This is a genomic window from Streptomyces sp. NBC_00510, from assembly GCA_036013505.1.
In the GTDB taxonomy this organism is placed as follows: Bacteria; Actinomycetota; Actinomycetes; order Streptomycetales; family Streptomycetaceae; genus Actinacidiphila.
The window spans coordinates 7,751,329-7,805,933 of record CP107851.1 but is presented as its reverse complement, the minus strand read 5'-3'; the positions used below and the strand labels follow the sequence as shown (position 1 = coordinate 7,805,933).

The window sequence follows — 54,605 nt, the reverse complement described above, 5'->3', positions numbered from 1 at the left end:
GAGTCGGTGAGGTCGCGGACGCCGAGCGCGTGGGCCTCGATGCGGTGGTCCATGCCGCGGATCCAGGCGGGGCGCTCACACAGCCGCCGGGCGGTGTCCCCGGCGGCCAGCACCACCGCGGCCGCGCCGTCGCCGACCGGCGGGCAGTCGCCCCGGCGCAGCGGCCGCACCACGTACGCGCCCTGCGGCCGGTCGCCGGACTCCTGGGCGTACGGATTGCCCCCGGCGGCGGTCCGGCTGCGGCCGGCGACGGCGGCGAGCGCGGTTTCGTCCGTGTCGCCCGCGTCGATCAGCGCCTGGGCCTGGAGCGCGGCCAGGGCGACGGAGTCGGGCCACAGCGGTGCCAGGTAGTAGGGGTCGAGCTGGCGGGTCAGCACGTCCCGCAGCCGCCCCGGCGAGGACTTGCCGTAGGAGTAGACCAGGGCGGTGTCGGCCTCGCCGGTGAGGAGCTTGACCCAGGCCTCGTACAGCGCCCACGCCCCGTCGGTCTCCACGTGCGACTCGGAGATCGGCGGCCAGGCCCCGACCCCGTCCAGCGCCATGGTGAAGGAGAAGGCCCGGCCCGCCAGGTAGTCGCAGGAGCCCGAGCAGGTGAAGCCGATCTCCCCCGCGGTGAGGCCGACCTGGCCCAGCACCTCGTGCAGCACCGGCATCAGCATCTCGACCTCGGAGAGGGTTGCGCTGTCGCGCACGTGCCGGGTCTGGGCGAAGGCCACGATGGCCACCTCCCGGCGCGCCTGCGGACTGGTCGCCGTGGTCACAGCAGCTCCTTGTAGGCGTCGTAGTCGGCGTCGGGCTCGCCGGTGGGCCGGTAGTGGTCGGGGTAGCGTCCGTCGCCGGTCCAGACGGGCTCCACGCGCAGCCCCATGCGCACCTGGTCGTACGGGATGCCGCCGATGCGTCCGTGCAGGGCGAGGCCGGCGCCGTCGAGGGCGATGTGGGCGTAGACGTAGGGCACCTCGATGTCGACGCCCTTGGCCTTGATGTTGACGATGCAGAAGGTGGTGACCGTGCCGCGCGGGCCGACCTCGACCTGTTCGTCGGTGGCGACGCCGCAGGTGGGGCACGCGCCCCGGGGCGGGACGTAGACCTTGCGGCAGGAGGGGCACCGCTCGCCGACGGTGCGGTGCCCGGCGAGGGCGGCGAGGTAGCGGCTCTGGGCCCGGCCCGGGGCGTAGGTGTACTCCAGCCGGGCGGGCACGGTGATGCCGGTGACGGGTTCGGCGAACGCGCCGGTGTGCGCGGTCGCCACGGTCTCCCCGGCGGCGGCGGCGTCCGCGGCGGGTTCGAAGCACGCGATGTCGGTGACGGCGCCGGTGCGCCGTCCGGCCCAGCGGACGCGGACGCGCATGCCGGTGCGCACCGCCTCCGGGCCGGGTGCGTCCAGGACGTGCAGCAGCGCGGTGTCGGCGCCGTCGAGGCGGACCAGCACCCAGGCGAAGGGGGTGGCCAGCGGCTGCTGCGGCCGCGGCGACGGGTTCCAGGCCCAGGTCGTGACGGTGCCGGTGGTGCCGACCTCGACGAGGTCGCGCAGTTCCTCGGCGGTGACCGGGTCGTACTCGACGGGCGGCACGAGCACCCGTCCGTCCCCGGTGCGCACGCCGAGGACGGTCCGCTCGCGCAACCCGGTGAGGAAGGCGCTCTGCACCGGGCCGAGGGAGCGGGTGAAGGGGAACTCGACGACGAGGGGCGCGGTGAGCGGTTCGGGCATGGCGGTGATGACCTCCCGTGTCAGGCGCGGCGGTAGACGGGCGGGCGCTTCTCGCCGAAGGCCCTGGCGCCCTCCTTGGCGTCGGCGGTGGCGAAGACGGGCCCGCCGCGCTCCAGTTCGGACCTCAGCCCCTCGGCCTCGGTCATCTCCGCGGTCTCGTAGACCGAGGCCTTGACGGCCTCGACGGCCAGCGGGCCGTTGGCGTTGACCAGTGCGGCGATCTCCAGCGCCTCGTCCAGGGCGGTGCCGTCGGGGACCACGTGGCCGATCAGCCCGATCCGCTCGGCCTCGGCGGCGGTGTAGGGGCGGCCGGTGAGCAGCATCTCCAGGGCGTGCGTACGTGGTATCTGGCGGGCGAGGCGGACCGTGGAGCCGCCGATGGGGAAGAGGCCGCGGCGCACCTCGAACAGGCCGAAGACCGCGCTCTCGCCCGCGACGCGGATGTCGGTGCCCTGGAGGATCTCGGTGCCGCCGGCCACGCAGGGCCCTTCGACGGCGGCGATCACCGGCTTGCGGGGGCGGTGGTGGCGCAGCATCGCCTTCCAGTGCAGGTCGGGGTCGGCGGTGAGCCGCTCCCGGTACTGCTGCCCCGCCATGCCGCCGTTCGCGGCGAGTGCCTTGAGGTCCATGCCGGAGCAGAAGGCTCCGCCGGCGCCGGTGAGGACCACGGAGCGGATCGCGTCGTCCTGGTCGGCCTCCAGCCAGCCGTCGTGGAGGCCCACGAGCATCGGCAGGGAGAGCGCGTTGCGCGCCTCCGGCCGGTTGAGGGTCAGTACGAGTGTCGCGCCGACGCGCTCCACCGTGAGGTGTTCGGTGCCGCCCATCGCCGTCCTCCCGCGTCGCGTACCGGACCTAGAACAGGTTGCAGTAGGCGCAGGTCGAGTTCAATACTTTTCTGACTGTCAGTCAGATTCTTGCCGCGGGACCCCTTCACAGCCCCCCTGCGGGGTGCTCTGATGACCGGCTGGGAGCCGGTCGCGCACCCGGTCCCCCGGCCCCGGTGAGGAGGAGCCGTGGAGTACAACCTTGCCGACCTCTTCGAGTCGGTCGCCGACACCGTGCCCGGCCGCGAGGCGCTGGTGCATCTCGACCACCCCGGCACGGGGGCCGAGCGCCGGCTCACCTACGCGCAGCTCGACGCGGCGGCCAACCGCCTGGCGCACCACCTGGCGGCGCACGGCGTCGCCCCCGGCGAACACGTGGGCCTGCACCTCCTCAACGGCGTCGAGTACCTGCAGACGGCGCTGGCCTGCATGAAGATCCGCGCCGTCCCGGTCAACGTCAACTACCGCTACGTGGCGGACGAGCTCGTCTACCTCTACCGCGACGCCGACCTCACGGCGCTCGTCTTCGACGCCGGGTTCACCGGCCGCGTCGCGGCGGCCCTGCCCCGTACCGAACGGCTGCGCCACCTGATACGGGTCGGCGACGCGCCACCGGACGCGCCCGAACCCGCCGTCGCACCGGTCGGCTTCGCCGAAGCCGAGGCCTCCGGATCGCCCGCCCGCGACTTCCCCGCCCGCTCCGCCGACGACCGCTTCGTCATCTACACCGGCGGCACGACCGGCATGCCCAAGGGCGTCATGTGGCGCCACGAGGACCTCTTCTTCTCCGGCATGGGCGGCGGCGCCCCCACCGGCGTCCCCGTCTCCCGCCCCGAGGAACTCGCCGAACGGGTCGCGGCCGGCGGCGAGGGCCTGGTCTTCTTCCCCACCGCGCCGCTGATGCACGGCACCTCCACGCTGACCGCCTTCATCGGCTTCCACTACGGCCAGAAGGTCGTCGTCCACAGCAAGTACGCGCCCGTGGAGGTGCTGCGCACGATCGAGCGCGAGAAGGTCACCAGCGTCTCGCTGGTCGGCGACGCCATGCTGCGCCCCCTCGCCGACGCCCTGGCCGGACCGCTCAAGGACACCGACGTCTCCTCGCTGTTCAGCCTTTCCAGCTCCGGCGCGATCCTCTCCGAGACCGTGCGCGCGCAGTTCCAGGCGCTCGCCCCGAACTGCATGATCCTCAACAACTTCGGCTCGTCCGAGTCCGGCTTCAACGGCACCGCCACGGACGACTCCGGTCCGCGCAGGGGCTTCCGGCTGCGCGTCAGCGCGCACATCGCCGTCGTCGACCCCGCTTCCCTTTGGCCCGTGGCCCCCGGGGAACCCGGGCGCATCGCGCTGCGCGGCCACGTGCCGCTCGGCTACTACAACGACCCCGGCAAGACCGCCCAGACCTTCTTCGAGCGCGACGGCGAGCGCTGGGTGCTGCTCGGCGACATGGCCACCGTCGACGACGAGGGCATCGTCACCGTGCTCGGACGCGGCTCGCAGTGCATCAACACCGGCGGCGAGAAGGTCTACCCGGAGGAGGTCGAGGAGGCGCTGAAGGCCCACCCCGACGTGTACGACGCCCTGGTCGCAGGCGTCCCCGACCCGAAGTGGGGCCACCACGTATCGGCCGTCGTCCAGCTGCGCGAAGGCGCCCCGGCGCCCTCCCTGGAGGAGATCCAGACCCACTGCCGGGCCCGCCTCGCCGGCTACAAGGTGCCGCGCAGCCTCGTCATCACCCCCGTCATCCAGCGCTCCCCCAGCGGCAAGGCCGACTACCGCTGGGCCCGCGAGACGGCCGCGCAGGGAGCGGACGGCGGCTGAACACCGAGGTGGGCCGAGCGCGGGGGCACCCGATGGCCGCGAGCCCCTGCGCACGCGCGGCGGGGGTACTTAAGGTGTGCCCATGACGCGTCTCGAACCCCAGCGCACCGCACTTGTCGTGATCGACCTGATGGAACGCATCGTGGAGCTGCCGTTGGCTCCGCGGTCCGGCGAGGAGGTCGTGCTGGCGTCGCTCGGACTCGCGACGGCCTTCCGGGAGGCGGGGGCACCGGTCGTGCTGGTGCGCGTGGAGCGCCCCGGGGTCGACGAGCAGCCGCCGGGGAGCGAGCTCGTCGAAGGGCTGGAGCGGGAGGGCGACCTGGTGATCGTCAAGCGGACCGTGGGCGCCTTCCACGGCACCGGCCTGGACGGGGAGTTGCGGGAGCGCGGCGTCGGCACCCTCGTGATCGCCGGCATCGCGACGAACATGGGCGTCGAGTCCACGGCCCGCGCGGCGGCCGACCACGGGTACGCACTCCACTTCGCCGAGGACGCGATGACCGCGCTGAGCGCGGCGGAGCACGAGGCCGCCGTGACGCTCGCCCTGCCGCGCTTCGGGACCGTGGCCCCGGCCGCCGAGCTGGCGAAGGCCCTGTGGAGCTGATCGGCGCGGGCCGCGACGCCGACGTCTACGCCCTCGACGGCACGCGGGTCCTGCGCCGCTACCGGCACGGCGGTTCGGCCCACGAGGAGGCCCGCCTGATGGCCCACCTCGCCGGCGTGGGGTTCGCGGTGCCCCGGGTGCACGACGCGGACGGCACCGACCTCGTCATGGACCGCCTGACGGGGCCCACCATGGCACAGGACCTGGCCCGCAGGCCCTGGCGGGCGCACGCCCACGGACGGTTGCTGGCCGGACTGCAGGCGTCCCTGCACGCCGTCCCGGCGCCCGGCTGGCTCGGCCGCCGCTTCACCACCGGGGATCCCGCCCGGGACCGCGTCCTCCACCTGGACCTGCACCCGGAGAACGTCATCCTCACCCCGGACGGACCGGTGCTGATCGACTGGAGCAACGCCGCCGCGGGCGACCCCGCCGCCGACACCGCCCTGACCGTCGCCATCCTGCGCGGCGTCGGCCTGGGCCCCGTCCGGAACGTCGGCCTGCGCGTCTTCGTCGCCGGGTTCCTCCACGCCGCCCCCACCGACCCGGCGCCGAGGATGGCCGAGGCGATCGCCGCGCGCCTCGCCAACCCCAATCTGCTGCCCGCCGAGGAACACAGACTCCGGCGCTTCGCCCGCCGCACGCCGCACGGCAATTGACTCGCGGACCGCCCGGCACCGCCCCTAACCTGGCCCGATGGCCCACCAGGTGATCGTGCTCAACGGCGGCTCCAGCTCCGGCAAGTCGGGCATCGCGCGCTGCCTGCAGGCGGTGCTCCTGCCGGACCCGTGGCTGACGTTCGGCACCGACACGCTCGTCGACGGCCTGCCCGCCGGGCTGCGGGGCTCCGGGGCCGGCGCGGGCATCGGCTTCGGTGCCGACGGGAGCGTGTCGGTCGGCGACACCTTCCGGGCCCTGGACGAGGCCTGGACGGCCGGCATCGCGGCCATGGCGCGGGCCGGTGCCCGGGTCGTCGTCGACGAGGTGTTCCTCGGCGGCCCCGCCTCGCAGGAGCGCTGGCGGCGCGCCCTGGACGGCCTGGAGGTGCTGTGGGTCGGCGTCCGCTGTGCCCCCGAGGTGGCTGCGGGCCGGGAGATCGCGCGGGGCGACCGGGTGGCGGGCATGGCGGCGGCGCAGGCGGAGGCGGTCCACCGGGGAGTCGTCTACGACATCGAAGTGGACACGACACGCATGGAGTCCATGGAGTGCGCGCGGGCCGTCGCGGCCCGTGTGTCACCTGTGTGACGTACACGACGCCGGAGGGGACAGACCGGTGGTCCGTGTGCTTGCATGGGTCCATGCGCACGAACATCTGGAACCTGGGCCCCCTGTGGCCGGGACGCCGTGCGCACCACTTCGACCAGAGCTGTCGCCGGGGCTGACCTCCGTAGCCCCGACCACCCCATGACCTGCCCCCGCCCAGGCGGGGCACGTCGTGTTCCCGCTCTGGAGCCCTTCCCATGGCCCTGCACCACCGGGCGAGCGGTCCCACCCCGCTCGTCCTCCCCCAACTGCGCGCGCTCGTGCGCGGCTACGCCGCCGCCGTCGAGGCCGGTGTCCACCTCCCGGTCCACCTGCCCGACCGCCGCTGGTACATCCGGCTGCACCAGGACCCCTACGTGGACGTCTGGCTGATCACCTGGCCGTGCGACACCTCCACCGAACTGCACGACCACGCGGGATCCCTCGGCGCCCTGACCGTCGTCGGCGGCACGCTCACCGAGCACCGCTGGCTCCACGACGAGCGGGGCCACGGCCGCATCGCGACCCGCGAACTCGCCGCGGGCGGCGGCGCGGCCTTCCCGCTCGGACACGTCCACGACGTCGTCAACGCCTCCGCCGCGCCCGCGGTGAGCGTGCACGCCTATTCGCCGCCCCTGACGGCGATGTCGTACTACGCGGTCGACGCCGCGCGCTCGCTGCGGCGCACGCGTACCGTGCTGACGGACGAGCCGGAGCCCTCCGCGGTACCCCGCGCCGTCCCCCTGTCACGCGCCCTGGCCGTGACCGCGTCCGCGTCCACGACCGCTCCGGAGGCCGTCCGATGAACCCGCCCGCCACCGTCAGGTCCGGCATCGACCGGATGCTCGACCGCGCCCGGGCCCGGCTGAACCGGGTCGGACCCGACGACGCGGCGGCCGAGATCGCCGCGGGTGAGGCACTGCTGGTCGACATCCGCCCGGCGGCGCAGCGGGCCCGGGAGGGCGAGTTCCCGGACGCCCTGGTGATCGAGCGCAACGTCCTCGAATGGCGGCTGGACCCGCTGAGCGACGCCCGCGTCCCCGAGGCCACCGGCCCCGACGTGCGCTGGATCGTGGCGTGCTCCGAGGGCTACACCTCCAGCCTGGCGGCGGCCTCGCTGCTGGACGTCGGCCTGACCCGGGCCACCGACCTGGAGGGCGGTTTCCAGGCGTGGCTGCGGGCCGGGCTGCAGGTCAAGGGCGGGGCGCCGGAAGGAACCCCCTGACCTCGGCGAGGAAGTCCGTCGGGCGCTCCTGGTGGACCAGGTGCCCCGCCTCCACCGTCACCAGTCGCGCCCCCGGCACCCGGGCCGCGACGGCCGCGATGCCGTCCTGGGGAACGTGGCTGGCCGCTCCGCCGGCGAGGACCAGGGTGGGGCAGTCGATCGCCGCCAGCAGGTCCCACCAGCGCGGGTCGGGGGCGTTGCGCCAGCGGTTGACGGCCGCGATGACCCGCCAGTCGCAGGTCTCGTCCCCCTCGGGGCCGGACGGCACGGCCCGCGGCGGCACCTCCGGGTCCGGCGGCACGGGCTCCTCCAGGACGAGGGCGGTCAGCCGGGGCGACGCCGCCGCCACCAGGTAGGCGACGACCGCGCCCATCGAGTGCCCGGCCAGCACCACCGGCTCCGGGCCGAGGGCGTCCAGGAACGCCACGACGTCGTCGCGCATGGCCTCGAAGGCGTAGTCGCCCGGCCAGTCGCTGGCGCCGTGGCCGCGCAGGTCGGGCGCGTACACCCGGTGGGCCGAGGCCAGCGCGGGCGCGACCGGCTGCCAGTCGGCGCCGTCCGAGCCGCGTCCGTGGAGCAGGACGAGGGGCGGCGCGTCCGCCTCGCCCCAGGTGCGGTAGGCCATCCGGATGCCGTTCACCTGCACGGTGTGGAGATCGCTCACCCGGGCGACGCTACCCGCCGGCGGGAGACGTCACTCGTCCGGGCGTCACCCGTTCCGGTCCGCCCACCGCGAACGGTCCGCTCCCGCGGGCGTCAGTGCGGGACGACCGCCACCGGGCAGGCCGCGTGGTGCAGCACCGCGGCCGCCACGGGGCCCAGGTGCGGGCCCGCGCCTCCGTGCCGGTTCCGGCACCGCCCGACGACCAGCAGCGAGGCACCGGCCGCCGCGTCCACCAGGGGCTGCGCGGCGTTGCCGGCGGCGACCTCCTCCGTGATCTCCACACCGGGCGCCTTCTCCCGCCACGGCGCGAGGGCGGCCTGCACCGCGTGCCGCTCCGCCGCCGAGATCTCCGCGCCGCACGTGGGGTCCATGGCCGCGGGGACGTATCCGTACGTCGGCGGGTACGACCACGCGTGGACCACCCGCAGCTGCACCCCGCGCCGCCGCGCGTCCTCCACCGCGAAGGCCATCACCTCGTCGGCGCCCTGCCGCAGGCTGAAGCCCAGCACCACGGGCCGCCGGTCGTCCCCGGCTCCCTCGTCCTGGCCGGTGCGGACGACCACGACGGGACCCTCGGCGCGGGCCAGCGTCGCCTGCCCCACGGACCCGAGGAGGAAGCCGCTGAGCCCGCTCAGCCCCTGCGAGCCGAGCGCGAGCAACTCGCTGCGGCCCGCCTCCGCGACCAGCAGCTCCGCCGGCGGGCCGTCGGCCACGTCGGTCGTCACGGGCAGGTCCGGATACCGCTCGGCGAGGTCCTGTGCGGCGTCGCGCACCACCGCGTCGCCGTACGGGTGTCCCCCGGCGTGCACCAGGCGCAGCGGCACCGATCTCCGCAGCGCCTCCCCCGCCGCCCAGTGCATGGCGGCGTGGCTTTCCGGCGAGCCGTCCAGGCCCACGGTGACGGGTCGGGTCATCGGATGTGCCTCCCTCGCCTCCACAGTAGGCGCCGCCGCCCCGCCCGGCGCCCCGGCGGACGTGGCCGCCCGGGCGTACGGGGGCCGGGCGGTCCCGTCGTCACACCGGCCGTGCGCGGCCCTCCCAGTACGGGTCGCGGAGCCGGCGCTTGTAGAGCTTGCCGTTGGGGTCACGCGGCATCTCGGCGACGAAGTCCACCGACCGGGGGCGCTTGTAGCCGGCCAGGCGCTCCTCGCAGTGGGCCAGGACGGAGGCGGCGAGTTCCGGCCCGGGCGCGTGGCCGGGGGCGGGCTCGACGACGGCCTTGACCTGCTCGCCCCAGTCGTCGTGGGGGATGCCGAAGGCGGCCGCGTCGGCGACCGCGGGGTGGCTGAGGAGCGCGGCCTCGATCTCGGCGGGGTAGACGTTGACGCCGCCGGAGATGATCATGTCGATCTTGCGGTCGCGGAGGTAGAGGTAGCCGTCCTCGTCCAGGTAGCCCAGGTCCCCGACCGTGAAGAAGTCTCCGATGCGGCTCGCCCGGGTCTTGGCCTCGTCCTTGTGGTAGCGGAAGCCGGGGGTGTTCATCTTGATGTAGACGGTGCCGAGTTCACCGGGCGGCAGCCGGTTGCCGTCGTCGTCGTGGACGGCGATCTCGCTGATCGGCCACGCCTTGCCGACCGTTCCGGGCTTCTTCAGCCACTCGGCGGCGGAGGCGAAGGTGCCGCCGCCCTCGCTGGCCGCGTAGTACTCCTCGACGCACGGCCCCCACCACTCCAGCATGGCCCGCTTGATGTGCTCGGGGCAGGGCGCGGCGCCGTGGATGGCGTGCCGCATCGAGGAGACGTCGTGGCGGCTCCTGACCTCCTCCGGGAGGGCCAGCAGCCGGTGGAACTGCGTCGGCACCATGTGGGTGTGCGTGCAGCGGTGGACGTCGATCAGCCGCAGCATCTCCTCGGGCGTCCACTTGTCCATCAGGACGACCGGGTGGCCGATGTGCAGCGCGGCGCCCGCGAACTGCAGCACCGCCGTGTGGTACAGCGGCGAACAGACGAGATGGACGTTCCCGTCGAAGGGGCGGATGCCGAAAATGCCGAGGAAGCCGCCGAGGTGGGTCTCCTCGGGGGGCCTGCCGGACAGGGCGCGCCGGATGCCGCGGGGGCGGCCGGTGGTGCCGGAGGTGTAGTTCATGACCCAGCCGGTGGTGCGCTCCCCGGGCGGGGTGCCGGGCATGCCGGCCTGCAGGTCCGCGTAAGGACGGAAGCCCTCGATGCCGGTGGCGCCGACGGCGTAGCGGCACATCCCGGGCAGTCCCGCCTCGTCGGCGGCGGCGCGTGCCTGGTCGCCGAAGCGCTCGTGGGCGATCAGCACCTTCGCGCCGGAGTCGGCGACGATCCAGGCGATCTCGGGCCCCACCAGGTGGTGGTTGACCGGGACGAGGTAGAACCCGGCCTGGAAGGCGGCGAGGTACGCCGTGAAGAACTCGGCGCCGTTCGGCAGCACGACCGCGAAGGCGTCGCCGGTCCGCAGCCCTGCGGCGCGCAGGCCGTGGACGAGGCGGTTGGACTCCTCGTGCAGCCGCCGGGCGCTCCACCGGTCGCCGTCGGGAGAGGTGAGCACGACCCGTTCCGGGTCGGCGGCGGCCTGGGCCCAGAACCCGTTGGGGGCGTTCGCCGTGGTCGATGTCATGGGTGCCGCCTCCTCAGGTGCGTCCGGCGATGCGGTTCATGCGGTCGACGGCCCGCTCGAAGCCGCGGGTCAGATCGTCGAAGACCGCCTGGACGCTGCGCACTTCACGCATCTGGCCCACGATCTGGCCCACCGGCGTGCCGAGCAGCGGCTCCACCTCGTACTTCTGGATCCGGGTGATCGCGTCGGCGACCAGCAGGCCCTGCAGGGGCATCGGCAGCGCTCCGGGCCCGGCCGGGCCGTCCCAGGCGTCGGTCCACTCGGTGCGCAGCTGGCGGGCCGGTTTGCCGGTCAGGGCGCGCGAGCGGACGGTGTCGCCGGAGCCTGCCGCGAGCAGCTTGCGGACCAGGGCGGAGGAGGGGAGCTCCGCCTCTGTGGTGGTCAGCCACACCGATCCCAGCCACACGCCCTGGGCGCCCAGCGCGAGCCCGGCGGCGACCTGCTCGCCGGTGCCGATGCCCCCGGCGGCGAGCACGGGCAGCGGGTCCACGGCACGGACGACCTCGGGCACGAGCACCATGCCGGCGATCTCGCCGGTGTGGCCGCCGGCCTCGTAGCCCTGCGCGACGACGATGTCGATGCCCGCCTCCTGGTGGTGCCGGGCGTGCCGGGCGCTGCCGGCGAGGGCGGCGACGGGGACGCCCCGGTCGTGGGCGCGCCGTACGACGTCCGCGGGCGGGGAGCCCAGCGCGTTGGCGAGCAGGCCGATCGGGAAGTCGAAGGCGACGTCGAGCTGCGAGCGGGCCACCTGCTCCATCCAGCCCGTGATGCGCCAGCCGGTGGGATCGCCCGGCTCCAGCTCGGGCACGCCGTGCTTGGCCAGCACCTCCCGGACGTACTGGCGGTGCCCCTCCGGGATCATCGCCTCGACGTCCGCCTCGGTGACGCCCTCGACCTTCTTGGCCGGCATGACGACGTCCAGCCCGTACGGCCGGCCGTCGGTGTGCGCCTCCATCCACTCCAGGCCGCGGGCCAGCTCGTCGGGCGCGGTGTAGCGCACCGCCCCGAGGACGCCCATGCCCCCGGCCCTGCTGATCGCGGCCGCGACGGCGGGGAACGGCGTGAAGCCGAAGATGGCGTGCTCGATGCCCAGCCTCTTGCTCAGCTCCGTCTCCATGGGGGCAGGATGCCCGAGCGGACCGGCCGGGGGAAGAGATTTTCTGATGCTGCGTCAGATTTTAGGGAAGCGCACCTCTCCCCACCCGGCGTCGCGGAGGTCCCGGACGACCACACGGCCGGGCCCCGCGGGCTCCGCGCAGGCGGGCTCGCACGGATCGAGCCGTCCGGGCTCCCGGGTGAGGGCGGCCCCCGGCCCGAAGTACCCCCCGGCCAGGGCGAATTCCCCTGGCTCCCGCGCCCGGCGGGCGCCGCCTGCTCCAGCGGCGCCGAAACGGGCCGGAGCCCCGTCGACTCCTGCCGGAAACCGCGGCCGCCGCACCACATCTCGACCACCGTGCGCGTGGTCAGCGCCGCGGCGGCGGCCGGCAGAAACCACGCGGGGCCGAGCAGCGAGCCGAAATACCCGGCGGCGGGCCCCTCCTGACCGTCCCAGGAGTGCGGCTCGTCGAGGGTCACCGTGAAGGAGAGGTCACCGGTGATCTCGACGAGCCCGCTCAGGGAATGCGACGGGGCGACCGCGGTCGCCGGGTGCAGGACGTGCCCGGCGACGGCGGACAGCACGGCGGTCGGCAGCCGCGGATCGCCCTGCCCGAACCGGAAGTACCTCCCCGGCCGGGCGCGCACCCCCGCGTCGAACGCCGGGAGGGCGATGCGCGAGCCGTCGTACGAATGCCCGGTCATGGCCGCAGGCTACCTGCCGCCCGCCGCCTATGGGTCAGGCGTCGGACCGGCCGAAGTAGTGGCCCTCCGCCAGGTCCTGGAGCAGCGCGGGGTGCTCCGGGCGCCACCCCAGGAGCTCCCTGGTGCGCGCGTTCGACGTCGGGTTGTCGAGCGTCGCGAAGCCGGACAGGAAGCCGAGGTGCTCCTCCGCCCCCTCGCGCGGCACGCTCTTCACCGGGACGTCCAGGCCGCGGCCGATCGCCTCGGCGATCTCCCGGAACGGGATGCCCTCGTCGCCCACCCCGTGCAGCCGCGAGCCCGCCGGCGCCGCTTCCAGGGCCAGGCGGAACAGGCGCGCCGCGTCCAGGGTGTGGACGGCGGGCCAGCGGGTGGCGCCGTCCTCCACGTACGCCGAGACGCCCTTGTCACGCGCGATGCCGATCAGCCGCGGGACGAAGCCATGCCGGTCGGACGGGCCGTGCACGGACGGGGCGAGCCGGACGACCGACGACCGGACCCCGCGCGCGGCAAGTGCGACCGCCGCGTTCTCCGCGGCGCCACGGGGAGATGCCGGGGCCGCCGCCTCGTCCTCCGTCCCGGGGCGGACCGCGACGGCGGACGCGAGCATCAGCGTGCCGGAGGTGATCACGAAGGGGCGCCCGGAGCCCTCGAGCGCGTCCCCCATCGCCTCGACGGCCCGCAGGTCGGCGGCGACCGCGCCCGCGTAGTCGGAGAAGTCGTGGTCGAAGGCGAGGTGGATGACGCCGTCGGCCTCCGCTGCCCCGCGGCGCAGACCGTCGAGGTCCTCCAGGCTGCCGCGGTGCACCCCGGCGCCCGCGGCCGTCAGCGCGGCGGCGGAACGGTCCGAGCGGGCGAGGCCGACGACCTCGTGCCCGGCCCCGAGGAGTTCGGCGACGACGGCGGCCCCGATGTGTCCGGTGGCGCCGGTGACGAATACACGCATGCTGCGATCCTTCGATGAGGTGGTGTGGTGCCGCCCCCTCGCGCGGTGCCGGCGGCGCGGTCCGGGGCGGTCTCCATCGTGCGGGCCGGGGACACCCGCGGTCCAAGGCCCGTTCTGCACGGCGCAATGCGTTCCGGGCATCACCCCAGGTGGAAGCGGACGAGGCGGACTAGGCTGGCGTCATGTCCGAGTCCTCCTCCGCGCCGCCGGACCTCGACCTGCGGCTCGTGCGCTACTTCACGGCCGTCGCCGAGCACCGGCACTTCGGCCGGGCCGCCGAGGCGCTCCACGTCACCCAGCCGTCCCTGAGCCGGCAGGTCCGCCGCCTCGAGCAGCAACTCGGCGCGCGCCTGCTGGACCGCACCCCGCGGGGCACCGTCCTCACCGAGGCCGGGGAGGTCTTCCTGCCCCGCGCCAGGGCGCTGCTGCGCTCCGCCGCGAGCGCCGCGGCCGAGACCCGCGCCGCCGCCCGGCCCAGCCGGATCACCGTGGGCTACACCGCGGGCCTCATCGTCACCCCCGCCGTGCGGGAGCTGCGCCACCGGCATCCCGACGCCGACGTGCGCACCCAGCACGTGCCCTGGAACGAGGCGCGCGCGGCACTGCTGGACCACCGGGTGGACGCGCTGGTCACGCGGCTGCCGTTCCCCACCGACGGACTGCACGTGACGGTGCTGTACGACGAACCCCGGGTGCTGGTGGTGCCGCTGGACCACCGCCTCGCCGGCAAGGAGTCCGTCACGCTCGACGACATCGCCGGCGAACCCCTGCCCCGGGTACGGCAGTCAGACCCGTCGTGGAGCGCGTTCTGGCGGATCGATCCCCGCCCCGACGGCAGCCCGGCGCCGGACGGTCCCCTCATCGACGCCGTCGAGGACAAGTTCGAGGTGGTCGCCGCCGGGCAGGCCGTGACCATCTCGGCGGGCGTCCGCGGCGGCCTGCGCCCCGACCTCACCGCGATCCCCCTCGAAGGCGTCGAGCCGAGCCACGTCGTCCTGGCGACCCGCGCCGGCGACGGCAACCGCCTCGTGGCGGCCTTCCGCAAGGCAGCGGAGTCCCGCCTGACCGGCCGCTCCTGAACCCGGAACCGAAGTGGTGCGGCAGCCACCGCCGAGGCCGCGGCGGCCGGGACGAACTCCACCGCCGGCGCTCACCGCCGCAGCCTCGTCGCGGGCGCGCTTGAAACACCGCCGGCGGGCCCCTCCCCCGGAAGATCGCAGGTCGGCTCTGGCCCGGACGCCCCGGAATCCGCAGCCGGACGCCGCGACCTGATGCTCGGCGCGCCCGCAACCCCGGCCAGCGCGGGCGGAACGGCAGCCCAGCACTCGGGGAACCCCATTCCCCGCGGCAGTTTCCAACCCGCCGCCCTTGAAGCCGGAACCCGCGCCCGGACGGCCGCTAGCCGCTACCCGGTGCGCCGGAGCGACGGCCGGCGGGCCCGTTGCCCGGAGTCGCGCGGGTCATCCGGTCAGCCGGACAGGCCCAGCTGTTCGCGGCAGCGGGCCCGGTCCTCGCGGCTGGCCACCGTGTCGGGGTGCTCCGGGCCGAGGGTCCGCTCGCGGCCCTCCGCCACGGCCTCGTGGAGGGCCAGGGCCTCGCGCCAGTCCCCCAGCCAGCCCAGGGCGACGGCGATCTCGCGGCGGCTGACGAGCGTGTCGGGGTGGTCCGCGCCGAGCACGCGGGTGCGGACCGCCGCGACGTCGCGGGCCTCGGCGAGGGCGTCGCGCCAGCGGCCGAGACGGCCGAGGTTGACCCCGAGGCCGTGCCGGGCGCGGAGGGTGTCGGGGTGGGCGGGGCCCGACACACGGGTGCGGAGGGCGACGAGGTCGGTGTAGAGCTCGTGGGCCTCGGCGCCGAGGCCCATCCGGCCCAGGCAGATGCCCAGTTCGTGGCGGGTGGCCAGGGTGTCGGGGTGGTCGGCCCCCAGCAGTCCCGCCCGGGTCGCGGCGACGTGGGCGTAGGTCGCGCGGGCCTCCGGCCAGCGGTCGAGGAGCCCGAGCAGATGGCCGACCTCGCAGCGGGTGGTGAGCGTGTCGGCGTGGGCGGGGCCCAGCACGCGGGTGCGGGAGTCCGCGACCTGCGCCGCCAACGCGTACGCCTCCTGCGTGCGGCCGAGCAGCCCGAGCGTGACGGCGAGGTTGTGCCGGCAGTGCAGGGTGTCGGGATGGTCGGCGCCCTGCCGCCGTTCGCGGGCGGCGAGCACCGCGGTGTACCCCTGACGGGCCTCCTCGTGGCGGCCGAGCCGCCCGAGGGCGTAGGCGGCCTCCTGGCGGGCGGCGAGCGCGGCGGGGTGATCCGCGCCCAGGGCCTGCGCCCGGGCCGCGGCCACCTCCTCGTACGCGCGCAGCGCCTCGGCGTGGCGGCCGCCGCGGCTGAGGCACAGGGCGAGTTCGTAGCGGCTGGTGAGCGTGTCGGGATGGGTGGCGCCGAGCAGCCGCTCGCGCTCCTCGGCGACGGCGCGGTGCGACCGTTCGGCCTCGGACCAGCGGCCCAGCCGGGCGAGTCCGACGGCCGCTGTGTGCCGGCTCGCCAGGGCCCCGGCGCCGTGCATGCCGGGCGCCCCAGACCGCAGTTCCAGACGGCGCGCCCAGGAGGGCAGCCCGTGCTCGGGGCGGGTGCCGCCGTGCCCGCCGTGCCCGCCGTCCCGGAGCGTCTTGAGCCGGCCGGCCACGTCGGCGGCGCTCTGCGGGCGGTCCTCCGGGCTCTTGGCGAGCAGGTCGAGGACGAGCTGCTCCAGCTCCCCGGGCAGGTCGGGCCGGTGCTCGCGCGGCGGCCGGGGCGGGGTGTCGCGGTGGCCGACGAGGACGGCCCAGGTGTCGTCGAGATCGAAGGGCGGGGCGCCGGTGGCGATCTCGTAGAGGACGCAGCCGAGCGAGTAGAGGTCGCTGCGGTGGTCGATCCCGTCCTCGCCGCCGATCTGCTCCGGCGACATGTAGTGCGGGGTGCCCATGGCGACCCCCGTGCCGGTCAGCCGCGAGGTGAAGCCGATGTCGTGGCCGAGGCGGGCGATGCCGAAGTCGCAGATCTTCACTTCGCCGTCGGCGAGCCGCATGACGTTCGCCGGCTTCAGGTCGCGGTGCACGATGCCCCGGGCGTGGGTGTACGCCAGGGCCGCCGCGATCTGCACGGCGATGTCGGTGACGTCGGGGACGGGCAGCGGACGGCCCTCGTTGTCACCGAGCAACTGCCGCAGGTTGCGGCCCTCGAGCAGCTCCATGACGAGGAAGAGCACGCCCTCGCTCTCGCCGAAGTCGTGGACGACGGTGACGCCGCGGTGCTGCAGCGCCGCCGCGACCCGTGCCTCGCGGCGGAACCGCTCCCGCAGCACCCGGTGCACGGACGGGTCCAGTGAAGGGCTCGTCGGTTTCAGGCACTTGACCGCGACCTCCCGGCCCAGCGACTCGTCCAGCGCCTTCCAGACCTCGCCCATGCCGCCGCGCCCGATCCGCTCCCGCAGCCGGTAGCGGTCGCGCAGCAGTGTTCCCCCGTCGTACCGGCCTGCCGTCATGGTGTGCGCCGCCCCCGGTCGTCCGCCTCTCCCCGCATCCAGTATGGCCGCGGGGGGCACGCTTGGGGACCCGCCGTTATCCCCGGGAACGCGCCTGTTCGCGCAGCCGGTGGGTGGACGGGTGCGTGCCGGGACCGAGGCGTCCGACCGCCTTGAGGATGTGCCCGGGGGGCAGTTGCCAGCGCACGTAGGAGGGGACCGTACGCAGCAGCAGGCCCGTGCCGCGCAGCCGCCGCCCGGTGACGGGGACGGCCGGGGCGGGCCGCCCGTACAGCTCGTGGGCGAAGGGCGGCAGCGCGGCGTAGGCCAGCGCGGTGGCCCGGCCCCACACGGCGAACCGCAGGGGCAGCAGCGCCCAGGGCACGGGCGGCCCCTGCAGGAAGGCGAAGACCTCCAGGGCCTCGGGGGTGACGGCGAGCTCGGGCCGCACCTTCTCGAAGTAGGCGGCGAGCGACCCGGTGTCGCCGGGGACCTCCGCCGGGTCCAGGCCCACCAGCCGGGCGGCCTCGCGCTGTTCGGCGACGTAGGCGTCGGCCTGGGCGTCGGACAGGGGGAAGCCGGAGCGCCGCGCGACCTCCAGGTAGGAGTCGATCTCCGCGCAGTGCACCCACAGCAGCAGTCCGGGATCGTCGACGGGGAAGCGCTCGCCGCTGTCCGGATCCGTCGCGGACAGCCGGCGGTGGATGCCGCGCACCTTGGCCCCGGCCCGCTCGGCCTGCAACGTGGTGCCGTAGGTGATCGTGCCGACGAAGTCCGCGGTGCGCAGCAGACGGCCCCACGCGTCCCGGCGGAAGTCCGAGTTCTGCGTGACGCCGCGCACCGCGCGCGGGTGCAGTGCCTGCAGGTACAGCGCCCGTACGCCGGCGATCCACATCATGGGGTCGCCGTGCATCTGCCAGGTGACCGAGGCGGGCCCGAAGAGCCCGGGGTCGGCGTCGCGCATCGCAGCCTCCTGTCGCCGTGCGACCACGGCCGGCCCCACCCGCGACCGGGGCGGCGGCCTCCGGCCTGGTGCCCGCAGCGCCGAGCATAGGGCCGCGCGGGGCGCCGGGTCTGCCCCGCGCGGCCCTCCCGCGGTGGCGCGTCAGCGGGCGGGCGCGGCGTCGCCCGGCGGGTGGGAGCGCCGTCGCTCGATCAGGGCCAGGCTGACCGCGCCGAGGACGATCAGCCCCACGCCCGTCACGATCTGGTTGAGGGGCGCGAGGCCGGCCCCCGGGTCGTCGAAGTAGCCGAAGACGAACGGCGAGGCGACCAGGCAGGCACCGCACACGATGGTGATGACGTCGCTGCCGGGCCCCCGGGTCCGGGCCGCGCGTGCGATCGCGTTGAGCAGGATGATGGTCGAGAAGACCAGGTCGACGATCCGCACGTTGTTGCCGATGGGCGTGTCGGGATACGCCAGCGCCCATCCGGCGGCGAACAGCCATCCGCCGATCAGCAGCAGGGGTGCCGTGAACAGCGAGTCGCGTATGTCGGCCGGTGGGGTCTGGGCGTGGCCCGCCGTTTGGATCCGGGTGCCGGAACGCTGAGCCAGGGACATGGTGCCCTCCCGCGGTGGGAGCCCCGTCGCCCGGCACGCGGCGCACGCCTCGCGGCGCCTGTCGGCGGGGAACACGCCCGCGTCCGCTCCGGGCGACGGGCCGGAGTGTGGACTCCTCTCATTTTAGGTGGGTCGCCGGGAACGTCCTGTTCGGCGGGCTCCGGTGCCGGGCGCGGTTCAGGCCCAGATCGCCTGGGCCACGGCGGCCCCGGTGAAGGCCGCGCCGATCCCGGCGACCACGCTGGCGACGACGTTCGCGACGGCGAAGAACCGCGCCCCGGTCTCCGCCAGCCGCAGGGTCTCGTACGAGAAGGTCGAGTAGGTGGTCAGCGCCCCGCAGAAACCCGTGCCGACCAGGAGCTGGACCGAATGGGAGGCGGCCCCGTAGGTGACCCCGCCGGCCACCAGCCCCAGGACGAGGCAGCCGACGACGTTGACCGTGAACGTGCCCCACGGGAACACGGTGTCGTGCCGGGCCTGGACGGCGCGGTCCGTGAGGTACCGCAGCGGTGCCCCGACCACGGCCCCGGCGATGACGAGCACCCAGTTCACCCGTGGTTCCCCCGTCCCACGTAGCGGATGACCTCGACCTCGTCGAGGGTGACCAGCCCTTCGGTGACCAGTTCGTCCAGCTGCGGCAGGAACGCGCGGACGCGCTCCTCGTGGTCGATGATGACGACGGCCACCGGCAGGTTGTCGCTCAGCGAGAGCAGCCTGCTGGTGTGGATCAGCGAGGAGGCGCCGAAGCCCTCCACGCCGTGGAAGACGCTGGCGCCGGCCAGGCCGGCGTCGTGGGCGCGGCGGGTGATCTCGGAGCACAGCGGCTTGTGGTGCCAGGTGTCGTTGTCGCCGATCAGGATCGTCAACCGCATCGCGGTGCCGTGCAGCCGTGTCATGTCTGCCTCCGAACGATCAGGCGACGGGCCGTGTGCGCCGCGCCCCACACCGCGGCCAGGGCGATCAGCGGCGTGGCGGCGAGGTAGGCCAGTCCGGCTCCGGCGTGACCGCCCTCCACCAGGCCGTGGATGTCGACGGCGTAGGTGGAGAAGGTGGTGAAGCCCCCGAGCACGCCGGTGCCGAAGAACGGGCGCACGAGCCGGTGGACGGACCACATCTCGGTGATGACCACCATGAACACGCCGATCACGGCGCAGCCGAGCGCGTTGACACCGAAGGTGCTCCACGGGAAGCCGCCCGGCGCACCGGGCCACATCAGGCCCGCGCCGTAGCGCGCGCACGCTCCCAGCGCTCCGCCGACCGCGACCACGCCGACGAACGGCGCCTGTTCCCGTATCCGCGCGGATCGCGGCAGGGGCGGCTGCGGCTCGGCATCGGGGGACACGGGCTCGGTCATCGGGGAGAAGGGGGCTGGTGAGGTCATGCGTCTCCTACTCGTGAGGCGCCCTGCTGCGGGCGCGTTCCGTCACAAGTAGGGACCGTTGGCGGCATCCTCACCGCGGTTCGGGTACGGCGGGCCCCACCGCCGCGCGGCGGTCACCAGGGACCACCGCTGGCTCCAGCATACTCCGCGGTTCCCGGCCCCGTGATCCGTTCCGGGGTGGCACCCTGGGGCTTCGAACCGGGCGAGGGGGATGCGGCGATGATGACCGGGCCGGACGTGGTGGAGGTCCTGCACCTGCTGCGGAGGGCCGGCGCGGAGGTCTGGGTGGGCGGCGGCTGGGGCGTCGACGCCCTGCTGCGCAGGCAGACCCGCGACCACCGGGACCTGGACCTCATGCACCGCCGCGAGCAGGAGGACACCGTGGTCGCGGCGCTGGCCGCGGCCGGCTTCACCCAGACCCTCGACTGGCGGCCGGTGCGCTTCGTCGTCACCGACGGCAGGGGCCGTGAGATCGACCTGCACCCCCTGTCCTTCGCCGCCGACGGGAGCGCGCGGCAGGCGTCGCCGGAGCCGGGGCGGCCCTTCGTCTACCCGGCCGCGTGCTTCGGCACCGGCGAGGTCGAACGGACCGTCGTCCCGTGCCTGTCGGCCGAGCAGCAGGTGTACTTCCACCAGGGGTACGAGCCGACCGACCGGGACCGCCACGACATGCTCCGGCTCCGCGAGGCCTTCGGCATCGCCACCCACTTCTGAGGTCATCCGGACAGCGGCGTCAGGAAGATCCAGACGTGGCCGAAGGGGTCCCGGAGCATCGACTGGCGCGCGCCGTAGGGCATGTCGGCCGGGGCCGTGAGCAGTTCGGCTCCGGCGGCCACGGCCCGGTCGGTGAGGGCGTCCACGTCCGGCACGTAGACGTGCAGGACGACGGACGGCCCGGCCGCGGCGGACGGGGGCGACGCCGGGGCCTCGGCGTCCCCGAGCATGAGGGTGGAGCGGTGGATCCTGATCTCGGCGTGCACGATCCGCCCGTCGTCGCCTTCGAGCCGGAAGGACTCCGTCGCTCCGAACGCGGCGGCGTAGAACGTGATCGCCTCGGCGGCCCCGTCGACCAACGCGTGCGGGATGACGGCGTACTTGTACTGCTCGGGGATCTCCATGCACCGCACGGTAGGCAGACGCCGGGCGGCCGGGCATCGAGCGGAGGTCCCGTTGCGCCTGTGCCGGTGGACGTAGGACCGGCGGTGGCCTGCCGCCTCACCTCCGTACGCGCGGCATGCCCAGCCCGATCCAGGAGATGATCTCGCGCTGGATCTCGTTGTTGCCGCCGCCGAAGGTGAAGATGACGGCGCTGCGGTAGCCGCGTTCCAGCTCGCCGTGGAGGAGGGCGCCCGCGGAGCCCTCCTTCATGGGGCCGAGGGCTGCGGTGACCTCCATCAGCCAGGCGTACGCGTCCCGACGGGCCTCGGAGCCGTAGACCTTGACGGCGGAGGCGTCGTGCGGGGTGAGGGTGCCGCGCTGGAGGGCGTCGACCATCTGCCAGTTGAGCAGCTTCATGGCGTCCAGGCGGGCGTGGGTGCGGGCGAGGCGGCCGCGGACCCAGGCGAGGTCGATGACGCGGCGGCCGTCGGCCAGTTTGGTGTCGGCGGCCCAGCGGCGTACGTCGTGGAAGGCGCGGATCGCCATCGTGCCGTGGGCGGCGAGGGTGACGCGCTCGTGGTTGAGCTGGGTGGTGATCAGCCGCCAGCCCTGGTTCTCCTCGCCGACGCGGCGGTCCACGGGGACGCGGACGTCCTCGTAGTAGCTCGCGGTGGTGTCGTGGGAGGCGAGGGTGTTGATGATCGTGCAGGAGTAGCCGGGATCCGTGGTCGGCACCAGGAGGATCGAGATGCCCTTGTGGGGCGGGGCGCCGGGGTCGGTGCGCACGGCCAGCCAGACCCAGTCGGCGGTGTCGCCGTTGGTGGTCCAGATCTTCTGGCCGTTGACCGTGTAGTGGCCGGTGGCCCCGTCGCCGTCCCGTACGGCGCGGGTGCGCAGCGCGGCCAGGTCGGTGCCGGCGTCCGGTTCCGAGTAGCCGATGGCGAAGTCGATCTCGCCGGCCAGGATGCGCGGCAGGAAGTGGGCCTTCTGCTCCTCGGTGCCGAACTGCATGATCGTGGGGCCGACGGTGTTGAGCGCCATCAGCGGCAGCGGGACGCCCGCCTGGGCGGCCTCGTCGAAGAAGATGAACTGCTCCATGGGGGTCATGCCGCGGCCGCCGTACTCCTCGGGCCAGCCGACGCCGAGCCAGCCGTCGCCACCGAGCCGGCGGACGGTGTCGCGGTAGAAGCGCTTGGCCGCGGCCCGGTCGAAGTGGCGGGCGTAGGCGTTGTCGGGCACCAGTCCGGCGAAGTACGACCTGAGTTCGGCGCGCAGCCGCTGCTGCTCCGGGGTGTGGTCCAGGTGCACGGCCCCTCCAGAGGTCCGGTCGCGTCCCTGAGCGACGACGGCGCAAGAGTAGAACGCGTTGCAGAAATCCGGAAGGGCCGTGACCGGCCTCAGCGTTGGGGCACGAAGCGCACCGGCAGCCCCGGGACGGCCTGCGCGGCCGCGGCCAGGCCGCGCTCGGGGACGACACCGACGACCGGGTAGCCGCCGGTGGTGGGCGAATCGGCGAGGAAGACCACCGGCCTGCCGTCGGGCGGCACTTGGACGGCGCCCACGACCATGCCCTCGCTGGGCAGCTCCCGGTGGACGGCGCGCTCCAGCACCGGCCCCGTGGTGCGCAGCCCGATGCGGTTGCTGCGGTCCGACACCCGGAAGCGGCCGGCCGCGAGGGTCCGGACGGCCGCGGCCGTGAACCAGTCGTCGCGCGGCCCGAGCCGCAGCGGCAGCACGAGCTCCCGCGGCGGACCGGCGTGCGGGGCCAGGTCGGCGTGGACGGGCAGCCACGGCCCCGGGCCCAGCGGCAGGACGTCACCGTCCCCGAGCGGGGCGGGCCCGAGCCCGGACAGCAGGTCGGTGGAGCGGCTGCCGAGCACCGCGGGCACGGCGAGACCGCCCCCGACCGCGAGGTAGCTGCGCACGCCCCGCGTGGCGGGCCCGACCTCGAGCACCGCCCCGGCCGGCAGCCGCACGGGGGTGCCCCAGGGGGCGGGACGGCCGTCGAGCAGGACCGGTGCCGGGGCTCCGGTGACCGCGACGACGGCCGGGCGGGTGACCCGCACGGTCACCCCGGTCAGCGTGGTCTCCAGGGTCGCGGCGCCGTCGGCGTTGCCCACCAGGCGGTTGGCCAGCCGGTGCGCCGGCCGGTCCAGGGCCCCGGAGCGGGCGACGCCGAGGGCGGCATGGCCGTACCGCCCGAGGTCCTGGACGGTGGTCAGCGCGCCGGCCCTGACGACCCGCAGCTCGCCCCCGTTCATGCGCCGGCCCCGGCGGGCACGGGGACGAAGCGCACCCGGGTGCCGGGCGCGAGCAGCGCGGCGGGTTCGCGTTCCAGGTCCCACAGGCGCACACAGGTGGTGCCGATCAGCTGCCAGCCGCCCGGCGAACTCCTCGGGTAGATCCCGGTGTAGGGGCCCGCGACGGCCACCGAGCCGGCGGGCACCGAAGTGCGCGGCTCGGCCCGGCGCGGCACGCCGTACCGTGCGCCGAGACCGGTCATGTAGGCGAAGCCCGGGGCGAACCCGCAGAAGGCGACGCGGTGTTCGGCACCGCTGTGCAGCCCGGCCACGTCCTCCTCCGCGACGCCCCACCGCTCGGCCACGACCGCCAGGTCGGGCCCGTCGTAGCGCACGGGGATCTCCACGAGCGGTCCGCTCCCGGCGGCCCGGCCCGTGACGGACCAGCCGCGCAGCTCGGCGCGGAGCGCGGCGGCGTCCGGCACCCCGTACAGCAGCACGGTCCGCTCGCCGGGGACGATCTCGCGCACCGGCCCGAGGCTGCCCTCGCCACGGCGGCGCAGGAGCTCGGCGTGCCAGGACTGCGCCTCCTCGGCGGTGGCGAGGTCGATCAGGAGCGCGTCCTCCCCGACCGTGAGGACCCTCATGCGAACGCCTCCAGCCGCACGCCCGCGTCCTCGAGCGCGGCCCGCACCCGCAGGGCCGTGGCCACCGCGTCCGGGGAGTCGCCGTGCAGGCACAGCGACCGCGCCCGTACGGTCACCCGCTCGCCGGTCAGGGCGGTGGTGACGCCGTCGCGGGCGAGGGCGACCGCCTGCCGGGTGACCTCGTGGGGGTCGGCGAGGAGTGCGCCCGAAGTGCCGCGCGGGACGAGTGTGCCGGCGGCGGTGTAGGCGCGGTCGGCGAAGGCCTCCCCCACCACGTCCAGCCCGGCCTGCCGGGCCGCGCGCTCCATGGCCGAACCGGGCAGGCAGAGCACCGGCAGGGCCGGGTCGGCCCGCCGGGTGCCCGCGGCGACGGCGGCGGCCTGCTCGTCGTCGACGACGACCTTGTTGTAGAGGGCCCCGTGCGGTTTCACGTACGCCACCTGGGCCCCGGCGGCGCGGGCGAAGACCTCCAGCGCGCCGATCTGGTACGTGATCTCGTCGGCCAGTTCGTCGGCGGGCACCTCCATCGCCCGCCGGCCGAACCCCGCCAGGTCGCGGTAGGAGACCTGGGCGCCGATGCGCACCCCGCGCCCGGCCGCGGTGTCGCACACCCGGCGCATGATGCCGGGGTCCCCGGCGTGGAAGCCGCAGGCGACGTTGGCGCTGGTCACGACGGAGAGCAGGGCGTCGTCGTCGGTGAGGACCCACCGCCCGTAGCCCTCCCCCAGGTCCGCGTTGAGGTCGATCACGAGGTCTGTCATCGGTACGGCGAGCTCCTCGGGAAGGGTCGCGTCCGGTCGGGCGACGCGAGCTGCGGTGTCCGGCGGGCCGGTGGCGAACGGGTACCCGGCGCTCGATCACCGTAGATTCTTGTTGAACAATCCCACAAGAGTCCTGTTGTCTTGTCCCCCGCTCTCGGATTGACTGGGCCCGCGCCGCGATCCCGCGGCGGAGCGGAGGGGGGCGGGGACGATGGCAGCCGAGGTGGATCCGGCGGTCCTCGTGGGCGACCGCGCGCTGCTGGCACGCTCCAGCACCGCCGACCGCGTCGCCGCCGTGCTGCGCACCCGGATCTCCGAGGGTCACCTGCCGCCGGGCGCCAAGCTCGCCGAGGACGTCGCCGCCGGGGCGCTGGGCGTCTCCCGCAACACCCTCCGCGAGGCCTTCCGGCTGCTGACGCACGAGAGACTGCTGGTGCACGAGCTCAACCGCGGGGTCTTCGTCCGGGTGCTGACCGCGGGCGACGTCGTCGACATCTACCGGGTGCGGCGCCTGGTCGAGTGCTCCGTGATCCGCGGACTCGTGGCCCCGCCGTACGACCTGACCCGGGCGGCGGACGCCGTGGCGGAGGGCGAGCGGGCCGCGTCCGGGGAGCGGTGGGGCCTGCTCGGCACGGCCGACATCCACTTCCACCAGGCGCTGGTCGACCTCGCGGGCAGCGCCCGGCTGACCGGGCTCATGACGGGCGTGCTCGCCGAACTGCGCCTGGCCTTCCACGCGATGGACGACCCACACGAGTTCCACGCGCCCTACCTGGCCGGCAACCGGGAGATCCTCTCCGCCCTGGAGGCGGCCGACCCCGCGAAGGCGGAACTGCTTCTGGCGTCCTACCTCGACGACGCCGAGGCGCAGCTCGTCCGCCGGTACTCGGGACCCGCCGGGGGCGGGGACGGCCGCGGCTAGGCCGTGTCGTCAAAGTAGTACCGGCCGCCCGGAGGGCGGACCCAGCGGCTCCCCAGCTCCGCTGGGAGGTGCCCCCAGGTGCGGTGCATCGCAAGGCGGAGAGTCGTCCTCGTGGTGGGCTGCTCGGACGATTCGACAACTCCCCCGGGCCGAAGGCTGGGGAGTGCCGTGCCTGGGGGCACCTCCCAGCGTCAGCTGGGGGAACGTCTCGGGGTGGGGGACCCCCCCGCCGAAGGTTGAGGGAGGGACTTTGACGACACGGCCCAAGGCCCGGTGCACGGTGCACACGAGACTCGTGCGTCATCAGGACTGCCCACGGCGCGGCTGATCCGTAGGCTGATGTCACAGCGCAGCACCGCCAGACCCAGCCTTTGGACGGAGCCGTTCGATGAAGATGCTGATCAATGTCCCGGAGACCGTCGTGGCCGACGCGCTGCGGGGGTTCGCGGCCGCGCATCCCGAGCTGACCGTGGACGTGGAGAACCGGCTGGTCGTGCGCCGGGACGCGCCGGTCGCGGGGAAGGTCGGGCTGGTCTCCGGCGGCGGGTCGGGGCACGAACCGCTGCACGGCGGGTTCGTGGGACACGGGATGCTCGACGCGGCCTGCCCGGGCGAGGTGTTCACCTCCCCCGTCCCGGACCAGATGGTACGGGCCGCCGCGGCGGTGGACAGCGGGGCCGGGGTGCTGTTCATCGTGAAGAACTACACCGGTGACGTGCTGAACTTCGACATGGCCGCCGAGCTGGCCGAGGACGAGGGGATCGTGGTCGCCAAAGTCCTGGTCAACGACGACGTCGCGGTGACCGACAGCCTCTACACGGCGGGACGGCGCGGCACCGGCGCCACGCTCTTCGTGGAGAAGATCGCGGGCGCGCTGGCCGAGGAGGGGGCGCCGCTGGAGCGCGTCGAGGCGGTCGCGCGGCGCGTCAACGAGCTCTCGCGGAGCTTCGGCGTGGCGCTGACCGCGGTCAGCACGCCCGCCAAGGGCGCGCCCACCTTCGACCTCCCGGCGGGCGAACTGGAGCTGGGCATCGGCATCCACGGCGAGCCCGGCCGGGAGCGGCGGGCGATGATGACCTCGGGCGAGATCGCCGAGTTCGCCGTCGACGCCGTCCTGGACGACTTCCGCCCGACCGGTCCGGTGCTGCTGCTGGTGAACGGCATGGGCGGGACGCCGCTGCTGGAGCTGTACGGGTTCAACGCCGAGGTGCACCGTGTGCTCGGGGCGCGCGGCGTGACGGTGGCCCGCACACTGGTCGGCAACTACGTGACGTCGCTGGACATGGCGGGCGCCTCGGTGTCGCTGTGCCAGGTGGACGAGGAGCTGCTGCGCCTGTGGGACGCGCCGGTGAGCACGCCGGGCCTGCGCTGGGGCGCCTGAGCGAGCAGAAGGAGAGCGGGAGAGATGAGCGAGGCATCGTCCACCGGAGCGGGCCAGGTGATCGACACGGCTTTCCTCCGCCGTTGGCTCACCGCCGCGACCTCGGTGATCGAGCGCGAGGCGGACCGGCTGACGGAGCTGGACTCCCCCATCGGCGACGCCGACCACGGCGCGAACATGCGGCGCGGTTTCATCGCGGCGCGCACCGCGGTGGAGAAGGAGCCGCCGGACACCCCGGGCGGCGTGCTGGTGCTGGTCGGCCGGCAGCTGATCAGTACGGTCGGCGGAGCCTCGGGGCCGTTGTACGGGACGCTGCTGCGCAAGGCGGGCAAGGCCCTGGGCGACGGCCACCAGGTGGCGCCGGAGCAGTTCGCACAGGCCCTGCGGGAAGGGGTCGACGGCGTGGCGCAACTGGGCGGCGCGGCGCAGGGGGACAAGACGATGCTGGACGCGCTGGCGCCGGCCGTGGAGGCGCTGTCGTTCGCCCTCGACAAGGGGGCGGGGCTCGCGGAGGCGCTGTCGGCGGCCGCGATGGCCGCGGACGAGGGCGCGCTGGCGACCGTGCCGCTGCAGGCCCGCAAGGGGCGGGCGAGCTACCTCGGGGAGCGCAGCATCGGGCACCAGGATCCCGGGGCGACCTCCTCGGCCCTCTTGCTGGGCGCCCTGGCCGGCACCGCGCGGGGCGGTGCGTCATGACGGTCGCCGTGGTGCTGGTGTCGCACAGCGCCGAGGTCGCCGAGTCGGTCGCCCGTATGGCGACCGGCCTCAGCGGCGGCGGGGCCCGGGTGCCGGTGGCCGCCGCCGGCGGCGCGCCGGACGGCGGACTCGGCACGGACGCCGCGAAGATCGCCGCCGCCGCGTACGCGGTGGACCAGGGCGACGGCGTCGCCGTCCTCGCCGACCTGGGCAGCGCGGTCCTGACGGTGAAGACGCTGCTCGCCGACGAGGACGAGCTGCCGCCCGGCACCCGGCTGGTCGACGCGCCGTTCGCCGAGGGCGCGGTGGCCGCGGTGGTCACCGCGTCGGCGGGCGCCGACCTGGACGCCGTGGCCGCGGCGGCCCAGGACGCGTACACCTTCCGCAAGACCTGAGCGGCGCCGCGGCCGTCGGGGTCGTCAGCTCCGGCGGGCGCCGGCCCCGTACCGGCGCTCGAACCGCTCGACGCGTCCGGCGGTGTCCAGGACGCGGGCGTTGCCGGTGTAGAACGGGTGGCTCGCGGAGGAGATCTCCACGTCGACCACCGGGTAGGTGTTCCCGTCCTCCCAGACGACGGTCTTCTCGCTGGTCATCGTGGAGCGGGTGAGGAAGGCGTGGTCCGCGGCGCGGTCGCGGAAGACGACCGGACGGTAGACGGGGTGGATCGTGTGCTGCACGGTGTGCTCCAGTCTGGGGAAGGGACGGGGGACGGTCGGCCTCGCCGGTGTCAGCGCTCCTCGCGGAACGGCACGTGACGGCCGACGGCCGGGTCGTACTTGCTCAGGACCATGCGGTCCGGGTCGTTGCGCCGGTTCTTGCGGGTCACGTAGGTCGTGCCGGTACCGGCGGTCGACCGGAGCGTGACCACCGGGCGCTGCTCGCTGCGTGCCATGCGGTGCCCTCTTCTTCCATAATGGTTTTCATTTTCTTCGGACGTCCCCCTCAACACGGGGGCCGTCGCGTCCATTCCCGCCGTTCCCCGCCCGGTGCGGCGAAGATGGAGACAGGGGGTCCCGCACGGCGACAGGAGGGCCGGCACCGATGGCCCGAGGCCCGCACCAGCACACCGCGGCAGCCCCGCTCGCTCTGTCCCGCGGGGCGCTCTGCTTCCTGGCCATGGCCTACCTGCTGATCACCGCGTGCGTCGTCCTGGACCTGACCAGCGGTCCGCAGACCACCCTGGCCCCCGTACTGGCGGCCCTTCCGGTGCTCGCCGGTGCGCACTCCCGCCGCGCCCGCGGGCCGCTGGCGGCCGGGGCGCTCGCGATCGGCCTGGTCTTCGTGCTCGCGGCGGCGAACCACGGGGTCCCGGCGCTGGTCCACGTGGCCTCCGCGATCACCGTGCTCGCGGTGACCTTCACCAGCACCGGCGCCGTCGTCCTGATCACCGGGCGGGAACGGGAGCTGGCCCGGGTCCGCGGGGTCGCCGAGGCGGCGCAGAACGCCCTGCTGCGTCCCACGCCGCCCCGGATCGGCCGGCTGCGCGTCGCGGTGCGGTACGTGGCGGCTGAGGCGGAGGCCCGGATCGGCGGGGACCTGTACGAGGTGGTGCCGACCGACCACGGGGTGCGGGTGCTGCTCGGCGACGTGCGCGGCAAGGGACTGACCGCCGTGGAGACCGCCGCCGACGTCCTCGGCGTCTTCCGGGAGGCCGCCCGCTCCGAACCGGGCCTGGACACGGTGGCCGCCCGGCTGGACGGCGCGCTCTCCCGCAGCGGCGGCAGCGAGGACTTCGTCACCGCCGTGCTGCTGACCGTCCCGGAGGACGGTGACGCCGCCGTGCTCGTCAACTGCGGCCATCCCGCGCCGCTGCTGCGGCGAGCCGGCTCCGTGACCGAGCTGACGCCGCAGCCCCCGGCGCCGCCGCTCGGGCTCCTCGCCCTGACCGGGGACCGCTACCGGCCGCAGACGGTCCCCTTCCACCGCGGGGACCTGCTGCTGTTCTTCACCGACGGCGTGGTCGAGGCCCGCGACCGGCAGGGCCGCTTCTACCCGCTCGCCGACCGCGTGCGGGAAATGCCGGAGCAGGACCCGGACGACCTGCTCGACCGGGTCCTGGCCGATCTGCGCTCCTGGAGCGGCGGCGGCCTCGGCGACGACGCGGCACTGCTGGCCGTGCGCCGCACACGGTGACGGACGCGGTGACGGATGCGCGCGTCTTGACTTCCCCGGGCACCGGCCGCACATTTCTGACGCAATGTCAGATTCCAGTGCCGGAGGCCCGCCATGCCCGAATCCGCCTTGGCCGACGACCGTACGGAGCGGCCCTCCCGCCGCCAGGTGCTGCGCGGCGCGGCCGCGGGCACCGGCGCGGGGCTGCTGTTCGCCGCCGGGCTCACCGCGGCGGCACCCGCCCGGGGTGCCGACGTTCCGGTGGCCGGCGAGTACGACGTCGTGGTCGTGGGATCGGGCGCCGCCGGGATGACGGCGGCGCTGACGGCCGCGGCGCGCGGGCTGAGCTGCGTCGTGGTGGAGAAGGCCGCCACCTTCGGCGGTTCCGCGGCCCGCTCGGGGGCCGGGATCTGGATCCCGTGCAACCCGGTGCTCCTGGCCGCCGGGGTGCCGGACACCTCGGAGAAGGCCGCGTCCTACCTCGCGGCGGTCGTCGGCGGCGACGTAACCGTCGAGCGGCAGCGGGCGTTCCTGACCCACGGGCCGGCCATGATCGCCTTCGTCATGGCCCACAGCCCCCTGCGTTTCCGCTGGATGGAGGGGTACAGCGACTACTACCCGCACCTGCCGGGCGGGATGCCGAACGGCCGCTCCATCGAACCCGACCAGCTGGACGGGAACGTGCTCGGCCCGGAACTGGACCGCCTCAACCCCCCGTACATACCGGTCCCCGACGGACTGGTCGTCTTCAGTTCCGACTACAAGTGGCTCAACCTGGCCGCGGTCAGCGCCAAGGGCCTGGCCGTCTCCGCCGCGTGCCTCGCGCGCGGCACCGAGGCCGCCCTCAAGGGGCAGAAGCCGCTCACCATGGGCCAGGCGCTGGCCGGCGGGCTCCGCGCCGGACTGCTGCGGGCGGGAGTGCCCGTACGGCTGAACACCCCGCTGGTCGACCTGGACGTCGTGGGCGGGGCGGTCACCGGGGTGGTCGTGGCCCCCGACGGCGGCGCCCCCGCCCTGATCAGGGCGCGGCGCGGTGTGGTGGTCGGCTCCGGCGGCTTCGAGCACGACGCGGCCATGCGCGCGCGGTACCAGCGGCAGCCCATCGGCACCGAGTGGACGGTCGGCGCGAAGGAGAACACAGGCGACGGCATCCGCGCCGGGGAGCGCGCCGGGGCCGCCCTGGACCTGATGGAGGACGCGTGGTGGGGCCCGGCCATCCCGCTCCCCGGCCAGCCGTACTTCTGCCTCGCCGAACGCACGCTGCCCGGCGGGCTGATCGTCGACCAGGCGGGCGAGCGCTTCGTGAACGAGGCCGCGCCCTACAGCGACGTGGTCCACGTGATGTACGACCGGAACGCCACCGCCCCCGACATGCCGGCATGGCTGATCACCGACCAGAACCACCGCAACCGCTACCTCTTCAAGGACGTCGCCCCGGCGCTGCCCTTCCCCGACGCCTGGTACGCCTCCGGCGCCGTCCGCAAGGCCTGGACCCTGAGCGCGCTCGCCGGGGAGATCGGGGTGCCGCCGGCGGCCCTGCGCGCCACCGTCGGACGCTTCAACGGGCAGGCGCTCACCGGCCGCGACCCCGACTTCCACCGGGGGGACAGCGCCTACGACCACTACTACACCGACCCCGCGGTGCTGCCGAACTCCTGCCTGGCCCCGCTCTGGCTGCCGCCCTACCACGCCTTCAAGATCGTCCCCGGGGACCTCGGCACCAAGGGCGGCATGCGCACCGACGCCCGCGCCCGTGTGCTGCGCCCCGACGGCACGGCGATCGCGGGCCTGTACGCCGCGGGCAACGCCAGCGCGGCCGTCATGGGGCACAGTTACGCCGGGGCGGGCTCGACCATCGGCCCCGCGATGACCTTCGGCTACGTCGCGGCCAACGACATCGCCGACCACTGAACCCGGCGGCCGGTCAGGGCCGCCCCATCCGCTCGACCTCGGCGACCGCCTCGCCGAGCCACCGCGACCAGAAGGTCTCCAGGTCGATTCCCGCACGCAGCACCAGGTGCCGCAGCCGGTCCTCGTCGGCGCCGCGCCCCGGCGGGAAGTCGCGCCGCTCGATCTCGGCGTACTCCGCCAACTGCCGCTCGTGCAGCTCGAGATGGCGCCGCAACTCGGCCGCGAGCCCGTCGGTCCCGACCACCGCCGCGGCGCGCAGCCGCAGCAGCAGCGGGTCGCGGATGGGCTTGGGGTCCTCGGTGGCCGCCACCCAGGCGGTGAGTTCGGCACGGCCCGCGGGCAGCACCTCGTACTCCTTGCGCTGGCCGCGGGCGGGCTGCGCCGCGGGCAGGGCGCGGATCAGGCCCGCCTCCTCCAGCCGGCCCAGTTCGCGGTAGATCTGCTGGTGCGTCGCGGACCAGAAGTAGCGGATCGAGCGGTCGAAGCGGCGTGCCAGCTCAAGGCCCGAGGACGGCTTCTCCAGCAGGGCGGTGAGGATGGCGTGCGGCAGCGACATGCCCGCATCCTACGGACGGGCCGGGGTCACAGCGCCGCGGCCACTTCGGTGCCCTGGCGGATGGCCCGCTTGGCGTCCAGCTCCGCCGCGACGTCGGCGCCGCCGATGAGGTGCACGGAGTGCCCGGCCGCGCGCAGCGCCTCGTACAGGTCGCGGCGCGGCTCCTGACCGGCGCACAGGACGACGGTGTCGACCGGCACGGTCCGCCGCTCGCCGTCGACGGTGATGTGCAGGCCCTCGTCGTCGATGCGCTCGTAGACGGCGCCCGCGACCATGGTGACGCCGCGGTGCTTGAGCTCGGTGCGGTGGATCCAGCCGGTGGTCTTGCCCAGCCCCGCGCCGACCTTGGTGGTCTTGCGCTGCAGCAGGTGCACGGTGCGCGGCGGCCGCGGCCGCTCGGGCGCACGCAGCCCGCCGGGCGCGCGGTAGTCGGTGTCGACGCCCCACTGGCGGAAGTAGGTCTCCGGGTCCCGGCTCGCGCCCTCGCCGCCGTCGGTGAGGAACTCGGCGACGTCGAAGCCGATGCCGCCCGCGCCGACGACGGCGACCCGCTCGCCGACCGGGGCGCCGTCGCGCAGCACGTCGAGGTAGCTCAGCACGCTCGGGTGGTCGACACCGGGGATCTCGGGGGTGCGCGGGGTGACGCCGGTGGCCAGGACGATCTCGTCGAAGCCCTGGTCCGCCAGGGACTCCGCCGTGACGTGGGTGCCCAGGCGCAGTTGCACGTCCTCCTCGGCGAGCCGGGTGCGGAAGTACCGCAGCGTCTCGTCGAACTCCTCCTTGCCCGGCACCTTGCGGGCGACGTTCAGCTGTCCGCCGATCCGGTCGGCGGCGTCGAAGAGCGTGACGGCGTGGCCGCGTTCGGCCGCGGAGACGGCGCAGGCGAGCCCGGCGGGCCCGGCGCCGACGACGGCGACGTTCTTGCGCAGGCGGGTGGGGAGGAGGACGAGCTCGGTCTCGTGGCAGGCCCGGGGGTTGACCAGGCAGGAGGTGAGCTTGCCGCTGAAGGTGTGGTCCAGGCAGGCCTGGTTGCAGCCGATGCACGTGTTGATGGCGTCCGCGCGGTCCTCGCGGGCCTTGGCGACGAAGTCCGGGTCGGCGAGCATCGGGCGGGCCATCGACACCATGTCCGCGGCGCCCTCGGCGAGCAACCGCTCCGCCACCTCGGGGGTGTTGATGCGGTTGCTGGTGACCAGCGGCACCGAGACCGCGCCCATCAGCTTCTTCGTCACCCAGGTGTACGCGCCGCGCGGGACGGAGGTGGCGATGGTGGGGATGCGCGCCTCGTGCCAGCCGATGCCGGTGTTGATGATCGTCGCGCCGGCCGCCTCGATCTCCTTGGCGAGGGAGACGACCTCCTCCAGGGTGGACCCGCCGGGCACCAGGTCCAGCATGGACAGCCGGTAGACGATGATGAAATCGGGCCCGACCCGCTCGCGGGTGCGGCGGACGATCTCCAGCGGGAAGCGGGTCCGGTTCTCGTAGGAGCCGCCCCAGCGGTCGTCGCGGTGGTTGGTGGCGGAGGCGATGAACTCGTTGATCAGGTAGCCCTCGGAGCCCATGATCTCGACGCCGTCATAGCCCGCCCGCTGCGCGAGCGCGGCCGCCCGCACGAAGTCCTCGACGGTCTCCTCGACCTCCTCGTCGGTGAGGGCGTGCGGGACGTAGGGGCTGATCGGTGCCTGCAGCGCGCTCGGGGCGACCAGGTCGGGGTGGTACGCGTACCGGCCGAAGTGCAGGATCTGCATCGCGATGCGGCCGCCCGCGCGGTGCACGGCGTCGGTGACGACGGCGTGCTGCGCGGCCTCGGCCTCGGTGGTCAGCCGGGCCCCGCCCGGGTAGGGGCGGCCCCGGTCGTTGGGGGCGATGCCGCCGGTCACGATGAGGCCGACGCCGCCGCGGGCCCGGGCGGCGTAGAACGCGGCCATCCGCTCGAAGCCGTGCTCGGCCTCCTCAAGACCGATGTGCATCGAGCCCATGAGCACCCGGTTCGGCAGGGTGGTGAAGCCGAGGTCGAGCGGGCTCAACAGGTGCGGGTACGGGCTCATCGCGGGGTCTCCTCGGGCGGCGGCGCGCGGTGTCTTCGCGACTTTTGTAGACCACCCGGAGGCGATTATGCAACCAGTTGCAAAAGTGTTCCGCGCTACTCCGCACGGCGCGGGGCTACACCGCCGGGCGGCTCCAGCGCGGATCGCGGCCCGTGCCCGCCAGCAGCGCCTCGAAGGCGGAGGCCCCGGCGGGCACCGGCGCCGGCTCGCCGAAGACGCCCATCTTCCGAGCCGTCGGCCCCATCGCGGCCACCAGTTCCTCCAGCGCCCGCAGCCCCTCGTCGTGCGGTGTGTACGGCAGCCCGGTGGCGCGGGCGAGGTCCCAGGGGTGCACCGTCAGGTCGAGCAGGGCCATGGCACCGACGGTGCGCGCGGGCAGGTTCATCGATCCGGCCACGCCCTCGTCGGCGCCCGGCGCCGCCCAGGCGTCGACCAGCAGCCCCGTCTCCTTCTCGAAGCGCGCCCGCCAGCCGTCGCCGTACGCGGAGAGACGGTCCGGGGTGACCGAGAAGTCGGCCTCCTCCCGGGCCGCGAGGGCCTGGAAGCCCACGACCACGTGGAAGAGGTGGTTGAGCAGGCTCCGCACGTCGTACTCGGCGCACGGCGTGGGCGCGTCCAGGGCCTCGTCGGGCAGCGCACGCACCAGGGGCAGCGCCCGGTCGCGGGCCGCGGCGAGCAGTTCACCGGTCCTCGTCGTCATGGGGCCGACGCTAGGGCCGGGCGGGCCCCGGCGGCTTGAAGAAATGCGACAGGGGCGCCCCGTAGGATCGCCGGTATGGCAGGTCCGGACAGCCCGCGCCGCGACACCCGGGGCATCGTCGACGCCCCGGAGCTCTTCGCCCGCGTCCGCTTCCGGCGCCGGGCGCCCGCGCCCGCGCTGCGGCCGTACCTGGAGCACTACTGGCTGATCGACTGGGACCTCGCCGAGCCGTACGCCTCGCACGTCGTGCCGCACCCCTCGGTCAACATCGTCTTCCAGCGCCACGGCACCAGCCCGGACTTCGGCGAGGTCGCGGGCATCGGGCTCGAGCTGTTCACACAGAAGCTGGAGTCCGCCGGACGCGTCTGCGGCATCCAGTTCCGGCCCGGCGGCTTCCGGCCGTTCGCGCCCACGGTGCCGGTGTCGCACTGGACGGGCCGACGCGTCCTGCTCGACGACGCGCTGCCCGGCCACGAGGCCGTGCCGGGCGCGGTGCTCGGCCCGCGCGACGAGGACGCCCGCGTCGCCGCCCTCGACGCGTTCCTGCTGTCGCTGTCCCCCGCGCCCGACCCGCAGGCGGCCCTCTCGACGGCGCTGGCCGACCGCATCCGGCACGACCGCTCCATCCTGCGGGTCGAGGACTTCGCCCGCGCCGAGGGCATGTCGGCCCGCTCCCTGCAGCGGCTGTTCGCGGCGTACGTCGGCGTCAGCCCGAAGTGGGTCATCCTCCGCTACCGCATCCACGAGGCCCTGGAGCGCGCCGAGTCCGAGGCGTCCGTCGACTGGGCCGCCCTCGCCGCGGAGCTCGGCTACAGCGACCAGGCCCATCTGGTGCGGGACTTCACCGCGACCGTGGGCGTGCCGCCGACCGCCTACGCGAGCTGACCGGCGCCCCGCGGGGGGCGCACGACCGGACCGCCCGATTCCACCCGCGGGCCCAGCCGAGCCAGGCGTCTCCCCCCGCGAAGGGCCACCACCGCCGCGCCGAACACCGCCGCGCAGCGGCCCCGCAGGCGCAGCACCACCAGCTCAACCCGCCCCGGGGCCCGAGACCGGCCCGACGGCACACCTCCCCACGGGGCCACAGCGCAGCAGTCCGGCGCCCGCCGCCACCAGGGCCCGGCGCCCCGCGGGCACCGCACGGCCGGCCCGGCCCCACCCCGGGGCTCCCGGCACGCCGGACGGCGCAACGGCCACCGGACCGGGCCGGCGCTCCGGAGGGCACTCGCGCCGCGGCCTCCCGACGGGCCCGCCCGGTCAGTCCCCGGCCTCGGGGCCCGCTTCCAGAACGGCCTGCAGCTCGGCGAAACGCCGGACCTGCGACGTGCCCGCGGCCAACTCGCTGAGCGCGTACGCCGTGGTCTTGAAGCCGTCCCCGTGATGGAACTCCGCGCCCCAGGCACCGAGCCGCACCGAAGCCACCTCGTCCAGCCCCAGGCGATGGGTGCCCCACGGATTGACCGCCACGATCCCGGCCGGGCCGACCTCGAGCCGGACCCTGTGGACGAACCACCAGAAGAACAACGCGGCGCCGACGGCGAATCCCGACGACAGCCCGGCCGACCGGGCCGTCGCCGCTTCCGGCGAGGAGATCCAGCCGGCCCAGCCGACGAGCGCCTTCACGCCCAGGACCGCCGGGAGCAGGAAGCCGGCCGCGCGAGCTGCCCCGCCCACCCGCCACACCGCTACCGGAGCTGCACCCTGGTCGTTCAGGCCCGCATTGTGGCCACCTCCCCCGCCCCCGGGAGGCAGGGTTACCAACTCCTGACCCTCGCACATGCGTCGGAGGCGGCCACGACGGGGCATACCGACATCGAGTGCGCACAAGCGGCTCTTCCCCCCACACGCACACAGGTCACGTCGCGTCTCGCGGCAGAGGAGGCCTGCCCCATGACCGGTCCCATCACGCCCCGGCTCACCCCGATCCCCGTCGACGGCATGACGCCGTGCGGCCGCGTCGCGACCGGCGCGGCACAACCGTGCGGGGAGCCCGCACGGTGGCACATCCAATGGCTCCCCGGGCACGGCTCGTTCGCGTGCCCGGGCCACATGGCGGAGGCGCGGCGGCTGTTCGCCTACGTCGACCGCCACCAGGTCGGCCCGGACTGCAACATGCCCGGGGCGCTGTGGTCGGCGGGGCGGTGCGCCGTACCCCGGGACCAGGCACGGGCGGCCTGACCCCCTGGGCCGTGTCGTCACATGCCCGCGGGCTCAGCCCGAGAAGGCGTCGAGGATGCGCGCGGCGGCCAGGGTGGGCGTCAGCGTGCCCTCGCGGACCTGCCGTTCGATCTCCGGGGTCAGCCTGCGCACCTCGGGGTGACCGCGCAGGCGGCCCAGCAGTTCCTCGCGGACCATGCTCCAGGCCCACTCCATCTGCTGGTCGCGCCGTTTGGCGGCCAGCCGGCCCGTGGACTCCAGCAGCGTGCGGTGCTGCTCCAGCCGCTCCCAGAGGGTGTCGAGGCCGGTCCCCTCGCGGGCGCTGCAGGTCAGCACGGGCGGGGTCCACGCGGCGTCCATCGGGGTCATCATCCGCAGGGCGCCGGACAGTTCACGCGCGGCGGCGCGGGCGTCGCGCTCGTGCGGGCCGTCGGCCTTGTTGACGGTGATGACGTCGGCGAGTTCCAGCACGCCCTTCTTGATGCCTTGGAGCTGGTCGCCGGTACGGGCCAGCGTCAGCAGCAGGAAGGTGTCGACCATGCTCGCGACCGCGGTCTCGGACTGGCCGACGCCCACGGTCTCGACGAGCACGACGTCGTAGCCGGCCGCCTCCACCACGACCATGGACTCCCGGGTCGCCTTGGCCACGCCGCCGAGCGTCCCGGCCGAGGGCGAGGGCCGCACGAAGGCCGAGCGGTCCACCGACAGCCGCTCCATGCGGGTCTTGTCGCCCAGGATGGAGCCGCCGGTCAGCGTGGACGACGGGTCGACGGCGAGCACCGCGACCCGGTGGCCCAGGCCGGTGAGCAGGGTGCCGAAGGCGTCGATGAAGGTGGACTTGCCCACCCCCGGCACCCCGCTGACGCCGATCCTGCGGGCCTTGCCCGCGTGCGGCAGCAGCTCGGTCAGGAGCCGCTGGGCGAGCTCCCGGTGATCGGGCCGCGACGACTCCACCAGGGTGATGGCGCGCGCGATCCAGGCCCGGGAGCCGTCCAGCACGCCTTTGACGTATGCGTCCAGGTCGATGGTGGGAGGCATGGGCTCACAGTTCGTGGCCGAGCGCGGCGGCCAGCCTCGTGACCAGGTCGTACGCCGAGTCGGGGATGACGGTGCCGGGCGGGAAGACCGCGGCCGCGCCCATGCCGAGCAGTTCGGGGACGTCCTGCGGCGGGATGACGCCGCCGACCACGATCATGATGTCCTCCCGGCCCTCGGCCGCCAGTTCCTCGCGCAGCGCGGGCACCAACGTGAGGTGGCCGGCGGCGAGCGAGGAGACACCGACGATGTGCACGTCGGCCTCCACCGCCTGCCGGGCGACCTCGGCGGGGGTCTGGAAGAGCGGCCCGACGTCCACCGTGAAGCCCAGGTCGGCGAAGGCGGTGGCGATCACCTTCTGCCCGCGGTCGTGGCCGTCCTGGCCCATCTTGGCGACGAGGATGCGCGGACGGCGGCCCTCCGCCTCCTCGAAGCGGTCGACCAGTGCGCGGGTGCGGTCCACGGACGGCGACTCCCCTGCCTCGTTCCGGTACACACCGGAGATCGTGCGGATCTGCCCGGCGTGCCGGCCGTACACCTTCTCCAGGGCGTCGGAGATCTCGCCCACGGTGGCCTTGGCGCGGGCCGCGTCCACCGCGAGCGCCAGCAGGTTGCCCTCCAGGCCCTGACCCGCGCCGCGCTCGGCGGCGGTGGTCAGCGCGGCGAGCGCGTCCTGGCAGACGGCCTCGTCGCGCTCCTCGCGCAGCCGGCGCAGCTTGGCGATCTGCTGGGCGCGCACGGAGGAGTTGTCGACCTTGAGGACCTCGATCTTCTCGTCGCTGTCCACCCGGTACTTGTTGACGCCGATGACCGGCTGCCGGCCGGAGTCGATGCGCGCCTGGGTGCGGGCCGCGGCCTCCTCGACGCGCATCTTGGGGATGCCCGCGTCGATCGCCTGCGCCATGCCCCCGGCGGCCTCGACCTCCTGGATGTGCTGCCACGCGCGCCGCGCCAGGTCGTACGTCAGCTTCTCCACGTACGCGGAGCCGCCCCAGGGGTCGATGACCCGGTTGGTGCCCGACTCCTGCTGCAGCAGCAGCTGGGTGTTGCGGGCGATGCGCGCGGAGAAGTCCGTGGGCAGCGCCAGCGCCTCGTCGAGGGCGTTGGTGTGCAGCGACTGGGTGTGGCCCTGGGTGGCGGCCATCGCCTCCACGCAGGTGCGCGTGACGTTGTTGAAGACGTCCTGCGCGGTCAGCGACCAGCCGGAGGTCTGCGAATGGGTGCGCAGCGAGAGGGACTTCACGTTCGCCGGCTCGAACTGCCTGACCAGCTTGGCCCACAGCAGACGGGCCGCGCGCAGCTTGGCGACCTCCATGAAGAAGTTCATGCCGATCGCCCAGAAGAACGACAGCCGCGGCGCGAAGGCGTCGACGTCCAGGCCCGCGCCGAGCCCGGCGCGCAGGTACTCCACGCCGTCGGCGAGGGTGTAGGCGAGCTCCAGGTCGGCCGTGGCCCCGGCCTCCTGGATGTGGTAGCCGGAGATGGAGATCGAGTTGTAGCGCGGCATCTTCTGCGAGGTGTACGCGAAGATGTCGGAGATGATCCGCATCGAGGGCTTCGGCGGATAGATGTAGGTGTTGCGGACCATGAACTCCTTGAGGATGTCGTTCTGGATGGTCCCCGCCAGCTTCTCGGGCGGTACGCCCTGCTCCTCCGCGGCCACGATGTAGAGCGCCAGCACCGGCAGCACGGCGCCGTTCATCGTCATCGACACGGTCATCCGGTCCAGCGGGATGCCGTCGAAGAGCTGCCGCATGTCGTAGATGGAGTCGATGGCGACGCCCGCCATGCCGACGTCGCCGGTGACGCGCGGGTGGTCGCTGTCGTAGCCGCGGTGGGTCGGCAGGTCGAAGGCGACCGACAGGCCCTTCTGGCCGGCGGCGAGGTTGCGCCGGTAGAAGGCGTTGGACTCCTCGGCGGTGGAGAAGCCCGCGTACTGCCGGATCGTCCAGGGCTGGTTGACGTACATCGTCGGGTACGGGCCGCGCAGGTACGGCGCGATGCCCGGGTAGGTGCCCAGGAAGTCCAGGCCCTCCAGGTCGCGGCCGGTGTAGAGCGGCTGGACGCCGATGCCCTCGGGCGTCTCCCACACCAGGTCCTCGGCGCCGCGGCCGGTGGTCTCCTTGACCGCGGCGCGCCACTGCTCCTCGGTGGCGCCGTTCCCGGCGCCCGGTCCCAGCTCGATCTCCGAGAAGTCCGGGATCCGCATCACGCCACTCCCATCCGGTCGAGAACGGAGGTCAGGACGGCGACCGCGTCGCCGCCCGCGAAGACAAAGCCGTCGACGCCGGCCGCCGTGTAGGCCTGTTCGTGCTCGCCCGGACGCCCGGCCAGGAACACCCGGCCCGCGCCCGCGGCCTTCAGCGCCGCGGCGACGTCCGCGGCCCGCTCTTCGTACAGCGCGTCGCTGGAGCACAGGCACGCGATCTGCGCACCACTGCGGGCGAAGGCCTCGGCCACCGTCGCGGCGTCGACCGTCACCGGGTCGTGGACGGGCTCGATGCCTCCGGCCTGGAAGAGGTTGGCGGCGAAGGTGACGCGGCCGGTGTGCGCGGCGGCGGGACCGAGGGCGGCCAGGAAGACCTTCGGGCGGGACCCGGTCGCGGCCAGGTGGGCGTCCGAGCGGGCGCGCAGGTTCTCGTAGGCCTCGTCGCGGCGGACCTTCGGCAGGCCTCCGGAGGGCGCCGCCGGGGCCGGGTCGCGCTCGACGGGTGCCTCGGACAGCAGCGGGAACTCGCTGACGCCGGTGATCGGCTCACGGCGCTTGGCCAGCGCCTGGGCGCGCTTGGCCCAGGTCGCGGCCAGGCGGTCGGCGACCAGGCCGGAGGCGAGGGCCGCGGCCTGTCCGCCGGAGCGCTCCAGCTCCTGGAACCAGGCCCAGGCGGCCCCGGCGAGCTCGTCGGTGAGGCGCTCCACGTACCAGGAGCCGCCGGCGGGGTCGACGACCCGGGCCAGGTGGGACTCCTCCAGGAGGATGGTGGAGGTGTTGCGGGCGATGCGGCGCGCGAAGGCGTCGGGCAGGCCCAGCGCGTGGTCGAACGGCAGCACCGTGACCGAGTCCGCGCCGCCGACACCGGCGCCCAGCGTGGCGACGGTGGTGCGCAGCATGTTCACCCACGGGTCACGGCGGGTCATCATCACCGGCGAGGTGACGACGTGCTGGCGCTGCCCCGCCACGGTCGCGGTCGCGCCGCACACCTGCGCGACGCGGGCCCACAGCCGGCGCGCGGCGCGCAGCTTGGCGATCGTCAGGAACTGGTCGGCGGTGGCGGCGTAGCGGAACTCCAGCTGACCGCAGGCCGCGTCGACCGGCAGGCCGGCCTCGGTGAGCGCCCGCAGGTAGGCCACACCGGTGGCCAGGGAGGCGCCGAGTTCCTCGGCGGCCGAGCCGCCCGCCTCGTGGTACGGCAGGGCGTCCACGGTCAGGGCGCGCAGCCCCGGGTACTGCTCGTGGGCCCGGCGGGCCAGCCCCGCGGCGGCGGCGGTCCGCGCGGCGAGCGCGTCCCCGTCACCGGTGCGGGCGACATGGCCGAGGGGGTCGGCGCCGAGGTTGCCGCGCGCCGCCCGACGGGACACGCCGCGTTCGTCGTACAGCGCGAACAGCGCCTGCCCGGCGGCCTCGAAGTCCGCGCCCGCGTCGAGCACGACCGGGGCGAGGTCGAGGTAGACGCCGTCCAGGGCCGCGCCGAGCGCGGACACCGGGAGCCCGGCGTCGCCCAGCACGAGCCAGAGGGAGGTGACGCCGTTCTCCAGGTCGGCGAGCACCGCCTCGTTCGCGCGGGCCGCGTCGGGCCGAGCGTGGCGCTGGCGCACGTCCCAGCCGCCGAGGACGCCGCCCGCCGGGGCGCCGCCCCGGGTGAAGGGCGCGAAGCCGGGGAGGCCGACGCGGTCGCCGAAGGCGTCGGGCGCGTCGGGCGCGGTGTACAGCGGGCGCGTGGTCAGCCCGTCTTCGAGGGTGGTGGACAGCGCGTCCTCCGCCGCCTGACCCGAGACGTCCTTGCCCGCCTTGCGCAGGACGCCCTCTACGAGGCGCCGCCACTGCTCGTGGGTCGCATCCGGGAATTCGGCGGCCAGAGAAAGCCCGTCATCAGGCAGGACCGTCATGCTCAGAGGTTAGTGCCCGTGAGCAGGTGAGCAGCAGGGGGCACACCTGTGACCTAGCCCATTCCCGTGCGCCCTTGATCCGTTCGGACGCGATGCTCTATTCGACGCTCTGTTCGACCGCACTGTTCGACACACTTCCGGACGTTCCGGCGCGGGCGGCGGCCGTGGCCTGTGTGAGGTCGGCCACCTGGCGGCGCAGCTCACGGACCTCCCGCAGCAGTTCCTCCGTGACCTCCTGGACGCGCCGGTTCTCCTCCTCGTCCTCCTGGAAGCGGGCCAGGAACCAGGCGGCGATGTTGGCGGTGACCACACCGAGCAGGGCGATGCCCGAGAGCATCAGCCCCACGGCGATCAGCCTGCCGACGCCGGTGGTGGGGGCGTGGTCCCCGTAGCCCACGGTCGTCATCGTGGTGAAGGACCACCACAGGGCGTCGCCGATGGTGCGGATGTTGCCGTGCGGGGAGTTGCGCTCGACCTCGAGGACGGCGACCGACCCGAACGCCAGCAGCCCGAGCACGGCACCGACGACGTACGTCGTCAGGCGCACCTGCGCCGCCATCCGCACCCGCTGGCCGACCAGGAAGAGCGCGGAGACCAGCCGCAGCAGGCGCAGCGGCTGGAGCAGCGGGAGGACGACCACCGCCAGGCTGAGCGGCTGGCGCCTGACGAACTCCCAGCGCCGCTCGCTCAGGCCCAGCCGGACCGCGTAGTCGGCGGCGAACAGGGCCCAGACCGTGCGCTCCGTCCAGTGCGCGGTGGTGATGAGCGCGGGGTCGGCGGCCGGCACCAGGATCGGCAGGGCGTAGGCGGCGCCGAACACCACGGCCAGGGCGAGCAGCGGCGCCCTGGTCTGCTGCTCCCAGCGTTCGAGACGGTTCATGGGCTCAGTGTGCACGCTCTCCCCGCACGCCCCCAGCGGCTCGGCAGGCCCTGGTCACGGCGCCGCCGACCGTGGCCCGGTTGGGGCAGGTTTCCCGAACGGTTCGCGTACTGGCCCCCACTTGTTCGGACAAGTTGAGGAAGCTGACGGCTCCGCACATCCGACGGCCCATCGCATCTTCCGGGAGACAGGCCCTTCATGAACGCCCTTGACCGCAGAAGGTTCATGCAACTGGCGGGCGGCACGGCCGCCCTGACCGCGCTGTCCACCAGCATCGCCCGCGCGGCGGAGATACCCGCGCACAGGAACACCGGTTCCCTCAAGGACGTCGAGCACATCGTGGTCCTGATGCAGGAGAACCGCTCCTTCGACCATTACCTCGGCACCTTGCGCGGTGTCAGGGGGTTCGGGGACCCGCACCCCGTGACGCTGCCGAGCGGCAAGCCGGTCTGGCACCAGTCGGACGGCACGAAGGAGGTGCTGCCGTTCCACCCGGACGCCGACGACCTCGGTCTGGCCTTCCTGGAGGACCTGCCGCACGGGTGGAAGGACACCCAGGCCGCCTTCAACAAGGGCCGGTACGACCAGTGGATCCCGGCCAAGTCCGCCACGACGATGGCGCACCTGACGCGCGAGGACATCCCGTTCCACCACGCGCTCGCCGACGCCTTCACCATCTGCGACGCCTACCACTGCTCCTTCATGGGCTCCACCGACCCCAACCGCTACTACATGTGGACGGGCCACACCGGCAACGACGGCAAGGGCGGCGGCCCGGTCCTCGGCAACGACGAACTGGGCTACTCCTGGACGACCTATCCCGAGCGGCTGGAGAAGGCCGGGGTCTCCTGGAAGATCTACCAGGACGTCGGCGACGGCCTGGACGCCGCGGGCGGCTGGGGCTGGATCGAGGACGCCTACCGCGGCAACTACGGCGACAACTCGCTGCTGTACTTCAACCAGTACCGGGGCGCCAAGCCCGGCGACCCGCTGTACGACAAGGCCCGCACCGGCACCGACGCCCGCAAGGGCGAGGGCTTCTTCGACATCCTGCGCGCCGACGTCAAGGCCGGGAAGCTGCCGAAGGTCTCCTGGGTCGTGGCCCCCGAGGCCTTCACCGAGCACCCCAACTGGCCCGCCAACTACGGCGCCTGGTACATCTCGCAGGTCCTCGACGCGCTCACCTCCGACCCCGAGGTGTGGAGCAGGACCGCGCTGTTCATCACCTACGACGAGAACGACGGGTTCTTCGACCACGTCGTGCCGCCGTTCCCGGCCGGCTCGTCCGCGCAGGGCGGCTCCACCGTCGACGTCACCCGCGACGTGTACGCCGGCGACAGCGGGCGCCCGGCGGGTCCGTACGGGCTGGGCCAGCGCGTCCCGATGTTCGTCGTCTCCCCCTGGAGCAAGGGCGGCTACGTCTGCTCGCAGACCTTCGACCACACCTCCATCATCCGGTTCATGGAGCGCCGCTTCGGCGTGACCGAGCCCAACATCTCCCCCTGGCGCCGCGCCGTCTGCGGCGATCTGACGACGGCCTTCGACTTCCGGCACAAGGACAGCCGCACCCCGCGGCTGCCCGACACCGACGGCTACCTCCCGCCGGACGGCGACCGTCACCCCGACTACTCGCCGGTCCCTCCCGCGAAGGGCTCGCTGCCCCGTCAGGAGCGCGGTCTGCGCCCCGCGCGGCCCGTCCCGTACGACCTCGCCGCGGACGGCGGGATCAGTGCCGCGGGCTCGCTGCGGATCGAGTTCGCCTCCCACGGCGAGGCCGGCGCCGGTTTCCTGGTCACCTCCACGACGGACGCCTCCGGTCCGTGGACGTACACCGTCGGGTCGGGGCACTCGCTCACCGGCGCCTGGAACGTCGCCGCGGGCGCCCACGGCGACTACGACCTCACCGTGCACGGCCCCAACGGCTTCCTGCGCCGGTTCGCCGGCCGGGCCGCGGCGGCGGGTGCCGAGGTCGGCGCCCGCCACGACGGCGGGAGCGGCGCCGTGCGCCTGGTCCTGACCAACCACGGGCACTCGACGGTCACGCTCACGGTCAGGGACGGCTACGGCGAGCACAAGCCGTCGTCCCACCGGCTGCGTCCGGGCGCCCGTGTCGTGCACGTGGCCGAGACGCACCGCAGCCACGGCTGGTACGACCTGTCGGTGACCTCCGACCACGACGGCACCTTCCGGCGCCGGCTGGCCGGCCACGTCGAGACGGGCCGGGAGAGCACCAGCGACCCGGCGATCGGCGGCTGACCGTCCCGCCCGGTACGAGGGCGCGCGCCCGCTACATCGGCTCGACGTAGCGGGCGCGCCACTCCGGGCGCGGGTCGGCGCCCGGGCTCGTCCAGTACTCGCGTCCGGCGACGATCCGCCCGTCGCGGACGGTCCAGAACGACGCCGCGTGGAAGAGCCCGAGGTCCACGTGCGGCACCTCGACCTCCGAGACGGCCTGGTCGCCGTCGGCCACGACCCTCAGGACACGGATCGACCAGCCTTCCGGGTACTCCCTGTTGACGGCGAGGAAGTTGGCCCTGCCGACGATGCGCTCGCCGCTCACGGGCCACTCCACCACGGCGTCCTCGGCGATCAGTTCACCGGCACCGGCCCAGTCGCGTGCCTGGATCCGCTGCCACAGCTCTTCGACTACCTTCGCAGACTCCACGCTCACAGCATGCCGGAAGGAGCGCCGCCAGGACCCCGATACGGCAGGGTCTGCCGGTAGACCACACTGGTCGTCGCGCTCCCGAACTGCGCCAGCTCGTCCATGACTTCCTCCAGGTGGCCCATGGACGCGGCGGCGACCTTCAGCACGTAGCACTCCTCCCCGGTGGTGCGCAGGCACTCCAGGATCTCCGGACGCTCCGCGAGCAGCCGGTGCAGGGGCTCGTGCCGGCTGCCGGGGTACTTCAGGCGGACGACCGCGAGGACCGGGTAGCCGGCCTTGCCGAGGTCGACCTCCGCGCGGTAGCCCGTGATGACGCCCAGGGTCTCCAGCCGGCGGACCCGCTCGGTGGTCGCGGAGGCGCTGAGGCTCACCCGGCGGGCCAGCTCGGTGAAGGGGACCCGCCCGTCGCGCTGCAGCTCGGTGAGGATCGTCCAGTCGGTCGCGTCGAGATTCTCGGCCATACGGCGAAGATACCGGCGGATCCACGGCCGGGCGCCGCCCACACCGCGAGGAATGCCTTCCGGACGGGACCTCCGGCTGGATAGCCTGATCGAGTGCGAATCGGCGTGAACGTCCCCAATTTCGGGCCCGGAACCGACCCCGGCGTGCTGCGCGACTGGGCGCGGACGGTGGAGGGTCTCGGCTTCGACCTGCTGATGGTCTCCGACCACGTCGTGGTGACGCCGGACGTGGCGGAGCAGTACCCGGCGCCCTTCTACGAGCCCTTCACCACCCTGTCCTGGCTCGCGGGCGTCACCGACAGGATCCGGCTGGGGACGACGGTGCTGATCCTGCCGTACCGGCATCCACTGCTGACGGCGCGGATGGCCGCGAACCTCAACGCGCTCAGCGGCGGGCGGCTGGTGCTCGGCGTCGGCGTCGGCTGGGCGCGGCAGGAGTTCGCGGCGCTCGGCGTCCCCTACGAACGGCGCGGCGCGCTGACGGACGAGTACCTGACGGCACTGCGCGAGGCTTGGAAGGACGAGGCGGACTACGCCGGCGGCCCCGTGCCGCTCTGGATCGGCGGCAACAGCGCGGCGGGACGCCGGCGGGCGGTCCGCGTCGGTGACGCGTGGCATCCGCTGCGGTTCACCCTGCCCTGGCTGCGCGAGGCCGTCGACGACCTCGCCTCTCAGGCACGCGAACAGGGACGGCCCCTACCCGCCCTCACGCCGCGCATCGCGCTGCGGCTCACGGCGGAGCCGGTGACCGGGCCGGACCGGCTCGCCGGCGAGGGCACCCTCGACCAGATCACCGCCGACCTCGACGGACTGCGGGCGCTCGGCGCGGACACCGTCGTCCTGGACCCCTTCAACGGCGACCCCCGCGAGATCCTGCGCCCGCAGACGGCGTGGCAGGCGCTCGCGGCCGTCGCCGCCCACCGCTCACGAACGGAGTGACGATGACCGACGAGATGACGACCCGGCTGCTGCGCCGGGCGGTCGAACTGGCCGCGGAGGCCCGTGCGTCCGGCAACCCGCCCTTCGGCTCGCTGCTGGCCGGGCCGGACGGCACGGTGCTCGCCGAGGACCGCAACAGCAGCCTGAGCGACGACGACATCACCGCCCACCCCGAGCTGAAGCTGGCGCGGTGGGCGGCCCGGGAGCTCGATCCGGCCACCGCGGCCGCCACCACCCTGTACACCAGCTGCCAGCCCTGCGGGATGTGCGCGGGCGCCATCGAGCGCTCGGGCCTGGGCCGGGTCGTCTACGCCCTGTCCACCGACCAGCTCACCGGGCTCAAGTCGCCCGCCGCCAAGGCCGGTTTCCCGCATGTGCCGCAGGACGGCCCGGCCCTGTACGACGAGGCCCGCGTCCCGGTCGAGGGCTACTACTGATCCCGCCGGCCCCCGTCCCGCGGTCTCACTCCTGCTTCTCGCCCGAGGCGAAGCGGGAGATGATCAGGGCGACGATGATGATGGCCCCGTTGAGGAACTGGTTCCACAGCGGGGGCACGCCCGCCAGGGTCATCACGTTGACGACGAGCTGCAGGGTGAGGACACCGGTCAGCGCCCCGAAGAGCGTGCCGCGGCCGCCGTTGAGGCTGACCCCGCCGATGACGGTCGCGGCGAAGACCTGGAAGATCCAGCCGCTGCCCTGGTCCGCGGAGATCGAGCCGTAGTGCCCGCTGTAGAGCACGCCCGCGAAGGCCGCGAGCACGCCGCCCACGATGAGCACCACCCAGGTGATCCGGTCCACCCGGATGCCCGCGGTGCGCGCGGCCTCGGGGTTGCCGCCGATCGCGTACAGCGCCCGGCCGTGCCGCAGCCAGGCGAGCGCGCAGCCGCCGACCGCGAAGAGCAGGGCGCAGACCCAGATCGCGGCGGGCACGCCGGCCCAGGACGCGTGGCCGAGGTAGGTGAAGGAGGCCGGCAGCTCGACGATGGAACGCCCCTCCGAGATGGCGATCTGCAGCCCGCGCAGCATGGTGAGCGCGCCGAGGGTGACGATGAAGCCGTTCAGCCGCAGCTTGAGGATGAAGAAGCCGTTGACGGCGCCGATGAGCGCGCCCACCAGCAGGCACAGCGGTATCGCCGTCCAGACCGGCAGCAGTTCCAGTCCGGTGAAGCGGCCGCCCGCGGAGGGCAGGACGAGCCAGACGGCGATGACGGGCGCGACGCCGATGGTGGACTCCAGCGACAGGTCCATCCGTCCCGCGATGAGGATCAGCGCCTGGGCCAGCACGAGCAGGCTGAGTTCGGTGGACTGCTGGGCGACGCCGATGAGGTTGTCGGAGGTGAGGAACGCCGGCGAGACGATGAAGCCGATGACGCCCAGCACCAGGATGGCGGGGACGAGGGACAGTTCGCGGAAGCGGGCGATCCCGCCCGGTACGCGGCGCGGCGTCCCGGCCGCGGCCGCCTCGGCGGTGGGCACCGGCGGCTCGGTGACGTCAGTGGTGGTGGACATGGCTACCCTTCCTCTTCCTCTCCCTGCTCGGTGTCCCGCTCCTGCGCGGGACGGGCGGCCACGCCCTCCATGGCGGCGACCAGGTCCTCGTCGCGCCAGCCCCGGCCGAACTCCGCGACCACCCGGCCGTGGAACATCGCCACGATCCGGTCGCACGCCCTGAGGTCGTCCAGCTCGTCGGAGACGACCAGCGCGGCCCGGCCGTCGTCGGCGACCTTGCGGATCCTGCCCAGCAGGAACTCCTTGGACCGCACGTCCACCCCGTTGGTGGGCCGTACCGCGACCAGCACATGGGGGTCGGTGGCCAGGGCCCGGGCGACCACGACCTTCTGCTGGTTGCCGCCGGAGAGCGCGGAGACGGAGGTCGCCGCGCCCGGCGTCCTGATGTCCAGGTCCTTGATCATGCGCTCGGCGAACTCGCGGGTCCGCGAGGGCAGTACGGTGCCGAACGGCCCGAGCTGGTCGGTCACCGTGAGGGTGGCGTTCTCGGCCACGCTGCGCGTGCCGACCAGGCCCTGGTGGTGGCGGTCCTCGGGGACCAGGCCCACCCCTGCGGCCAGGGCGGCGGGGACGCCGGAGCCACGCACCTCCCGGCCCGCGACGGTGATCCGCCCGGCGTCGGCGCGGTGCAGTCCGGCGAGGGTCTCCCCCAGCCGGACGTTGCCGCTGGCGGTGGCCCCGGCGAGGCCGACGACCTCACCGGCGCGGACCTCCAGGCGGACGTCGGCGTAGGCGCCGCGCAGGGTCAGGCCGGTCACGTCCAGCAGCGGCGCGCCCCCGGTGGCCGCCGCCCGGCCGCCCGCCGGGGCGCCCGCCGCGGGCGCGGCGGCGCTCTCCCCGGTCATCGCCTCGACCAGGGCGTCGTGGTCCAGTTCGGCCACCGGGGCGGTGACGACGTGGCGGGCGTCCCGGTAGACGGTGACGGTGGTGCAGAGGTCGTAGACCTCCTGCAGGTGGTGCGAGATGAAGAGGAACGCCACGCCCTGCCGTTGCAGGTCGCGGAGCTTGTCGAAGAGCCGGGTGATGCCGCGGGCGTCGAGCCGGGCGGTGGGCTCGTCGAGGATGATGAAGCGGGCGCCGAAGGACAGGGCGCGTGCGATCTCGACGAACTGCCGCTGCTCGACGCTGAGGTCGCGGGCGCGTGCGGCGGGGTCGATGTCGACCCCGTACTCGCCGAGCAGTTCGGCCGCGCGGCGGCGCAGTGCCGTCCACCGGATGGGGCGCAGCGCGCCGGGGCTCTGCCGGTTGAGGAAGAGGTTCTCGGCGACGGAGAGGTCGCCGATGACGGTGGAGCGCTGGTAGACGCAGGCGACCCGGGAGCGCCAGGCGTCGGTGTCGCCGAAGGAGGGCGCCGGTTCGCCCGAGAAGCGCAGGGTGCCGTCGTCGGGCTGCTGGAGGCCGGTGAGGATGCCGACGAGGGTGGACTTGCCGGCGCCGTTGCGGCCCACGAGGGCGTGCGACTCGCCCGGGGCGACCGAGATGCCCGCGTCGCGCAGCGCCACGGTGGCGCCGAACCGCTTGCTGATCCCGGTCGCCTCGGCCACGGCCGGCGGCGCGGTGGCGGGGTCCGCCATGGTGGTCTTCCGTTCTTCGGGTGCGGACGGACGGTCAGCCGATGTTGTTGCCCCACAGGGCCTTGTCGTCGACGTTCTCCTTGGTCACCAGCGGCGCGGGAAGCTGGTCCTCCAGGCCGTTGGGGATGCTGATGATCGTCGAGTCGTGGTCGGTGGGGCCCGCCTTGAAGGTCTTCCCCTCCGCGGCGGCCTTGGCGTAGTACAGCGCGTACTTGGCGTAGAGGTCGGCGGGCTGGGAGACGGTGGCGTCGATCTCGCCCTTGCGGATGGCGTCCAGCTCCTGCGGGATGCCGTCGTTGGAGACGATGCTGATGTGGCCCTTCTGCCCGGCCGGCTTGAGCAGGCCCTTCTGCTTGAGCAGGGCCAGCGTCGGCTGCAGGAAGACACCGCCCGCCTGCATGTAGATGCCGTTCAGGTCGGGGTGCTGGGCGAGCAGGCTCTGCAGCTTGGCGGAGGCGACGTCGCCCTTCCAGTCGGTGGGCAGCTCGAAGACCGTGATGCCGGGGAACTTCTCCTTCATGCACGCCGCGAACGCCTCGGAGCGGTCGCGGCCGTTGATGGAGTCCAGGGCGCCCTGGAACTCGGCGACCTTGCCCTTGCCGCCCAGTTGCTCGCCCAGGAACTCGCAGGCCTTGGTGCCGTACGCCTTGTTGTCGGCGCGGACGACCATGTAGACGTCGCCCTTGTCGGGGCGGGTGTCCACGCTGACCACGGGGATCTTCTTGCCGGCGAGGGTGTCGAGGGTGGAGGCGATGGCGCCGGTGTCCTGCGGGGCCATGACGACGGCCTTGGCCCCGGTGTTCTGGAAGACCTGGACGTTGGCGACGAGCTTGGTGATGTCGTTCTGCGAGTTGCTCCGCGGCAGCGCGTTCAGGCCGTCGTCCTCGATGCCCTTCTCGACGTACTGCGCGTAGGAGTTCCAGAAGTCGGAGTCCGAGCGTGGCAGGTCGATGCCGATGGCGGGCTTGTCGTCGCCGGAGCCGGCGGCGGTGCCGGTGCTGCCGCGGTTGCAGGCGGTGGCGAGTGCGGCCGTGACGAGAACGGCCGCGGCGATCGCGGCGGTGGAGCGCGTGCGGGCGGGCTTCATGCCGTGTTCTCCCTGTCCGGGTAAGCCGGGGCGATTCATCCGAGGTATCCCGGACGACAGGAAGGTAAGTCCGTCCCGCGACCCTGACAACCCCTTATACGGACACGATCGAATGGAGTTCGAGGGACGAGACATCCGAGGAATGGATTGCCAGCCCCGTCCCGGAGGCCTAGAGTCACCGTGGCGCGAGACCTCCGATGTCTTGGCCAGGCCGAGCGTGAAAGGCAGCCACTTGTCCGCAACCTCCGCCCGCATCACCGCGATCGACACCCACGACATCCGCTTCCCCACCTCACGGGAGCTCGACGGTTCGGACGCGATGAATCCGGACCCCGACTACTCCGCCGCGTACGTGGTGCTGCGGACCGATGCCGACGACGGCCACGAGGGACACGGCTTCGTCTTCACCATCGGCCGGGGCAACGACGTCCAGGTCGCGGCGATCGAGGCACTCCGCCCCCATCTCGTCGGCCGGCCGGTCGAGGAGCTGTGCGCCGATCCCGGCTCCGTGGCCCGCGACCTGACCGGCGACAGCCAGCTGCGCTGGCTGGGGCCCGAGAAGGGCGTGATGCACATGGCGATCGGAGCCGTCGTCAACGCCGTGTGGGACCTGGCCGCCAAGCGCCGGGGCCTGCCGCTGTGGCGGCTGCTGGCCGAGGCCGAGCCCGAATGGCTCGTCTCCCAGGTCGACTTCCGCTACATCGCCGACGCCCTCACCCCCGAGCGCGCGCTGGAACTGCTGCGTGCGGGCCGGAAGGGCGCCGCCGTGCGCACCGCCGAGCTGCTGGAGCACGGCTACCCCGGTTACACCACCTCGCCCGGCTGGCTCGGCTACTCCGACGAGAAGCTGACCCGCCTCGCCGAGCAGGCGGTGGCCGACGGCTTCACCCAGATCAAGCTGAAGGTCGGCGCAGACCTGGGCGACGACGTACGGCGCATGCGCACGGCCCGCGCCGCCGTGGGCCCGGACGTGCGCATCGCGATCGACGCCAACCAGCGGTGGGGCGTGGCCGAGGCCGTGGCATGGGTCACCGCGCTGGGCGAGTTCGACCCGTACTGGATCGAGGAGCCCACCTCCCCCGACGACGTCCTCGGCCACGCCGCGATCCGCAAGGCGGTCGCGCCGGTACGGGTCGCCACCGGCGAGCACGTGCAGAACCGGATCGTGTTCAAGCAGCTGCTGCAGGCCGGCGCGATCGACGTGCTGCAGATCGACGCGGCGCGGGTCGGCGGGGTCAACGAGAACCTGGCCATCCTGCTGCTGGCCGCCGCCTTCGGCGTCCCGGTGTGCCCGCACGCCGGCGGCGTCGGCCTGTGCGAGCTGGTCCAGCACCTGTCGATGTTCGACTTCGTGGCCCTGGCCGGGACGACCGAGGACCGCTCCATCGAGTACGTGGACCACCTCCACGAGCACTTCACCACGCCGGTCGTCATGCGCCGCGGCCACTACACCGCTCCGGAGGCACCCGGTTTCTCCGCGCAGATGAGGCCGGAATCGATCGACGCGTACCACTACCCCGACGGTACGTTCTGGGTGGCCGACCGGGCACGGCAGGAAGGTGGGACGGCATGAGCGAGGAGTTGCGCGACCTGGAGGGCCTCGGGGCCCTGGTCACGGGCGGCGCCTCCGGGATCGGGCTGGCGACCGCGCGGCTGCTGGCCGCGCGCGGCGCCCGCGTCGCCGTACTGGACCTGGCGCCGGACGGACTGCCGGCGCAGCTGACGGGTTTCAAGGCCGACGTCAGTGACGACGCCTCCACCCGCGCCGCCGTGGACGCCGCGGCGGAAGCCCTCGGCGGCCTCGACGTCCTGGTCAACAACGCGGGCATCGGGGCGGCGGGCACCGTCGAGGACAACCCCGACGAGCAGTGGCACCGCGTGCTCGACGTCAACGTGCTCGGGATGGTGCGCACCACCCGCGCCGCGCTCCCGCATCTGCGGCGCTCGGCCCGTCCCGCGGTCGTCAACACCTGCTCCATCGCCGCCACCGCCGGGCTGCCGCAGCGCGCGCTGTACAGCGCCAGCAAGGGCGCCGTGCTCTCGCTGACCCTGGCGATGGCCGCCGACCACGTCCGCGAGGGCATCCGGGTCAACTGCGTCAACCCCGGCACCGCCGACACCCCGTGGGTGGCCCGGCTGCTGGACGCCGCCGACGACCCCGAGGCGGAACGCGCCGCCCTCGACGCCCGGCAGCCGATGGGCCGTCTGGTGACCGCCGACGAGGTCGCCGCCGCCATCGTCTACCTGGCGAGCCCCGCCGCGGCCTCCGTCACCGGCACCGCGCTCGCCGTGGACGGCGGCATGGCCGGGCTCCGGCTGCGCCCGGCCGGGAAGTGAGGGCCCGGACCGCGATGCGCACCACCACCCTGGGCCGCAGCGAAGTCGCCGTCACCGAGGTGGGCTTCGGCGCCGCCCCGATCGGCAACCTCTTCACCCCGGTCGCCGACGACGCCGCCCGCGCGGCCGTGGACGCCGCCTGGGACGCAGGCGTCCGCTACTTCGACACCGCGCCCCACTACGGGCTCGGTCTGTCCGAACGCCGGCTCGGCGCCGCCCTGCGCGACCGGCCGCGGGCCGAATACACCGTCTCCACCAAGGTCGGGCGGCTGCTGGAGCCCGGCGGACCGGGCGGGGACGACCTGGCGAACGGCTTCGCCGTACCCGCCGGGCTGCGCCGCGTCTGGGACTTCAGCGCCGACGGCATCCGGCGCTCCGTCGAGGCGAGTCTGGAACGCCTCGGCCTGGACCGTGTCGACGTGGTGTACCTCCACGACCCCGACGACCACGCCGAGGAGGCCTTCGGGCAGGCGTACCCGGCGCTGGAGGAACTGCGCGCGCAGGGCGTGGTCGGGGCGATCGGCGCGGGCATGAACCAGACCGCCATGCTCGCCCGCTTCCTGCGGGACACCGACGTCGACGTGGTGCTGATGGCCGGCCGCTACACGCTGCTGGAACAGGAGGGCCTGGCCGAGGTGCTGCCGCTGGCGGCGGCCCGCGGCGCGAGCGTGGTCGTCGGCGGCGCCTTCAACTCGGGCCTGCTGATCGACCCGGGCGAGGACGCCACGTACGACTACGCCCCCGCCCCGGAGCCCGTGCTCGCCCGCGCCCGCCACCTGCGGTCGGTGACCGGCCGGCACGGCGTGCCGCTGCGCGCGGCCGCCCTGCGCTTCCCCGCGGCCCATCCCGCCGTCGCGAGCACGCTGGTGGGGCTGCGCTCCGCCGAGGAGGCACGGGACACCGCGGCGATGCTGCGGCTGCCGCTCCCGGCCCCGATGT

General features: G+C 74.1%; 57 protein-coding genes (2 of these 57 only partly in view). 22 read left to right on the top strand and 35 right to left on the bottom strand.

Annotated elements, in window-relative coordinates; translation table 11 throughout:
- The 3 genes in view from OG937_35370 to OG937_35360 are tightly spaced (at most 20 nt apart) and all read right to left on the bottom strand, a layout consistent with a single transcriptional unit that may run on beyond the window.
- Window positions 1–761: the 5' portion of a thiolase domain-containing protein gene (locus tag OG937_35370; protein WUD76600.1), read on the bottom strand. It extends 313 nt beyond the left edge of the window; only the first 761 of its 1,074 coding nucleotides appear in the window; the start codon lies at window positions 759–761; its stop codon lies beyond the left edge, outside the window.
- Window positions 758–1,711, bottom strand: a complete 954-nt coding sequence (locus OG937_35365) for an OB-fold domain-containing protein (protein WUD76599.1) — start codon at window positions 1,709–1,711, stop codon at window positions 758–760. The genes OG937_35370 and OG937_35365 overlap by 4 nt, the downstream gene beginning before the upstream one ends.
- Window positions 1,712–1,731: 20 nt before the next feature.
- Window positions 1,732–2,535 carry a crotonase/enoyl-CoA hydratase family protein gene (locus OG937_35360; protein ID WUD76598.1) on the bottom strand — a complete coding sequence of 268 codons (804 nt, stop codon included), beginning with the start codon at window positions 2,533–2,535 and terminating at the stop codon, window positions 1,732–1,734.
- Window positions 2,536–2,724: 189 nt separating this feature from the next.
- On the opposite strand from OG937_35360, the gene OG937_35355 reads away from it, so the two are divergent.
- The 6 genes from OG937_35355 (at window position 2,725) to OG937_35330 (ending at window position 7,424) form a co-directional block, all read left to right on the top strand.
- Window positions 2,725–4,356 (top strand): acyl-CoA synthetase, encoded by a 1,632-nt coding sequence (locus OG937_35355; protein ID WUD76597.1) that lies wholly within the window; start codon window positions 2,725–2,727, stop codon window positions 4,354–4,356.
- An 82-nt stretch (window positions 4,357–4,438) separates the two neighbouring features.
- Window positions 4,439–4,960, top strand: coding sequence for an isochorismatase family protein (locus OG937_35350; GenBank protein WUD76596.1), 522 nt, complete (start codon window positions 4,439–4,441; stop codon window positions 4,958–4,960).
- Window positions 4,951–5,616: an aminoglycoside phosphotransferase family protein gene (locus OG937_35345; GenBank protein WUD76595.1), complete on the top strand. Its 666-nt coding sequence runs from the start codon at window positions 4,951–4,953 to the stop codon at window positions 5,614–5,616. The genes OG937_35350 and OG937_35345 overlap by 10 nt, the downstream gene beginning before the upstream one ends.
- Before the next feature lie 37 nt (window positions 5,617–5,653).
- Window positions 5,654–6,202 carry a chloramphenicol phosphotransferase CPT gene (cpt, locus tag OG937_35340; GenBank protein WUD76594.1) on the top strand — a complete coding sequence of 183 codons (549 nt, stop codon included), beginning with the start codon at window positions 5,654–5,656 and terminating at the stop codon, window positions 6,200–6,202.
- Window positions 6,203–6,417: 215 nt separating this feature from the next.
- Entirely contained in the window at window positions 6,418–7,005 is a 588-nt protein-coding gene (locus tag OG937_35335; protein WUD76593.1) for a cysteine dioxygenase family protein, read from the top strand.
- Window positions 7,002–7,424 (top strand): rhodanese-like domain-containing protein, encoded by a 423-nt coding sequence (locus OG937_35330; protein ID WUD76592.1) that lies wholly within the window; start codon window positions 7,002–7,004, stop codon window positions 7,422–7,424. The genes OG937_35335 and OG937_35330 overlap by 4 nt, the downstream gene beginning before the upstream one ends.
- Here OG937_35330 and OG937_35325 read toward each other — a convergent pair.
- From OG937_35325 to OG937_35300, 6 genes are all read right to left on the bottom strand, one after another.
- Window positions 7,393–8,088 carry an alpha/beta fold hydrolase gene (locus tag OG937_35325; GenBank protein WUD76591.1) on the bottom strand — a complete coding sequence of 232 codons (696 nt, stop codon included), beginning with the start codon at window positions 8,086–8,088 and terminating at the stop codon, window positions 7,393–7,395. The two genes, OG937_35330 and OG937_35325, sit on opposite strands and share 32 nt — an antisense overlap.
- A gap of 92 nt (window positions 8,089–8,180) precedes the next feature.
- Window positions 8,181–9,002 (bottom strand): universal stress protein, encoded by an 822-nt coding sequence (locus OG937_35320; protein WUD76590.1) that lies wholly within the window; start codon window positions 9,000–9,002, stop codon window positions 8,181–8,183.
- Window positions 9,003–9,102: 100 nt separating this feature from the next.
- Entirely contained in the window at window positions 9,103–10,671 is a 1,569-nt protein-coding gene (locus tag OG937_35315; GenBank protein ID WUD76589.1) for an acyl-CoA synthetase, read from the bottom strand.
- A gap of 13 nt (window positions 10,672–10,684) precedes the next feature.
- Complete coding sequence (locus tag OG937_35310) at window positions 10,685–11,788, bottom strand: nitronate monooxygenase family protein (GenBank protein ID WUD76588.1); 1,104 nt, start codon at window positions 11,786–11,788, stop codon at window positions 10,685–10,687.
- Window positions 11,773–12,471 (bottom strand): hypothetical protein, encoded by a 699-nt coding sequence (locus tag OG937_35305; protein ID WUD76587.1) that lies wholly within the window; start codon window positions 12,469–12,471, stop codon window positions 11,773–11,775. Before OG937_35305 ends, OG937_35310 begins: the two co-directional genes overlap by 16 nt.
- 34 nt (window positions 12,472–12,505) lie before the next feature.
- Window positions 12,506–13,414 carry an SDR family oxidoreductase gene (locus OG937_35300; protein WUD76586.1) on the bottom strand — a complete coding sequence of 303 codons (909 nt, stop codon included), beginning with the start codon at window positions 13,412–13,414 and terminating at the stop codon, window positions 12,506–12,508.
- Window positions 13,415–13,596: 182 nt separating this feature from the next.
- Between OG937_35300 and OG937_35295 the strand changes: the two genes are divergently transcribed.
- Window positions 13,597–14,493, top strand: a complete 897-nt coding sequence (locus OG937_35295) for a LysR family transcriptional regulator (GenBank protein ID WUD76585.1) — start codon at window positions 13,597–13,599, stop codon at window positions 14,491–14,493.
- 389 nt (window positions 14,494–14,882) lie between these two features.
- Here OG937_35295 and OG937_35290 read toward each other — a convergent pair whose 3' ends face one another.
- From OG937_35290 to OG937_35265, 6 genes are all read right to left on the bottom strand, one after another.
- Entirely contained in the window at window positions 14,883–16,922 is a 2,040-nt protein-coding gene (locus OG937_35290) for a serine/threonine-protein kinase (protein WUD76584.1), read from the bottom strand.
- Window positions 16,923–16,998: 76 nt separating this feature from the next.
- Complete coding sequence (locus tag OG937_35285; GenBank protein ID WUD76583.1) at window positions 16,999–17,865, bottom strand: DUF2236 domain-containing protein; 867 nt, start codon at window positions 17,863–17,865, stop codon at window positions 16,999–17,001.
- A gap of 141 nt (window positions 17,866–18,006) precedes the next feature.
- Window positions 18,007–18,462, bottom strand: coding sequence for a hypothetical protein (locus OG937_35280; GenBank protein WUD76582.1), 456 nt, complete (start codon window positions 18,460–18,462; stop codon window positions 18,007–18,009).
- Window positions 18,463–18,639: 177 nt separating this feature from the next.
- On the bottom strand, window positions 18,640–19,014 hold the full coding sequence (crcB, locus tag OG937_35275; GenBank protein ID WUD76581.1) for a fluoride efflux transporter CrcB: 375 nt from the start codon (window positions 19,012–19,014) through the stop codon (window positions 18,640–18,642).
- On the bottom strand, window positions 19,011–19,358 hold the full coding sequence (locus OG937_35270) for a DUF190 domain-containing protein (GenBank protein ID WUD76580.1): 348 nt from the start codon (window positions 19,356–19,358) through the stop codon (window positions 19,011–19,013). The genes crcB and OG937_35270 overlap by 4 nt, the downstream gene beginning before the upstream one ends.
- Entirely contained in the window at window positions 19,355–19,816 is a 462-nt protein-coding gene (locus OG937_35265; protein WUD78993.1) for a CrcB family protein, read from the bottom strand. The genes OG937_35270 and OG937_35265 overlap by 4 nt, the downstream gene beginning before the upstream one ends.
- Window positions 19,817–20,065: 249 nt before the next feature.
- On the opposite strand from OG937_35265, the gene OG937_35260 reads away from it, so the two are divergent.
- The gene (locus OG937_35260; GenBank protein ID WUD78992.1) at window positions 20,066–20,557 is read left to right on the top strand and encodes an amino acid transporter; all 492 of its coding nucleotides are present in this window, start codon (window positions 20,066–20,068) and stop codon (window positions 20,555–20,557) included.
- Between the two features lie 2 nt (window positions 20,558–20,559).
- Here the strand turns inward: OG937_35260 and OG937_35255 are convergent, their stop codons facing one another.
- From OG937_35255 to OG937_35235, 5 genes are all read right to left on the bottom strand, one after another.
- Entirely contained in the window at window positions 20,560–20,961 is a 402-nt protein-coding gene (locus OG937_35255) for a VOC family protein (GenBank protein WUD76579.1), read from the bottom strand.
- Between the two features lie 97 nt (window positions 20,962–21,058).
- Window positions 21,059–22,249 carry an acyl-CoA dehydrogenase family protein gene (locus OG937_35250; protein WUD76578.1) on the bottom strand — a complete coding sequence of 397 codons (1,191 nt, stop codon included), beginning with the start codon at window positions 22,247–22,249 and terminating at the stop codon, window positions 21,059–21,061.
- 89 nt (window positions 22,250–22,338) lie between these two features.
- On the bottom strand, window positions 22,339–23,202 hold the full coding sequence (locus OG937_35245; protein WUD76577.1) for a biotin-dependent carboxyltransferase family protein: 864 nt from the start codon (window positions 23,200–23,202) through the stop codon (window positions 22,339–22,341).
- Window positions 23,199–23,828: an allophanate hydrolase subunit 1 gene (locus OG937_35240; GenBank protein WUD76576.1), complete on the bottom strand. Its 630-nt coding sequence runs from the start codon at window positions 23,826–23,828 to the stop codon at window positions 23,199–23,201. The genes OG937_35245 and OG937_35240 overlap by 4 nt, the downstream gene beginning before the upstream one ends.
- Window positions 23,825–24,589 carry a LamB/YcsF family protein gene (locus OG937_35235; GenBank protein ID WUD76575.1) on the bottom strand — a complete coding sequence of 255 codons (765 nt, stop codon included), beginning with the start codon at window positions 24,587–24,589 and terminating at the stop codon, window positions 23,825–23,827. Before OG937_35235 ends, OG937_35240 begins: the two co-directional genes overlap by 4 nt.
- Before the next feature lie 211 nt (window positions 24,590–24,800).
- Between OG937_35235 and OG937_35230 the strand changes: the two genes are divergently transcribed.
- The 4 genes from OG937_35230 to OG937_35215 all read left to right on the top strand — a co-directional run bounded on the left by OG937_35230 (window position 24,801) and on the right by OG937_35215 (window position 27,983).
- The gene (locus OG937_35230) at window positions 24,801–25,511 is read left to right on the top strand and encodes a GntR family transcriptional regulator (protein ID WUD76574.1); all 711 of its coding nucleotides are present in this window, start codon (window positions 24,801–24,803) and stop codon (window positions 25,509–25,511) included.
- Window positions 25,512–25,899: 388 nt separating this feature from the next.
- Window positions 25,900–26,892, top strand: a complete 993-nt coding sequence (gene dhaK, locus OG937_35225) for a dihydroxyacetone kinase subunit DhaK (protein WUD76573.1) — start codon at window positions 25,900–25,902, stop codon at window positions 26,890–26,892.
- A 24-nt stretch (window positions 26,893–26,916) separates the two neighbouring features.
- The gene (gene dhaL, locus OG937_35220; protein ID WUD76572.1) at window positions 26,917–27,588 is read left to right on the top strand and encodes a dihydroxyacetone kinase subunit DhaL; all 672 of its coding nucleotides are present in this window, start codon (window positions 26,917–26,919) and stop codon (window positions 27,586–27,588) included.
- Window positions 27,585–27,983, top strand: coding sequence for a PTS fructose transporter subunit IIA (locus tag OG937_35215; protein WUD76571.1), 399 nt, complete (start codon window positions 27,585–27,587; stop codon window positions 27,981–27,983). Before dhaL ends, OG937_35215 begins: the two co-directional genes overlap by 4 nt.
- Before the next feature lie 24 nt (window positions 27,984–28,007).
- Here the strand turns inward: OG937_35215 and OG937_35210 are convergent, their stop codons facing one another.
- Complete coding sequence (locus OG937_35210) at window positions 28,008–28,265, bottom strand: type B 50S ribosomal protein L31 (protein ID WUD76570.1); 258 nt, start codon at window positions 28,263–28,265, stop codon at window positions 28,008–28,010.
- A gap of 50 nt (window positions 28,266–28,315) precedes the next feature.
- Entirely contained in the window at window positions 28,316–28,480 is a 165-nt protein-coding gene (gene rpmG, locus OG937_35205; protein ID WUD76569.1) for a 50S ribosomal protein L33, read from the bottom strand.
- A 149-nt stretch (window positions 28,481–28,629) separates the two neighbouring features.
- On the opposite strand from rpmG, the gene OG937_35200 reads away from it, so the two are divergent.
- Together OG937_35200 and kstD are read left to right on the top strand one after the other, a co-directional pair.
- Window positions 28,630–29,721 (top strand): serine/threonine-protein phosphatase, encoded by a 1,092-nt coding sequence (locus OG937_35200; GenBank protein WUD76568.1) that lies wholly within the window; start codon window positions 28,630–28,632, stop codon window positions 29,719–29,721.
- A gap of 93 nt (window positions 29,722–29,814) precedes the next feature.
- Entirely contained in the window at window positions 29,815–31,611 is a 1,797-nt protein-coding gene (gene kstD / locus OG937_35195) for a 3-oxosteroid 1-dehydrogenase (GenBank protein ID WUD76567.1), read from the top strand.
- Between the two features lie 13 nt (window positions 31,612–31,624).
- Here the strand turns inward: kstD and OG937_35190 are convergent, their stop codons facing one another.
- From OG937_35190 to OG937_35180, 3 genes are all read right to left on the bottom strand, one after another.
- Window positions 31,625–32,167 carry a PadR family transcriptional regulator gene (locus OG937_35190; GenBank protein WUD76566.1) on the bottom strand — a complete coding sequence of 181 codons (543 nt, stop codon included), beginning with the start codon at window positions 32,165–32,167 and terminating at the stop codon, window positions 31,625–31,627.
- A gap of 26 nt (window positions 32,168–32,193) precedes the next feature.
- Window positions 32,194–34,215 carry an NADPH-dependent 2,4-dienoyl-CoA reductase gene (locus OG937_35185; GenBank protein WUD76565.1) on the bottom strand — a complete coding sequence of 674 codons (2,022 nt, stop codon included), beginning with the start codon at window positions 34,213–34,215 and terminating at the stop codon, window positions 32,194–32,196.
- Between the two features lie 115 nt (window positions 34,216–34,330).
- Window positions 34,331–34,915, bottom strand: a complete 585-nt coding sequence (locus OG937_35180) for a TIGR03086 family metal-binding protein (protein ID WUD76564.1) — start codon at window positions 34,913–34,915, stop codon at window positions 34,331–34,333.
- Window positions 34,916–34,990: 75 nt separating this feature from the next.
- Here OG937_35180 and OG937_35175 point away from each other — a divergent pair, with 75 nt between their 5' ends.
- Window positions 34,991–35,800, top strand: a complete 810-nt coding sequence (locus OG937_35175) for a helix-turn-helix transcriptional regulator (GenBank protein ID WUD76563.1) — start codon at window positions 34,991–34,993, stop codon at window positions 35,798–35,800.
- 372 nt (window positions 35,801–36,172) lie between these two features.
- Here the strand turns inward: OG937_35175 and OG937_35170 are convergent, their stop codons facing one another.
- Complete coding sequence (locus tag OG937_35170; GenBank protein ID WUD76562.1) at window positions 36,173–36,589, bottom strand: PH domain-containing protein; 417 nt, start codon at window positions 36,587–36,589, stop codon at window positions 36,173–36,175.
- A 216-nt stretch (window positions 36,590–36,805) separates the two neighbouring features.
- On the opposite strand from OG937_35170, the gene OG937_35165 reads away from it, so the two are divergent.
- Entirely contained in the window at window positions 36,806–37,093 is a 288-nt protein-coding gene (locus OG937_35165; protein WUD76561.1) for a hypothetical protein, read from the top strand.
- A 33-nt stretch (window positions 37,094–37,126) separates the two neighbouring features.
- Here OG937_35165 and meaB read toward each other — a convergent pair whose 3' ends face one another.
- The 4 genes from meaB to OG937_35145 all read right to left on the bottom strand — a co-directional run bounded on the left by meaB (window position 37,127) and on the right by OG937_35145 (window position 43,091).
- Entirely contained in the window at window positions 37,127–38,110 is a 984-nt protein-coding gene (gene meaB / locus OG937_35160) for a methylmalonyl Co-A mutase-associated GTPase MeaB (protein ID WUD76560.1), read from the bottom strand.
- Between the two features lie 4 nt (window positions 38,111–38,114).
- Window positions 38,115–40,316, bottom strand: a complete 2,202-nt coding sequence (gene scpA, locus OG937_35155) for a methylmalonyl-CoA mutase (GenBank protein ID WUD76559.1) — start codon at window positions 40,314–40,316, stop codon at window positions 38,115–38,117.
- On the bottom strand, window positions 40,316–42,211 hold the full coding sequence (gene mutA / locus OG937_35150; protein ID WUD76558.1) for a methylmalonyl-CoA mutase small subunit: 1,896 nt from the start codon (window positions 42,209–42,211) through the stop codon (window positions 40,316–40,318). The genes scpA and mutA overlap by 1 nt, the downstream gene beginning before the upstream one ends.
- A 97-nt stretch (window positions 42,212–42,308) precedes the next feature.
- Window positions 42,309–43,091 carry a potassium channel family protein gene (locus OG937_35145; GenBank protein WUD76557.1) on the bottom strand — a complete coding sequence of 261 codons (783 nt, stop codon included), beginning with the start codon at window positions 43,089–43,091 and terminating at the stop codon, window positions 42,309–42,311.
- Between the two features lie 198 nt (window positions 43,092–43,289).
- Here OG937_35145 and OG937_35140 point away from each other — a divergent pair, with 198 nt between their 5' ends.
- Complete coding sequence (locus OG937_35140) at window positions 43,290–45,347, top strand: phospholipase C, phosphocholine-specific (GenBank protein ID WUD76556.1); 2,058 nt, start codon at window positions 43,290–43,292, stop codon at window positions 45,345–45,347.
- A 31-nt stretch (window positions 45,348–45,378) separates the two neighbouring features.
- Here OG937_35140 and OG937_35135 read toward each other — a convergent pair whose 3' ends face one another.
- Window positions 45,379–45,756 (bottom strand): nuclear transport factor 2 family protein, encoded by a 378-nt coding sequence (locus OG937_35135; GenBank protein ID WUD76555.1) that lies wholly within the window; start codon window positions 45,754–45,756, stop codon window positions 45,379–45,381.
- 2 nt (window positions 45,757–45,758) lie between these two features.
- Complete coding sequence (locus OG937_35130) at window positions 45,759–46,220, bottom strand: Lrp/AsnC family transcriptional regulator (protein ID WUD76554.1); 462 nt, start codon at window positions 46,218–46,220, stop codon at window positions 45,759–45,761.
- A 93-nt stretch (window positions 46,221–46,313) separates the two neighbouring features.
- Between OG937_35130 and OG937_35125 the strand changes: the two genes are divergently transcribed.
- Window positions 46,314–47,159, top strand: a complete 846-nt coding sequence (locus OG937_35125) for a TIGR03619 family F420-dependent LLM class oxidoreductase (GenBank protein ID WUD76553.1) — start codon at window positions 46,314–46,316, stop codon at window positions 47,157–47,159.
- Window positions 47,160–47,161: 2 nt separating this feature from the next.
- On the top strand, window positions 47,162–47,596 hold the full coding sequence (locus OG937_35120; protein ID WUD76552.1) for a nucleoside deaminase: 435 nt from the start codon (window positions 47,162–47,164) through the stop codon (window positions 47,594–47,596).
- Window positions 47,597–47,621: 25 nt separating this feature from the next.
- Here the strand turns inward: OG937_35120 and OG937_35115 are convergent, their stop codons facing one another.
- From OG937_35115 to OG937_35105, 3 genes are read right to left on the bottom strand one after another with little or no spacing between them, the layout of a single operon-like run.
- Window positions 47,622–48,668 carry an ABC transporter permease gene (locus OG937_35115; GenBank protein ID WUD76551.1) on the bottom strand — a complete coding sequence of 349 codons (1,047 nt, stop codon included), beginning with the start codon at window positions 48,666–48,668 and terminating at the stop codon, window positions 47,622–47,624.
- Window positions 48,669–48,670: 2 nt separating this feature from the next.
- Entirely contained in the window at window positions 48,671–50,242 is a 1,572-nt protein-coding gene (locus tag OG937_35110; GenBank protein ID WUD76550.1) for a sugar ABC transporter ATP-binding protein, read from the bottom strand.
- A gap of 34 nt (window positions 50,243–50,276) precedes the next feature.
- Window positions 50,277–51,329 (bottom strand): sugar ABC transporter substrate-binding protein, encoded by a 1,053-nt coding sequence (locus OG937_35105; GenBank protein WUD76549.1) that lies wholly within the window; start codon window positions 51,327–51,329, stop codon window positions 50,277–50,279.
- Window positions 51,330–51,561: 232 nt separating this feature from the next.
- Between OG937_35105 and OG937_35100 the strand changes: the two genes are divergently transcribed.
- The 3 genes in view from OG937_35100 to OG937_35090 are tightly spaced (at most 14 nt apart) and all read left to right on the top strand, a layout consistent with a single transcriptional unit that may run on beyond the window.
- Entirely contained in the window at window positions 51,562–52,902 is a 1,341-nt protein-coding gene (locus OG937_35100) for a fuconate dehydratase (GenBank protein ID WUD76548.1), read from the top strand.
- Window positions 52,899–53,666, top strand: a complete 768-nt coding sequence (locus OG937_35095) for an SDR family oxidoreductase (GenBank protein WUD76547.1) — start codon at window positions 52,899–52,901, stop codon at window positions 53,664–53,666. The genes OG937_35100 and OG937_35095 overlap by 4 nt, the downstream gene beginning before the upstream one ends.
- A 14-nt stretch (window positions 53,667–53,680) precedes the next feature.
- Window positions 53,681–54,605 carry the 5' portion of an aldo/keto reductase gene (locus tag OG937_35090; protein WUD76546.1) on the top strand. 68 nt of this gene lie beyond the right edge of the window, so the window shows 925 of its 993 coding nt (coding positions 1–925); it begins with the start codon at window positions 53,681–53,683; its stop codon lies off the right edge, out of view.

What these genes read in the sequence shown, in the direction of transcription:
- OG937_35365 (WUD76599.1), bottom strand. Translation starts at nt 1,711, where the DNA reads ATGCCCGAACCGCTCACCGCGCCCCTCGTCGTCGAGTTCCCCTTCACC.
- OG937_35360 (WUD76598.1), bottom strand. Translation starts at nt 2,535, where the DNA reads ATGGGCGGCACCGAACACCTCACGGTGGAGCGCGTCGGCGCGACACTC.
- OG937_35350 (WUD76596.1), top strand. Translation starts at nt 4,439, where the DNA reads ATGACGCGTCTCGAACCCCAGCGCACCGCACTTGTCGTGATCGACCTG.
- cpt (WUD76594.1), top strand. Translation starts at nt 5,654, where the DNA reads ATGGCCCACCAGGTGATCGTGCTCAACGGCGGCTCCAGCTCCGGCAAG.
- OG937_35335 (WUD76593.1), top strand. Translation starts at nt 6,418, where the DNA reads ATGGCCCTGCACCACCGGGCGAGCGGTCCCACCCCGCTCGTCCTCCCC.
- OG937_35330 (WUD76592.1), top strand. Translation starts at nt 7,002, where the DNA reads ATGAACCCGCCCGCCACCGTCAGGTCCGGCATCGACCGGATGCTCGAC.
- OG937_35320 (WUD76590.1), bottom strand. Translation starts at nt 9,002, where the DNA reads ATGACCCGACCCGTCACCGTGGGCCTGGACGGCTCGCCGGAAAGCCAC.
- OG937_35315 (WUD76589.1), bottom strand. Translation starts at nt 10,671, where the DNA reads ATGACATCGACCACGGCGAACGCCCCCAACGGGTTCTGGGCCCAGGCC.
- OG937_35310 (WUD76588.1), bottom strand. Translation starts at nt 11,788, where the DNA reads ATGGAGACGGAGCTGAGCAAGAGGCTGGGCATCGAGCACGCCATCTTC.
- OG937_35305 (WUD76587.1), bottom strand. Translation starts at nt 12,471, where the DNA reads ATGACCGGGCATTCGTACGACGGCTCGCGCATCGCCCTCCCGGCGTTC.
- OG937_35300 (WUD76586.1), bottom strand. Translation starts at nt 13,414, where the DNA reads ATGCGTGTATTCGTCACCGGCGCCACCGGACACATCGGGGCCGCCGTC.
- OG937_35295 (WUD76585.1), top strand. Translation starts at nt 13,597, where the DNA reads ATGTCCGAGTCCTCCTCCGCGCCGCCGGACCTCGACCTGCGGCTCGTG.
- OG937_35290 (WUD76584.1), bottom strand. Translation starts at nt 16,922, where the DNA reads ATGACGGCAGGCCGGTACGACGGGGGAACACTGCTGCGCGACCGCTAC.
- OG937_35285 (WUD76583.1), bottom strand. Translation starts at nt 17,865, where the DNA reads ATGCGCGACGCCGACCCCGGGCTCTTCGGGCCCGCCTCGGTCACCTGG.
- OG937_35280 (WUD76582.1), bottom strand. Translation starts at nt 18,462, where the DNA reads ATGTCCCTGGCTCAGCGTTCCGGCACCCGGATCCAAACGGCGGGCCAC.
- OG937_35270 (WUD76580.1), bottom strand. Translation starts at nt 19,358, where the DNA reads ATGACACGGCTGCACGGCACCGCGATGCGGTTGACGATCCTGATCGGC.
- OG937_35265 (WUD78993.1), bottom strand. Translation starts at nt 19,816, where the DNA reads ATGACCGAGCCCGTGTCCCCCGATGCCGAGCCGCAGCCGCCCCTGCCG.
- OG937_35260 (WUD78992.1), top strand. Translation starts at nt 20,066, where the DNA reads ATGACCGGGCCGGACGTGGTGGAGGTCCTGCACCTGCTGCGGAGGGCC.
- OG937_35255 (WUD76579.1), bottom strand. Translation starts at nt 20,961, where the DNA reads ATGGAGATCCCCGAGCAGTACAAGTACGCCGTCATCCCGCACGCGTTG.
- OG937_35245 (WUD76577.1), bottom strand. Translation starts at nt 23,202, where the DNA reads ATGAACGGGGGCGAGCTGCGGGTCGTCAGGGCCGGCGCGCTGACCACC.
- OG937_35240 (WUD76576.1), bottom strand. Translation starts at nt 23,828, where the DNA reads ATGAGGGTCCTCACGGTCGGGGAGGACGCGCTCCTGATCGACCTCGCC.
- OG937_35235 (WUD76575.1), bottom strand. Translation starts at nt 24,589, where the DNA reads ATGACAGACCTCGTGATCGACCTCAACGCGGACCTGGGGGAGGGCTAC.
- OG937_35230 (WUD76574.1), top strand. Translation starts at nt 24,801, where the DNA reads ATGGCAGCCGAGGTGGATCCGGCGGTCCTCGTGGGCGACCGCGCGCTG.
- dhaK (WUD76573.1), top strand. Translation starts at nt 25,900, where the DNA reads ATGAAGATGCTGATCAATGTCCCGGAGACCGTCGTGGCCGACGCGCTG.
- dhaL (WUD76572.1), top strand. Translation starts at nt 26,917, where the DNA reads ATGAGCGAGGCATCGTCCACCGGAGCGGGCCAGGTGATCGACACGGCT.
- OG937_35215 (WUD76571.1), top strand. Translation starts at nt 27,585, where the DNA reads ATGACGGTCGCCGTGGTGCTGGTGTCGCACAGCGCCGAGGTCGCCGAG.
- rpmG (WUD76569.1), bottom strand. Translation starts at nt 28,480, where the DNA reads ATGGCACGCAGCGAGCAGCGCCCGGTGGTCACGCTCCGGTCGACCGCC.
- OG937_35200 (WUD76568.1), top strand. Translation starts at nt 28,630, where the DNA reads ATGGCCCGAGGCCCGCACCAGCACACCGCGGCAGCCCCGCTCGCTCTG.
- kstD (WUD76567.1), top strand. Translation starts at nt 29,815, where the DNA reads ATGCCCGAATCCGCCTTGGCCGACGACCGTACGGAGCGGCCCTCCCGC.
- OG937_35190 (WUD76566.1), bottom strand. Translation starts at nt 32,167, where the DNA reads ATGTCGCTGCCGCACGCCATCCTCACCGCCCTGCTGGAGAAGCCGTCC.
- OG937_35185 (WUD76565.1), bottom strand. Translation starts at nt 34,215, where the DNA reads ATGAGCCCGTACCCGCACCTGTTGAGCCCGCTCGACCTCGGCTTCACC.
- OG937_35180 (WUD76564.1), bottom strand. Translation starts at nt 34,915, where the DNA reads ATGACGACGAGGACCGGTGAACTGCTCGCCGCGGCCCGCGACCGGGCG.
- OG937_35175 (WUD76563.1), top strand. Translation starts at nt 34,991, where the DNA reads ATGGCAGGTCCGGACAGCCCGCGCCGCGACACCCGGGGCATCGTCGAC.
- OG937_35165 (WUD76561.1), top strand. Translation starts at nt 36,806, where the DNA reads ATGACCGGTCCCATCACGCCCCGGCTCACCCCGATCCCCGTCGACGGC.
- meaB (WUD76560.1), bottom strand. Translation starts at nt 38,110, where the DNA reads ATGCCTCCCACCATCGACCTGGACGCATACGTCAAAGGCGTGCTGGAC.
- scpA (WUD76559.1), bottom strand. Translation starts at nt 40,316, where the DNA reads ATGCGGATCCCGGACTTCTCGGAGATCGAGCTGGGACCGGGCGCCGGG.
- mutA (WUD76558.1), bottom strand. Translation starts at nt 42,211, where the DNA reads ATGACGGTCCTGCCTGATGACGGGCTTTCTCTGGCCGCCGAATTCCCG.
- OG937_35145 (WUD76557.1), bottom strand. Translation starts at nt 43,091, where the DNA reads ATGAACCGTCTCGAACGCTGGGAGCAGCAGACCAGGGCGCCGCTGCTC.
- OG937_35140 (WUD76556.1), top strand. Translation starts at nt 43,290, where the DNA reads ATGAACGCCCTTGACCGCAGAAGGTTCATGCAACTGGCGGGCGGCACG.
- OG937_35130 (WUD76554.1), bottom strand. Translation starts at nt 46,220, where the DNA reads ATGGCCGAGAATCTCGACGCGACCGACTGGACGATCCTCACCGAGCTG.
- OG937_35120 (WUD76552.1), top strand. Translation starts at nt 47,162, where the DNA reads ATGACCGACGAGATGACGACCCGGCTGCTGCGCCGGGCGGTCGAACTG.
- OG937_35115 (WUD76551.1), bottom strand. Translation starts at nt 48,668, where the DNA reads ATGTCCACCACCACTGACGTCACCGAGCCGCCGGTGCCCACCGCCGAG.
- OG937_35110 (WUD76550.1), bottom strand. Translation starts at nt 50,242, where the DNA reads ATGGCGGACCCCGCCACCGCGCCGCCGGCCGTGGCCGAGGCGACCGGG.
- OG937_35105 (WUD76549.1), bottom strand. Translation starts at nt 51,329, where the DNA reads ATGAAGCCCGCCCGCACGCGCTCCACCGCCGCGATCGCCGCGGCCGTT.
- OG937_35095 (WUD76547.1), top strand. Translation starts at nt 52,899, where the DNA reads ATGAGCGAGGAGTTGCGCGACCTGGAGGGCCTCGGGGCCCTGGTCACG.